The organism is Lysinibacillus sp. S1, assembly GCF_044986265.1.
Taxonomy (GTDB): domain Bacteria; phylum Bacillota; class Bacilli; order Bacillales_A; family Planococcaceae; genus Lysinibacillus; species Lysinibacillus capsici.
In genome coordinates this window covers 3,163,417-3,221,087 of record NZ_CP173154.1, presented here as the reverse complement: position 1 = coordinate 3,221,087, position 57,671 = coordinate 3,163,417, and the positions used below count along the sequence as shown (strand labels likewise).

Sequence of the window (57,671 nt, the reverse complement as noted above, 5' to 3'; positions counted from 1 at the left end):
TTGCAAGTTTTTTCACAGCACCGTTATGGGGTATGCTATCAGATAAGGTAGGGCGAAAACAACTAATCCTTACTGGTCTAATTGGCTTTAGCCTTAGTTTTGTTATTTTTTCACTATTTATAGATAACCTAGCTATATTGTATGTTTCACGTATTATTGGTGGTTTATTTTCAGGTGCATTATATACAGCAGTAACAGGATTTATCGCCGATATATCTAGTGAAGAGGATCGCAATAAGTATATGGGCTTTATGGGCATGTCCATTGGTCTTGGGTTTATTTTTGGTCCAGCAATCGGGGGAATGCTAGGCCATTATAGCTTGCAGTTACCGTTTACTGCATCAGCATCATTAATTGCACTATTATTTATTTATGCAAGTTTCGTCCTAAAAGAACCTAAAAAACGAAAAGATTCAAATAAACGTGCTATAGTGCCAAAGGGTGCTGCAACAATGTTACAATTCCGTGTGCGCTATCTATTTATGTTTTCTTTTTTAGTAACTTTTATGCTAGCTGGCGTAGAGGCTACATTTCAGCTATTTCAAATCGAAAAAATTCACATTACACCATTACAAATTGGTTACTTGTTCATGTTTAGTGGATTTGTCGATGCTGCTATTCAAGGAGGGGTCGTTCGACGCATAAAAAATGGCAGTGAAACGACATGGTTAATCGGTGCACAAATTGTAACTGCTATCGGCATGCTTTTATTTACATTGACAGCTAATCTTTTTATCGCTGGGCTTGCCCTTTGTGTCTTTACAGCAGGTAATGCACTTGCAAGAACATGTGTTGTATCACTCTCCTCTAAAGAATCTGGAGGACAATATGGAACTGCCGCTGGACTGTCCTATTCAATGGATAACTTAGGACGTATTCTTGGTCCACTCTTTTTTACATGGTTATTTACCGTACAAGCAAGTCTTGGTTATTATATTTCGGCTGCAATAGCCATTCTTTCTATAAGCCTAATCTTTATATATAAGGCATCCCGTAAATCATTACGTCTTCCGTAAAATATAGTAGGTTGCATTTTATAAATTTCTAACTATTAGAGAATTACTAATTAAACCATGCGGATTATTCCTATATATCAAAGGGATAATCCTTTTCCATGCTATCTAGCCATTTCATATCTTCTTTCCGCATTTGAAGTAGGCTATACTAAGTATGTTATTAACAATACAAAGGCAGGTGTAGGAATGAGCATTTTTACAGATATAGAATATTTAGTTCCTTTAACTTTGTTTTTTAATATTTTATTAGCCATGACCATCATTTTCTTAGAACGTAAAGATGCTACCTCTACATGGGCATGGATCCTCGTGTTATTTTTCCTGCCATTAGCTGGATTTATTTTGTACTTATTACTTGGAAGACAATTACGAAGAAAGCACCTATTCCGTTGGGAAGGACGCAAGGATATTGGGATTGATAATCTGATTACCTATCAGATGGAAGCGATTCGTGATGAAACGTTTGAGTTTCGTATTGCTAATGCAGAAAATTATCAAGAGATGATTTATATGCACCTCAGAACAAACAATGCGGTCTTAACACAGGACAACCATCTGGATATTTTTGATGATGGTGCCGATAAGTTTGAGCAGCTCCTTAAAGACATTGAAGCAGCTAAAGATCACATTCACATCCAGTATTATATTTTTAGACTTGATGACTTAGGTACACGTATCGTCAATGCATTGATAAAAAAAGCAAAGCAAGGTGTTAAGGTGCGTCTTCTCTATGATGAAATGGGATCACGTAATGTTAAAAGACGCCATTTTAAAGAGTTGCTGCATGCTGGTGGTGAAGTAGAAGTTTTCTTCCCATCCATTTTGCCACTTCTTAACCCTCGTTTAAATTTTAGAAATCACCGAAAAATCGTTGTCATTGATGGTCGAATTGGCTATATTGGTGGTTTTAACGTCGGTGACGAGTATTTAGGTTTACAAAAAAAGTTTGGTTATTGGCGAGATACACACTTACGTATTGAGGGTAGTGCCGTACATCCTTTGCAAACACGCTTTTTACTCGACTGGAACCAAGCTAGTGCACAACAAAAAATGGGGTACTCTGATCGTTACTTCCCTGCCATCCCGAAAAAAGGTGATGTGGGTTTACAGATTGTTTCAAGTGGACCAGACTCAGACTGGGAGCAAATAAAAATCGGTTACTTAAAGCTTATTAATATGGCTCAAAAATATATTTATATTCAAACACCATATTTCATCCCAGATGTTAGTTTTTTAGACGCCATTAAAATTGCCACCTTGTCAGGCATCGATGTACGCATAATGATTCCTAATAAGCCTGATCACATGTTTGTATATTGGGCTACTTATTCTTATGTGGGTCAATTATTACGTGCTGGAGCCAAAGTCTACATCTATGAAAAGGGCTTTATCCATGCTAAAGCTATTATTATTGATGACGAGGCTTCCTCTGTCGGAACAGCGAATATTGATGTACGAAGTTTTAGTCTAAATTTTGAAGTCAATGCCTTCATATATGATGCAAATATATCGCACCAATTGGCAGAACTGTTTGAGAAGGATATTTTTGATTGTACGGAATTAACATGGGAAATGTATAAAAACCGTTCAACACTGATTAAATTTAAAGAATCTATTTCCCGTCTATTAACACCCATTTTATAAAAATAAAAAGGAAGAGAGCCTGTTCACAGAATGGCTTCTCTTCCTTTTATTATTTTACGCCTAAATATTCTTCCAACGTAATGTTTTTCTTTGTTATCTCTTTTGCAATCTCTTTGCCCACATAACGATAGTGCCATGACTCATACATATAACCTGTTATCTCTTCTTTGTTTTGAGGGAAACGCAAAATAAAGCCATACTCCTGTGCATGTGCAAATAGCCATTGCCCTGCTGGAGTTTCCCCAAACTCTTCTGTCAGCCACACATCTTCTTTTCCACGCTCTCCTATATCAAACGCTAAGCCTGTTTGATGTTCTGAGTAGCCAGGACGAGCACTATATCGATCTGCCGCTGCCTGTCCATCACGTTTAACATAGTTATCATAAAGGGTTGTTTGATATTCAAAAGATCGGTAGCCACTAAATGCAACTAAATCAAATCCTTGCTGCTTGGCAGCTGCTAACATTTGATTTAACGCTTCTCGTGCTTCTGGATTTTCTTCAGGTGCAAAGGTAGATGGAAGCGGATAAATTTTATTAGCTAACAGAATACCATTGATATAGGTTGGTTCCGTAGGTAATGTTTGATTTGGAAGATACCCATTTTCGTCTGGTTGTTGCTCTGGCTTTGCAGGAGTTTCAGTATTGTCTGGTTTCTCTGTTGCAGTAGAATCTTGTTCAGTTGTTTTGTTTGTTTCTGTTGTTTTTGGCTGCTCATCAGATGCACTATTTACTTGATTATTTTTATAGTTATAGACTACAAAAATTGCTACAATTAACGCGATAGATATGAAAGCACCAACGATAAGCGGAAGACGATTGTTTTTCACTCTTTATACCCCTTTTAAAATATCAGGTATCTAAAAGGATATTTAAAGCATTTCACCTTGAAAATACCTATTTTATTGTATTACTAGTTATAATCTTATTTTAGCACTGTTCACATTTTCAGGTTTAAATTTCCCACGTAAATATTCAATTAATCTGTAAGAACGATGACAAATACTACTATAGATGCAATTGCGAAAAAAACTGCCATATACTGCATCCATTTTGCTTCTTTTACATAACCTTGCTCTTTAAAGCTTTTTGCTCTAAACCCATTTGATAGGGCAAACATGATCGTCATTGCAAGTACGGCAAAATTAAATTTCCCCATAATAATAAATACAAGTGCTGCAATACTAAAAATTGCGACAAGAATAGATGATAGCCATTTTTTGTTCATCTTGCTGTCCTCCTAAAAAAATCGAGGCAGCAAAGGCGCCTCGACATCAATCAATTTATTTTTTTGCTTTCTCAGGATGTTCCGAATAATATTTACGCCCAATATATGTTTGAATAATCAACAATGCACCACTGACAGACCAATACAAAGGCAGTGCTGCCATAGAAGACATGGAGATAAAGACAATCATAATTGGTGAAATATAAATAAACATTTTCATCTGCGCTTTTTGTTGCTCAGGTACCGTCCATAAAGATACACGAGCCTGGATTAGGTAAACAATCCCTGCAACAATAGTCATTACGATATCAGGTGAACCTAAGCTAAACCATAAAAACTCATGGGATTTAACATCGGCAGAATACAAGATCGAGAAATACAGACCCATAATAATCGGCATTTGAATTAACATCGGTAAACAACCCATATTAAGTGGATTAATGCCATGCTTTTGATATAGAGCCATCATTTCTTGTTGATATTGCGTTTGCTCTTCTTTTGTCTTAGCTTCCTTCATTTTTTTCTGAACGGCTTCCATTTCAGGTTTAAAAGCATCCATCTTCGTTTTCATTAATTGCTGTTGACGATAGTTTTTTAGCATAATCGGCATTAATACTAAACGAATTAGAACAGTAATCGCAATGATTGCTAAACCATAGCTCCCTGAAAAGATATCATTCCCGAAAAACTCCAATAAAAATTCCATAGGTTTTACAAAGATACTATAGAAAAAACCTTCTTTGTTTTGCACAGCTTGACAGCCACTAAGAACAAAAACGGCAATACCAAGCATTGAAAATAGCTTCAAATTTTTCATTTTTCCACCTACTATTATTTATCAACTACTGTGAAGTATACCTTATAGGGTCTCTCTTTATCAAATAGCAAGTGCTACTTATTCCTTAAGCTGGTTCCTCAGATGATTCATCAAAAAAGATGCGAGCTTTAGCAACGCTAATATGTTCGCACCTTCTCATTTTCTATGCTCAAAATCTACACATTTTGTAATTCAGCTTCTGCCATTTCAAAACGATAAAATTCATGATGAAGCTCGTCTCTAAAATGTTTTGGCGTAACTCCAGTATATTTTTTGAAAATACGAGTAAAATAACTTTGATTACAGAAATGGAATTGATCTGAGATAGAAGTAATACTTTTGTTTGTATGTCGTAAGTAGTATTGTGATTCTTCTACACGTCTAACATTTAAATACTCAACCAATGTAATACCCACATGTTCTCTAAAAATACGTGATAAGTGACTAGTACTTATATGAAAGTTATTTGCTATACTTTCAACAGTTAAATCATTTTCAAGCTCGTCATTTATATACATTATCACTTTGTTAACAGTTTGATGTCGGAAAGTCGGTTGTTTGCGATCTGCAATAAAGTAAACAAAGAAATCAATTAAATCATCAGCAAATTGTAAAAACTCTGCGTCTTTCATTTGATTTTCTATCATATCGTTACACGCAATATTGAAAGCAAATGCTTTTTTCGAAGGTACTTGATTGTCCAGCAATTTACGAGCAACAATTGATGACAAAACAGAAAAATAACTTCGAACGATTTTAATGACCTGTTTGCCAAAACGAATTGAGAGAATATCAATTAACTCATGCAAAGATTTTTTCGCTTTTGCAGATTCTAAATGGTAAATTTCAAAAATTAATTTCGACTCAATATTAAAAAATTCTTCGACACCGATATATTGATTAATATTATCGATTTCTTGGAAGTATCTTTTGGATATCGTTTCTGACATAGAATGTTGATGTAGTTGCATAATCTTCCCCATCTTTCCTCAGAGTGCACGAATTGCATGACAATATTTGACATCAATCCCGACGAATTAAAAATAAGAAAATAGTATTTACTTATTCAATATAAGAACTGAGTCCTATTTCACAAATTTTATTAACAAATAAATCAAAAATAACCCTACTAAAACACCAGATATAAAAAAAATAGACTATACAGTGAATTTTACCATATTCTGCGATTTCCTTTCAACCACATTTTAATTGCTACTCTAGTTCTAATTTATCACATATGCATAGTAGAAACCTCGTAAACTTATTCCTAACAATTAAATTTTACCATATACATATCAAAATAAATTAGTCATTTTATAAATTTATTTACAAATTATACAAAACAACTTACATCATTCTAATGGATCATTCGACATTTTTCTATTTTATTCCTAAATCTTCTCTATATAATTTATATGAATATGTAGTAAAATAGATGATAATACTATTTTTAAAAGTTTAGACGAGGTGTTTAAAGTGGATCCAAAACAAATAGAAGAGATCATGGAAATTATTAAGGAATTCTTCCCTGAAAATACGTCCATCGCTATCTCTGATACAAATGAATATTTGTATTACCAACCAAGCAAGAAAGTTGATTTAAAAATTAAACCTGGTGACCCTATCAAAGAAGGTTCAGCCGCACACAAAGCATTAAGCTATGGTCAAAAAATCAGCTCTTATATCGAACCTGATGTCTTCGGTGTCGCTTATTATGGCATGAGTATTCCTTTAATGGAGGAAGGCGAAACAAAAGGAGCTATTACTGCTATCTTCCCGCAAAAACCATCAGCATTCTTAACTAACTACATTACAATCAAAATTGATGATTGCTGGTACCCAATCAAACATGATCAAGTTATTTATTTAGAAACACAACTCCGTAAAACATTTGTTAAAACAATGACACGTGAAGGTTATCACCGTTTAAACTTAAGTGATCTAGAGCTATTTTTAGCACCTGACTCATTTATTCGTTGTCACCGCTCTTATATCGTTAACATTGACTACATCGATGAAATTCAACCAGATTCACACTCAACGTTTTTATTAATTATGAAAGATGGTACACGTATTCCTGTTAGCCAACGCTATGCAAGCTATTTCCGTCGTTCTTTAGGTTTCTAATTTGTATGAACAGCGAGCAATTTTTATAATTGCTCGCTGTTCTTTTTTGCGCACAAATCCGCCTCATTTACCTCAACATTTAACTATTTTTGCACTATTTTTAATATAGAAAACAACTATATTTATACAGCTCTACAATAAAACGTTTTCTCTGTCGAAAAATCATCTTAATGCTCGATTTTCCTTTTTTTACTCAATTTAATGCTAATTCTAAAGTTTTTGTGACAATTTGGTGATAGTATTATTCAAATGGTTGGAGTCATACTACAACTGAATAAACAGAAAATTCTTAAATGTTTTTTCTAGTTTTGTAATCGGTTTCCATCAAAATTATTTAGGGGAGGATTTTTTTATGGATGCAAATGTTCAAAAACGGCTAGGTTTAAAAGAACTTGAGAGTAAAATTGTAACTGCTGAAGAAGCAGCAGCACTTATTTCTAATGGTGATGTAGTTGGGATGAGTGGTTTTACTCGTGCTGGGGATGCAAAAGTTGTTCCAATGGCATTAGTTGAGCGCGCAAAAAATGAAGAATTCAAAATTGATGTATATACAGGTGCATCATTAGGACCAGAAGTAGATAAGTACTTAGCAGAAGCTGGTGCCATTCGTAAACGTGGACCATTCCAGGGTGATGCGGGTATCCGTAATTTAATTAATTCTGGGGATATCTTATATGTAGATGCTCATCTTTCTCATAATGCTGAGCTAGTGCGCCAAGGAATTATCGGACCAATCAAGTATTTAATTCTTGAAGCGGTTGCTATTACTGAAGATGGTTTAATCATTCCAACAAACTCTGTAGGTAACTCACCTATCTTTGCAGAATATGCAGAAAATATTATTATCGAGTTAAATATCTCTCATCCAGAAGCTTTAATCGGTATCCATGATATTTATGTACCTGGAGAACAAGGTAAACGTGAAGCTATTCCAATGACAGATGCTATGCAACGCCTTGGTGATATTGGTATCAAAGTAGATCCAGCTAAAATTAAAGCAATTGTTATTTCTGAAGAGCCAGATGCTCCTTCATTAATCGTACCTCCAGATGAAGAAACACAAACGATGGCAAACATTTTATTAGACTTCTTCCGTGATGAAATTAAAGCGGGTCGTTTAACAAATCAATTAATGCCATTGCAATCTGGTGTAGGTTCTGTAGCAAACGCTGTACTTGATGGCTTTGCAGATTCAGAATTTGAAGATTTAATTGTTGCATCTGAAGTACTTCAAGATGCTGTATTTAACTTAATCGATGCTGGTAAAGTTAAATTCGCTGCTGCAACTTCAATCACACTTACTGAAGAATTACAGCAAAAAGTTTATGGTAATTTAGAAAAGTATGCTGATAAAATTTGCTTACGTCCACAAGAAATTTCTAACCACCCTGAGCTTATCCGTCGTTTGGGTCTAATCTCAATCAACACAGCTCTTGAGTTAGATMTCTATGGTAACGTTAATTCGACGCATGTTTCTGGTACTCGTATGATGAACGGTATCGGTGGTTCAGGTGACTTCGCACGTAACGCACGCCTTGGTATTTTTGTTACAAAATCATACGCAAAAGGTGGAGCAATTTCTTCTATCGTGCCAATGGTATCTCACGTTGACCATACAGAGCATGACGTTGATGTTATCGTTACAGAACAAGGTATTGCTGACTTACGTGGTCTTGCACCAAAAGAACGTGTACCTTTAATTATTGAAAACTGTGCACACCCAGATTACAAAGAACAATTATGGGATTACTATAACCGTGCAGTTGAAGCAACTGGCAACCACCAAACTCCTCATCTGTTAGAGGAAGCACTTTCTTGGCATGTAAATCTTGCTAAAAACAAAACAATGAAAAAAGAAGTTGCAAAAGCTTAATTATTAAATTCTCTACGTCTAATAAGTTAATACTTATTAGACGTTTTTTTATACGTGAAAGCAAAAAACAAGTGAGAAGTATTATCGATTGGAAGATGCTATAATAGGACTATATTAATCTTATTGACTATAATGTTCTATTTATCGGAGGAACCATGAAGAAATTTATCTATGCTATTATTTTCTTTTCGTTTTTCGACCTTTTTACCCAGCTTCCTGTTATGAGTACTTATGCTGAGTCTTTAGGTGCATCGGCATTCCTCACTGGTCTTGCAGTGGGCATGTATTCGCTTTCCAATACATTCGGTAATATCATTTCTGGTTTCTTAACGGATCGCAAAGGACCTTTCATCATACTCATAATAGGTCTTCTCACAACAGGTCTATCATTAACATTTTATAATTTAGTAGAAGAGCCCATTGCTCTATTAATTGTACGTTTTATCCATGGCCTTGTTGCAGGCTTCATTGTTCCTGCTGCCTTTACATTTCTAGCGAACGCTACAGAGCAGGAAAAAAGAGGTAAAGGCAGTGCTATTTCTGGCGCCTTTGTTGGTATTGCAGCCATTATAGGCCCTGCATTTAGTGGCATTTTAGCTAGCCGGACAAGTGTACCATTTGTTTTCAATATCACAGCAAGCTTTATGCTTCTGCTAGGTATCCTTGCGTTCTTTATATTGAAAGCAAATCAAGTAAAAAAAGAGAAGGCTAAACCAAGTAATTACATTCCGATCAGTGTCTTTTTTAATAACACAGGAACATTAAAAGCCTTTTTAGGAGCCTTTTTCTTAATGTTCTCTCAAGGGGTTATTGCGTATCTACTCCCTCTTAAAGTACATTCCTTAGGCTTCGACTCTCGTTTAAGCGGCACTTTAATGAGTACATTTGGTATTATTGCAGTTCTTGTTTTCCTATTACCTACTAATCGTATTTTTGATAAGGTTAATCCACTCAAAACATTGTCTTTTGGTATAGGTTTAATGGGAATAAGCCAGCTATTAATTAGCCAAGCAAATTCTAGCTCTTTACTCTATACAGCAATGGCTTGCTATGGGATCGGATTCGGTTTCCTATTCCCTTCAGTAAATTCGCTGCTAATTGACTCTACAACTGCTGAAGTACGAGGAAAAGCTTACGGCTATTTCTACGCGTTTTTCTCTCTAGGTGTAGTTATAGGCTCTTCTTTATTAGGTTGGCTATCACTTGGTACTGTCAGTGGCTTTGCATTTACTGGCTTTGTATTATTGCTCTTTGCAGGCGCAATTCTTATCCCACACAAAAGACCTTCTCATGCTTAGATGAGAAGGTTTTTTGTTTACTTTTCCTTTTCTTGAATTTCTTCATTATAGAAATGGACACCAGTATGTCCTCCACCTTCAGCTACCATTTCATTCGAGGCAATTTTAGTTGGTGAAGTACCAGCCTCTGTTGCTACCTCTGTAGCTACACGTTCTGCAATATTGTCATGCATATCAGGACCTGTAGTAAGATACGACTCTAATTTTGCTTTCATACTATTAAACATTGTTAGTGCTTTATCACGATTCTCTTTTTTACTGAAATAAGATGCTGCTAGTCCTGCTAATCCTGCAACGACAACACCTGTTCCTTTTCGTTTTGCCATAGTTTATAACCTCCTAAAAATATAGAAACTAGCTCTGTAGTATAGTTTTTCCCTATTCTTAAAAGAATAAACATTATTTTTTTATACCCTCTAGCATATATATTAATGTATGGATAAATACTTGCCCTTTTATCTAGTAAAAACTCCGTCAATCCATCGTAGTTCGTCTAGTTTTTAATGCAGACAATCTCACTCTATTTCCTATAAAAGCCCAGTTATCGTACCCTTATTTTTAGCATTCGTCAAAATTTTGTAACTATTTATGATTATAAAAGGCAAGTAAAGGGAATTAATGAATTAATACTAAAATAGGAGAGTGGTTAAAATGAAAGATTTCGATTTAGCATACGATTGGATAGATATGGCTTCATTAATTGGCGGGGCTGGCTTCTTAACAGTACTAATTTATAGTGTCATTCTATTATAAGGAGCTATTTACATGATTTGCTCTAGCAATTAAAAGGCAATCCGCTTAATTAAAAGCAGATTGCCTTATTTTTTATTGTTTTACATCATTGTATGCATCTGACTTTTCAAATGCTGCCACCACATAGGAACAAACGGCCTTCATTTTATAACCATTTTCGCGTGCATACGATGCTGCTTGATCGAGTAATTGTTTGGCCACACCTTGACCACGGAGCTTATCAGATACATATGTGTGATCCATTACCATTACTGAGCCATTTTGCTGCCAAGTAATTTCTGCTAGTTTTTCCCCTGCTTGCTCATTCAAAAATGCAAACTTATTTTCTGCTAATTGTTGTAATTGGAATTCCATTTCTCACCACTCCTTTTATTCATAGTACCATAGCTTTTTATATTTTCACAAAATTTGTGTACGCTTCTTTTATCAAATCAGCGAAGCTATGTCCAGATATTCGGTTAGCTTTCCTATGTCGAAAACATCACACTTCAAAATCTTTCACTTGTTGCATCAAAAAAAATCTGTACACCTTCTCTAGCAAAGTGAGAAGGTATAACAGATTCCTTTCTATCAACTATAAATTTAGTTAAACCATGAAGAAATAGTATCTTTTAAATTAGCAAAAAAGCTTTTTACGCTTTCCCAGAAACCTTTATCTTCCATAAGTGAGCCGAATTTTTCTTGGATTGTATTACTGATATCATTTAATTGATCAGACCATTTACTAAAATCAATGTCCAACTTGCTTATTTTATCCATTAGATCAACTAGCAATTGACGGTCCTTTTCACTTAAATTAATTTCAAGCTTACTTAATTGCTCTTCTACAATTTTCTCCACATCTTCACGTGTTGCTGGCTTTAGCTCTGCAATTTGCTTTTTAATTTCTGTCAGTAATTCCGCAACCTTTGCATCGTCTACCCCTGCAGATTCTGCAATGGATGTTGCTACTGATAATTCTTCGTTTGCTACATCTGTACGATCAATATCCAGTGTTTCCCCTGTAGTGACCTCATATGCCTTGTAAATACCTACTAATGCTGAATGCCCTGTAACAGCTTTCGGTGCAGCTACTTGTACGGATGCATCCTGAATTCCTGCTGTTAACATCGCATTTGCGTACATCTCTGAAGTTACCTGCGTTATATTTGATGGTGTGACAATTTGTATTACTAGACCCTCTCCTGCTTCTCTGCGTGTAATCTTTGCAGAAGAGTACATACGTGAGCTTGAATTACTATCTTTAATGTATTTTACTAGATCCTCACCAGACACAGTAATTTCTTCAATTTCAGGTTCTTCGCTTACTTTTAATGATTTTTTTACAGACTCTTTTTCAGCCTCAGATAAATTTGCTCCATACACGACGATCGGTACGCCTAGTTTTTCATCAATTGCTTTTGGAGGCGTATTGTCAGATGCAAATCCTGTTGCTGGTGCCATCACTCCAAATACTAACATAGTAGCAGTTAGTATTTTAATCCATGTTTTTTTCAAATCGTGTGACCCCTTTCGCTAAAACTTCATAATTAGCAAGTATAATGTATGCCACTATACAATAATTAGTACGAAAAAAAGACGAGAAGGTTTCAAGGATGTCTCTCGTCACTTTTCCTGTTGTAAATGTTTTGCTAGCTAGTCAAACAAACCATCCTTTAAATTTCTTCAGTCCAACCGTCTTGTTGTTTCACTTTACCAGCTTTCATTAACGTTCCTAAGGCACGTTTAAATGCCCCTTTACTCATATTAAACATTTCTAGAATCTCTTCAGGAGACGATTTATCACCAAATGGCATTTTACCGCCCACATCCTGTATATACTTTAATATTTGTTGCGCATCATTTGAAAGACGCTCATGTTTTCTTGGTAAAAGTGAGCCATTCATGGAACCATCGTCTTTTACATCAATAATACGTACAACTACATCTTGTCCTAATCGAGGCTCATTATTTCGCTCAGACTCATGCACAAAAATACGGTAAGGAACCTCTACACCTAGCAAAAATGTCCCGATCGGTAACAAACGATATGGACGTGCTTGGATATTCTTATTGTGCATATCTTCAAATGCACCTTCATATAGCTCCGAAATTTTTTCCTCTGTGGCTAAACGACCAAATAAATCACCGTTACGATCTGTACGTAGTGTCATAAATAAATGATCGCCTGGTTCTGGCCATACCTCTTTTAATGCAGGTAAATCTTCTGCTCTTACTAATACTTCACGAGATGTACCAATATCCACAAAAGCACCTTCACGTTCCACTACTTTCAAGACACGTGCCCAGCCATATTCACCTTGTGTAAAAGCTGGAATAGCCGTTGTTGCAGCCAAATCTCCACGACGGTCTGCAAATAAAAATACTTCAAGGCGGTCACCTACTGTTAGTGGCTCTGTTACCTCTGAAGCATTTAAAGGTAGTTCTTCAACTCCATTTGTTAAAATCCATTTTGATGCTTGTTGTTCTAATACCGTTAATGTAACGACTTCACCTGATTTTAATGCGTTCATATTGTCTCCCTTTCCTTCACACCATCATTTTAAAGATTGTGCTGTGTCTTAGATGCCTCTAATTTTTTCACGATGTCTGGATTTTCTTCCATTACTTGCACAAGATCTGCAATACGATCGATTGAATTCCAACTTAAATGATGTTCAATTCCCTCTACATCATCATAAATACGTTCTTCATCCACACCAATCATTCGTAAAAACTGCTCGAGCAATTCATGACGCTGCACAAGACGCTTTCCGAGCTTATCCCCTTTAGGCGTCAATGTCAGTCCACGGTACTTTTCATAAACTAAATAACCATCTTTATCTAATTTTTGAACCATTTTTGTAACAGAAGAAGGAAGAACAGATAATGCTTCAGCAATGTCAGACACTCTCGCATATCCCTTGTTGGCAATTAATAAGTATATTTGTTCGATATGGTCCTCCATACTAGGTGTTGGCATATCTTTTTCCCTCTCTTTCCTTTTCTTACTCTCTAGTTTACTACAAGCTTGGCTTAAAAGTTAACTGAAAATACATAGCCTAGAAAAACACTTCCTATACAACTTAAATAGAGCCTCTTCTATTAAGAAGTAGGCTCTATTTTGTGTCGAGGATACTTATTTACCACATGTAACGCATGAATAATCTCTTTATTAATACGCTCAATGTTTCCAGGAGTATTCATTTCTTTAAATGCCTCATCTCTAGCTTCCATAGATGTAACATACTTACTTGGCAATGCATTTAGTGTAAGTGCCACCGTGTCTAATTCACAGATTTCGCATTTACAAAATGTTTGATATTCTGGTCCTCGTAGTAAAAAGCTTACTAAACCACGCACAATTTCTTCTGTAACATTTACTAAAATAGGATCTGACATATTCAAACTTTCGCCTCATTTATATTTAATTGTTACATTACTCCTGAAACTATAATAGCCTTAAAAAAAGTCTTTTTCAAGAATCACAAGTAGCATCTATTCGCATAAAATCCCTTGTGTCAAAGCAAGATTAATTTCCTACCTTTTCAGATTGTTCTACACCTTACTTACTACTTTTTTGCTCTAATTAGTCTTAATGAATTAAACACAACTAATAGTGTCGCACCCATATCGGCAAAAATTGCTATCCATAATGTTAACCAACCAGGTATGACAAGTAGCAATGCAATTAATTTTAAAACTAGGGCAAATATAATATTCTCTTTAATGATACGTAATGTTTTTCTGCTCAATCCAATAGTGTAAGGAAGCTTTGTTAAATCATCACCCATTAAGGCAATATCTGCTGTCTCAAGAGCTGCATCCGTTCCTGCTCCACCCATGGCAATTCCTACATTTGCAGTGGCCAATGCTGGTGCATCGTTTACACCATCTCCAACCATTGCTACAGCACCAAATTGTTTACGTAAATCCTTAATCGCCTTTAATTTTTCTTCTGGTAACAAGCCAGCGCGCACATCTGTCATCTTTAATGAAGTAGCAATGGCTTGCGCAGTAGGCTCTGCATCGCCTGTTAACATCACCATATGCTTTACTTTTAAGGCATTTAATTTGTTCAATACATCCTTGCTTTCATGACGTAATTGATCAGCAATTGCAACCAGTCCAATAAGTTGATTATTCGAAACAGCTGCTACTACTGTTTTACCCTGTTCTTGCAGATTCTTAACCTGACTTTCTATATTTTGATCTACAGAAGTTAATGAAGTAGCCCATTTCATGCTACCTACATAAATAATCTGATTATCAACGGTAGCATAGGCACCTTTTCCTGTTACTGATTGGAAATTTGTTGGTATTAGCTCAGATAATTTTTTATCGTGTAATCTACTTAAAATTGCTTTAGCTAAAGGGTGCTGTGACTGTTTTTCTACCGCTGCCACTAGTTGTAACACATAGTCCTCTGACCAGTTTTCAGTCGTTACGATATCTGTTACTGCTGGCTGCCCCTTCGTTAATGTTCCTGTTTTGTCAAAGGCAACAGCTTCAATATGTCCTAGCTGCTCTAAATGAACACCACCTTTGATCAGTACACCTTGCCTTGCTGCATTACCAATGGCTGTAACAATGGCGACGGGCGTAGAGACGACCAGTGCGCAAGGACATCCTACCACTAAAACAGCTAGCCCTTGGTAAATCCAATGCTGCCAATCACCTACTATTAAAGGTGGAATTACAGCTACTAAAAAAGCAATAACCATAATCGCTGGTGTATAATACTTTGCAAAGCGATCTACAAATTGCTGAGAAGGTGCCTTTTCTGCTTGTGCTTCTTCCACTAGATGAATTATTTTAGCGATAGTAGTATCTTCTACACGCTTAGTCACACGTACTTCAAGAGCACCCTCTTCATTTAAAGTCCCAGCAAATACTTCATCATTTACTGTTTTATTTACGGGAATCGACTCACCTGTAATAGCTGCCTGATTGACTGCAGACAACCCACTATTGACTATGCCATCCATCGCAATCTTTTGCCCAGGCTTTACAATCAAAATATCTCCTATTTCTATATCCTCAGTAGGTAACTCAACCTCATGGTAGTGTTCACCGTGGGCTCTTTTGATAATCGCTGTTGGTGGAGCGATATCCATTAATTGACGAATAGATTGACGTGCCTTATCCATTGAATACGCTTCAAGTGCCTCACTCACAGCAAATAAAAATACGACCACTGCCGCTTCTTCCCATTCACCGATAATAGCAGCTCCAATGATGGCGATTGTCATAAGCGTCTTCATCTCAAATTCAAAGCGAACTAAATTACGGAAGCCTATTTTAAAAATACCCACTCCACCCACAAGGATAGCTATAATGAACATGGAAATCGGTAGCGGGCTCGATTCCCCATTCATACCCGCAAATAGATAACCTAGAATGACAAAAAGCAATGAAATTCCTGCTAAAACGTTTTCCTTTTTACGATAAAAAGGTGTAGTATTTTCAAGTGCTTTTGCTGCCGATTGTGTAACCTTAATGCCATCAAAGGCACCTGCTTCTTCAATTTGGTCTACACTAATAGCACCGATTACTGTAATTTTAGAAGCACCAAAATTCACTTGTGCATCCTGTACTTCTGGTATAGCCTTTACGTTTTTCTCAAACTTTGCAGCACAACTAGCGCAAGATAAATTTTGCAATCTGTATTCTTGTTTAATTGGCGTCGTTGCCATTCGCAATCCCCTCTTTCGCATGTTCGTAGGCAATTGTTACAATTTGATATACATGCTCATCCGCTAAAGAGTAATACATTTGCTTACCTTTGCGGTGTGATCTCGCTAAATTATTATCTTTCAAATATCGTAAATGATGGGATGCTGTAGCAACTGAAGAACCAATAATAGTTGCAACATCACAAACACATAGTTCATCTTCCACCGTTAAAGCATAGGCAATTTTAAGTCTAGTTTCATCAGATAACGCTTTTAAAAATTTGGCTACACCTGATAAATCAGGCATTTGTTGTTTCACCTTTGTGACTGCTTCTTCATGTACATGCGTCACCTCACATATTTCTTTCGGCATTTTTCTCACCTCATTCAAATATTCGTTTGATTGTTTTCAATGTAACATATTATTCCATCATATTCAAACGAATATTTGAATGTTAGGATGTATATCCTTCAATAAAAAAAGTTAGCGCACTTTCTGTACGCTAACTCTTTTATTACTTCGCTATTAATTGTAATGTTTTCCCTTTTATCTCTTCCTGTTTAATAAATGTTTGATGGTAATCACCATTTGCCCAATCCAGCACCTGATCTTGATACCAATCAGATTTTACATGACCACTTTGACCAGGACCAACAATATGATAGGCTGAGCTTAAATCACCTACATCCACCACAAAACGCCAAGATGCACCGTGATCTACATTACCAGCTAAATCATTATCTGCTGCTTGTACGGTAACTTTTGATCCACCAATAGGAACCTTTTTAGCATTAAAATAGGCTGCAAGAATAGGCGATGCACTTCCTAGTGTATGGTCAAAAGTAAGCTGATGGTAATCACCCCATTTCCATTTCGAGGAATTTTTTCCGAATTGATCTTCTAATTGTGCAATTGTTAGCTCAAATGCCTTGTATATGGTTTCATCAATGCCACCCTGCTCCTCAATCCAAATGCTTTTCTCTCCTGAATAGGCTGTACGTAAGAGCTGGTCTGTAATATTAAACTTCCCATACATGATGCCATACATATCTTCAGGCATTTGATCTTTAAACAAAACTTCCTGTAGCTTAATCATTAATGTATGGAACACAAGTGGTGCACCTGATTCCTTTGCGTCTACCATATCCCACTTCTCTAGCATGGCAATAATCTCGGCATACTTCCCATCCTGATCTTTTTCTTTTAAAGATGTTAATAAATCAGGCAGAAATTCTCTTGCATAGAGGTTGTGCTGATCCATTTGCAAAGCCATCATATCTTCTACTGTAATCGCATCATTTGCCTCTAACACTTCTTTAATTCTTTCGAAACGATAAGGTTGCGCCCAGAAATCAGTTATGTGATAAGGGTAGTCCTCTCCTATTACTTGGTTATTTGCCGTTGCAATAAAACCTTCTTTTGGATTTACTAGAGTTGGTAATTCATCCCATGGGATAAAGCCCTCCCAGCCATAGTCACTCGAATCACCTGGAACTGGTAATTGGCCCTCACCTTGCTTACGAATAGGTATTTGACCATTAGCTTTATAGGCAATCGTACCGTCTTTTGATGCAAATACAAAATTTTGTGCTGGCGCTTTAAAGTCTTCTAATGCTTTTTCGAAATCACTCCAAGTTTTTGCCTTATTAAAACCAAGCACTGCTCTTAGTTCAGCTGTCGGTTGTAGTGCTGTCCACTGCATCGAAAATTGTGCGGTTGGCTCTGTATCTTTAAAAGCTAAATCTGTCATTATAGGGCCGTGACGTGTAACAACGACTTCAAAATCTACCGTTTCTCCATCTTTTACCTTAATTGATTCGTCGCGCACCTCTGCTTGTTCCCACTTTCCATCGTATCGAAATTGTGTTGGATTATCTGGATTTGGTATTTCAATATATAAATCCTGTACATCTGGACCCACATTGGTTACCCCCCAAGCAATTTCATCATTATGGCCTAAAATAATACCTGGAATCCCTGCAAAGATAACGCCACTAACGTTTTGCTGTGGTGATTGCAGATGCATTTGATACCAAATAGAAGGGGTGCTTAACCCTAAATGTGGGTCATCTGCTAAAATAGGCGTTCCTGATTTCGTTTTATCACCTGAAACTACCCAGTTATTACTTCCGTTAAATTCGTTTGGTAGCATTTCCGCACTGAATTGCCCAGCTACTGCTACAGGATTTTGGATATTGGCCTCGATAATCGCCGAAGCATTTTCTGGATATTTAATAAATAATTCTTTTGCCTTTTCTTCATCAAAATTCAGTAGTGCCCAATGACGAAAAGCTAACGTATTCCAATTTCCACCCAGATCATAGGCCATATATTTTCCAATGGTTAAGGAATCAACAACTGTCCACTCCTCAGGTTCATAGCCTAACAAAGCGAATTCATAGCTTAGTGTATTGCTTTCCTTTGCCTGTGCAATAAAAGCATTTACTCCTTCGGCATACCATTCAAGTACTTGTTTGCTTTCGTCATCATAGGCAGCTAATGATTTCTCTGCAGCATCTCGTAAGCTAAATGTACGGAAATGTTTGTCAGTATTAATCGTTGCTTCTCCAATAATTTCAGATAGTCGACCACTTGCCTGCCTTCGTGCTAAGTCCATTTGAAATAGTCTATCCTGTGCTTGGACATAACCTTGCGCACGATACAAATCCGCATCTGTTTTGGCAAAAATATGCGGAACCCCTTTTTCATCTCTCGTAACTGTCACATCCTGATCCAGAATAGTAACAGCTAATTCACCATCAATCACCGGCTTAGATTTATTCATAAACCATGTAAATCCAATAAAAGCCACAAGAGCCAAAGCAGCTATTATCCCAGCTATGACAATGAGCCACTTTTTCCAATTAAACTTTCTCTTCCCCACTGAATAACCCCCTTTTTGCACTATATTCCCGTACTACCTTCCCAAACCCGCTTTGAAACGCAAAATTTTTTAGCGAAATTTCTTATTTTATGTATATAAAATTGTCTCTAAATACAAAATTTTATATTTATCCGCTATTAGAATAGTATAATCAATAGGAATTATGAAGGCTACTGAGTAATGTTAAAAATTCGTATGTTCATAGAGGTATAATGATTCTATAGAGTATATTTTCTTTTATCTTCTCTCGTGGAGCGGACTTATATGGTGGAAGCGGATTCCCACATGATTGGAGCGTCTACTCCTCACTTTGAAGGTACCCCCTGGCATTGCCAAATCTCACATTTTTAAAAGTCACCTTATTAAGTTACAAATACAAAAAATCGTATTTCCATTTAGAAMATACGATTTAAGTACTAGCATTGTAATTGCAATTCAATTGGACAATGATCACTGCCCATAATGTGTGGGTGAATTGTTGCGCTTTCAATTTGTTCCTTCAATTGATTGGATACAACAAAATAATCGATACGCCAACCAATATTACGTTCACGCACTTTATTCATATAGGACCACCATGTGTAGTGGTCAGTTTCCTCGGGATGCTTGTATCTAAAAGAATCTACAAAACCGCTTTCCAATAACGCTGAAAATTTTGCTCTCTCTTCATATGTAAAGCCCGAATTTCCAATATTAGATTTTGCATTTTTTAAATCAATTTCCGTGTGTGCAACATTTAGATCACCACAATAAACCACTGGCTTCTGACTATTTAGTTCTTGTAAATAGCTAGCTAAACGATCCTCCCATTGTAAACGTAATGGTAACCTCGCTAAATCACGCTGTGCATTTGGAGTATAAACATTTACTAAATAGAAATTCTTATATTCTAATGTTATAATTCTGCCTTCATCCTGAGAATCTTCGGCGCCCACCCCATACTTAACAGACAATGGCGTGTGTTTCGTGAAAATTGCTGTTCCAGAATACCCTTTTTTCTGCGCGTAATTCCAATACTGCTCATAACCTTCGATAGAGAGCTCAACTTGTCCAGCCTGACATTTTGTTTCTTGGATACAAAAGAAATCTGCATCTATTTGATGAAAGAACTCTAAAAAGCCTTTACCTAGACATGCTCGTATCCCATTAACATTCCATGATATAAATTTCATTTTATCCACACTCCTAAAAAAACGCCCTTCGGCTTATGCGAAGGGCATCCTATTATAGATCGTCACCAACAATTTTGACTTCCGTCTCTAATTCAACGCCAAATTTTTCTTTCACTACACGTTGAACCATTTGGATTGTCTTAATATAGTCTGAAGCAGTAGCATTTCCTTTGTTGACAATAAATCCTGCATGCTTGGTAGAGACTTCAGCATCACCAACACCTTTACCTTGTAGGCCACTATCTTGAATAAGTTTTCCAGCAAAATGACCAGGTGGGCGTTTAAATACACTTCCAGCAGATGGATATTCTAAAGGCTGTTTTGATTCACGTTGGAAGGTTAAATCAGCTATCTTCGCATCAATTTCCTCCTGTACGCCAACTGCTAATTGAAATTCAGAGGACAGCACATAATAACCCTTTTTGGCAATAATGCTTTGTCGGTATCCTAGCTCAAGGTCTTCTTTACCTAGTATTAAAATGTCCCCTTCTTTTGTTAACACCTTCGATGAAACAATAATATCTTTAATCTCACCGCCATAGGCACCTGCGTTCATAGCCATTGCTCCGCCAATTGATCCAGGAATACCACATGCAAATTCAAAACCTGTTAAGGATGCTTGCGCTGATAGCTTTGATACATCTTTGATCAGTGCACCACTTTGAGCATACACATGCTCACCAGTAATACGAATCTCATCTAAGCGTGAAAATGTTACAACGATTCCTCTATGACCGCCATCTCGAACAACCATATTAGATCCGTTACCTAACATTAATAAAGGAATATTATTTATATATGCATAGCGAATAACGGATGCCGCCTCTTCTTCTGTTTCAGGAAGAACAAAAACATCTGCTTTGCCACCTAATTTTGTCATTGTGTATTGCTGTAATGATTCATTTAACTTAATATTGGCAGGATTAATACTTTTTGCTAAATCCATCGCCCATTGTTCTTTTGTCATGAGAGCTAATTCCTTTCTAACGTCCTTCTTACTCTACACCAGTATGGATTTACAACCCCAATTTGACAAGTAAAATGAAGGGTATTTTTATCTCATATTAAAAGACAGGTAAGACCTGTGCAGAGATGATGAATATTATAAAGAAAATTGACAGTCATTCCAAGTGTCGTTTTTAGGACACTATTTCATTGTATTATCTAGTAAAATAATCCATTCACCCTAGAGCCAACTACTTGCCCATGTTTCGATATTGCGGATAGCACCTTCAAGTGCCTGACCTTTATCTGTTAATGAATACTCAACGCGTACCGGTACTTCTGAATATACTTTACGTTCAACAAGCCCCTCTTTTTCAAGCTCCTTTAAACGTTCTGATAATAAACGTCCACTGACAGGTAGTGCAGATTCGATTTCATTAAAGCGCTGTGGTCCATCTAGTAATTGATATAATATTAACCCTGTCCATCGTTTTCCGATTAAATCCATTGCTTTAGCTAAACGAGGACACAAAGTTGTCTCATTCATAATTTTTCACCTCTATGTAACTATTGTAACGATTAATGCACTAAATGTAAATTTGAAGTAACTTATTTACGTAAAATAATCTATTAACTTTTATATATTTAATTACAAATAGTAACTCACAATTTCAATGTTGGACATATCTAACAAGGGAACATAAAATGTCTTAGACTAAACGCTATCTTAATAAAATGCACATATTTCCAATAATATGCCTATTCGATTTTAAATATGTTCTGTTTCATGTTCACAGATTACACTTTTATAGAGGGAAATACTTCCACATTTATAAAAAACTCATTGAATATGCGATTTGTTTACTTTATCATTCGTTGTAGAATGCTGTTTTAGGAGGTTTTCAAATGAAAAAATATGCTATTGATTTCAGTCATTCAACGATCGGGTTTTCCGTAAGACATATGATGATTTCTCGTATTCATGGTACGTTTGAATCGTACAGCGGTGAAATAGTTACATCCAATATCGAACAAATGCAGGATGCAAACATTTCTATCACGATTACAGTGGCTAGTGTCTCCACCAAGAATCATGATCGTGATGTCCACCTTGTGTCTCCTGACTTTTTTGATGCAGACGTCTATCCAAAAATAGTATTTACCTCTACATATATTGATAAACTTGATGATAAAAATTTTGCTATTCATGGTGATTTAACCATCAAAAACATAACAAGACCTATCGTATTTACAACAGTATATACAGGAAAAGGTGTGAATCCATGGGCACAAGAAGTTTTTGGCTTCCAAGCTAAAGCCCAAATTGATCGTCGTGATTTTAATCTAGTCTACAATACCTTTTTAGAAACAGGTGGTGTATTGATTAGCGATGAAATAGACGTGATAGTAGATCTTGAATTAAATCCTCTTTAAGTATTGTTTCTACCTTAAAGAAAGGGAGGAATTTATGTTTTGGTTTGATAATGATTTTTTATTTGGCTCTGCTTTTATTACCATCATCTTCTTTATTGTTTTTGGGAGCATAGCCTTTATGATTGTAAACGGTATTATCACTTGGTCTAAAAACAACCGTTCACCAATATTAACGGTACCCGCTAAGGTTGTGACAAAGCGTACGAATATACGTGGGGGATCTAACAATTCTGGGGCATCTACGTCCTACTACGTTACGTTTGAAGAGCAAAGCGGAGAACGGCATGAACTAAAGATGAATGGCTACGATTATGGTCAGCTTGTAGAAGGTGATCTTGGCATTTTAACCTATCAAGGTACACGGTATCATTCATTCAACAGACATAAAAAAGGAGAGTAGCGATTATCGTTACTCTCCTTTTCCTATTCTTTTATTTAATTAAATATTTAGCAAATCCAGCTTCTGTATCTTCTAAATATTCAATACCACTACCTGCTGGTATGAACTTTTGTGCATCTTTTGCAGATAGGTAGATAACCTTTGTATTGGCTGGGAACGGTACAAATGACCAGTTATTATCCGCAGCTGGGTTAATTGTTTTATTCGCCATAATATAATCTACAACAGCTTGTCGATTTTCATAAGCATAGTTAGTTATGTTAGAGCCTTCTGCATTTTTAAATGTCGCCCCATATGATCCACCAACACGATAATTGTTTGTAATGATGATGAATTCTTGTTTTAAATCGATTGGTTTACCATTATATTGTACATTCTTAATACGATTTGCCTTTTCATCAGTAAGATTACCGCGGCGGTCATATTTTGCTGGCGATGTGACATCAATTTGATATGTTAAGCCATCTAACACATCAAAGTTATAAGAACGTGCTTCTGCATCGATAATATTTTGCTCTTCTGTTTTAGTCGGATCAATTGTTGCGAAAATACCAGCAGCCATCTCTAACCACTCGATTGCTTGTGCGCCTGTCACTTTAATCGTAGCAACAGTATTGTCATAATGATAAATGTCGGCCATATTTTTAATAGCAAGCGGTCCTACAGGAATATTTGTATAATCTAATGGATTATTACGTGATCCTGCTTTGAAAGGTGCTCCTGCTGAAAGAATTGGTGTCTTTTCATCAGCCGTACCCTTTAGCTCTTGTTCGATAAACCATTTTTGAGCTTGTGTTACGATTTGAATGGATGGATCATCTTGCACCATTGAAAAATAACTATGGATTGGTGCAGTTGTTTCTCCAACAGGCTGACGGATATACGTTAATGTGCCATCATGTGCCTCTTTAATAGCCTCTAAAACCGTTGTGGATGGTTGTAAACCTTCTTGCTTGATCGATTGCAATGAACCTTTACCATCTACCACTACCCACTCAGATCCTTGTTGTTCTAGTTTTAAATCAATTACACCAAGATGACTACCATAGCTACCTGCCATAACAGTAGGAACACCATGAATTGTACCCTTTTCTTGGTCAACATCTTTCAAATCCTTATAGTCACCAGGGAATGTTAAATGAGAGTGTCCTGTAATTAACGCATCAATACCATCAATTTCTGCTAATTGGTAACCAACATTTTCAGCACCCTTCACATAAGTATCTTCACCGATACCTGAATGTGACAGAACGACAATCACGTCTGCTCCAGCCTTTTGCATTTCTGGTACTACCTCTTTCACAGCTTCAACTGGCTCTTGCATTTCAACTTTACCTGCTAAATGAATGGCATCCCATTCAACAATTTTCGTTGGAACAATCCCTGTTACACCAACTTTAAGTGTATGTTTTTTGCCTGAACTATCTACCACTTCTTTATCAAGAATGACATAAGGTGTAAACATACGCTCTTTTGTTTTTGCATCATAGGTATTAGCATTTACGACTGGATACTTTGCATCGTTTAATACTTCATCTAAAAAGTCTAGACCATAGTTAAATTCATGATTCCCTAAAGTTCCACCATCGTATTTCAATGCATTAAGTGCAGCAATAGCTGGATGAACTTCACCTGGCTTTAAAACACTTTCTAATGCTTTATATGAGCCAAGTGGTGTGCCTTGAATTAAATCACCATTATCAAATAGTAATGTGTTTGGATTTTTAGCTCTTGCTTGCTCAATTAGTGTTGCTGTATTAGCTAACCCAAGCTCTGATGATGGAGCATCTAAATAGTAATTGTAATTAGCTAAATTGGTATGAATATCTGTTGTCCCTAAAATCTGAAGATCAACTGATACGCCAGTTGAAGGTGCTTTGTATTCTGCTACAAAGCGCTCCACAATACTCTCCATCTGTTCCTTTGTCACATAGTCACGAGGACGAATAGTATTATCCTCAAATGCTTGTAAAATGTTTGCTGCAACAGCATTCGCTAAATCTTGTTTATATGCCGTTGCAATTTGATCTGCATCCTTAAATTGCTCTAAAACTTTGAGGGAAGCGTTTTCACTAACAAGTCCACGAGCAGAGATAACAAATGCTTGCTGACGTGTTAATTTGTCATCTGGGCCAAATATCGTTGCTGTTTTCCCTTTAATAAGTTTTAATTGAACAGCTTTTTCTACATAAGGTGCTAAATCCTTAGAGACATCGTTAAAGGCAAGCGAAGAGCCGTCACCCATCTCTACATCTAAATTTTCTACTAATTCTTTTACATAATCTGCGCGTGTTACATCATTGGAAGCAGCATCAGCAGAAATTCCAAATGGTATAAACGCGAAAAGGACTAGTAACGTCGCCAAGAAATTAGTTATTAATTTCTTATTCATACAACAACCTCCTTAATAATCTAGTATTTTCCTACAAATTCTATTATATTAAAACCATTCTAATTTTTACTGAATATATAGTCCTAATTATATGTATTTTTAAAAGAATGGTTAATTACTTTCCCTCCAAATCACAGATTTCTACCATTCTTTATTTTTCTATTAAATAGGATGTTAGTAAATGTAAATTCAAAATAATTAGTTACTGTCAATATGTCCGACCTCCATACCACACCATACATCTGTTGACAAAATAAAAAAAGTCCTCCCAAAATTGAGAGGACTTTTAATAAAAAATAATTTTTATGCATTCACAGTTTGTAGTGATTGAGCAACCTTTTTCACTTCTTCTAGGCCATTTGCAATAATTTCTTGCGCTTTATCTGGTGAAGCATTGTGACCTTCAATAATCACTTCTTCAATAACTTCCATCCCGAATACGCCACCTACTACGTTTTTAATGTAGTTTACTGACATTTCCATTGGTTGAGCTTCAGGTGATGAATAGTAGCCACCACGAGCATTTAAAATAATCGCTTTTTTGTCAGTCATTAAGCTAATTAATTGACCATTTTCGCCATATTTGAATGTGAATCCTGCTTGGTATACATAGTCAATAAATGTTTGTAAAGGTGCTGGAATTGTTAAGTTCCATAGTGGGAATGCAAATACAACTAAATCAGCAGCAGTTAATGCATCCATTGCTTTTTGTTTTGCAGCTAATAGACGTGATTCAATGTCTGTTAACTCTCCACCATTTTGTACTTTACCAAAAGCATTGAAAAGATCTTGGCCAAAATAAGGCATATCTTCTGCAAATACGTCAAAAGTTGTTACGTTGGCACCTTGTACATTTTCCATGAAAGTATCATACATTTTTGTTGAAATACCGTCTGGACGGTTGTTAGCTTTTACTACTAAAACGTTCATTATATAAAATCTCCCTTAAATTTCAAAATCTAATATCTCGAATTCAAGATATGTGTTTATCTTAAAAAATTTCATCTAAAATGTCAATGCTACTTGCCTCAGACTTTTGACTGAAATATTCTATCTTTCATCCATTCTAACAAGAGGAGTTGAAAGCCTTACTCCTCTCTCTAGTAAGCTAAAATTGACAGTTATCGTCAGTACAAATACCCGCATCACCTGTGCCAGCCATCTTTAGCGATGGTTGTAAGCCCTCTTCTTCAGCAACTTTACGCAATGTATCCTCAAATACCTCCTGCGGTTGTGCACCTGAAATACCATATTTACGGTTTAAGACAAAGAACGGTACCCCTCGTACACCAAGCTGGAGACCTTCTTGAATATCCGCTTCTACCTCATTTTTATAAACATCATCAGCAAGAACCTTTGCAACTTCTTCACGCTCTAGGCCCACTTTCTCAGCTATCTCTAATAAAACATCATCTTGACCGATACGCTTTCCTTCAATAAAATGACTGTGTAAAAGTGACTCCACTAGAGCTGTAACATCTCCCTGTTGTTCAGCCCATTTTACAAGCCGATGTGCTTTTAGCGTATTCTCTTCCATCAAATTGCTAAAATCGTAGTTTAGCCCTACTTCTTTCGCACGCTCTGTTACACCCACTGTCATTTCCTTTGCCTTCTCTAAGGACATTCCATATTTCTTTGCCAATGATTCATAGACAGTACTATGCGAATCTATTGGAGTAGTTGGATCTAGTTGGTAGCTTTTATAGACAAGCTCCACCTGCCCCGAATAGCCAGTATCCTCAATCGCTTTCTCTAATTGTTTTTTACCAATATAACAAAATGGGCATACATAGTCAGACCAAATTTCAATTTTCATTTCATACTCACTCCTTTTGCTACATTGTAGCGATAGTTGAAATCACAAGGCAATTTTAATGCCTCACTGCATAAATTTTCAAGTTCTTCTACATACTGAATACAAAAACAATGTGAGGTTTCTATATGACACAATCTCTTTGGCTTGCTACAACTGAGTCTGTCTCTTTATCTTCTCTTACTTCCTCAACAACATGCGATGTATGTATAATCGGTGGTGGCTTAACTGGTTTATATACTGCCTATACTTTAGCAAAAGCAGGTGTGGATGTAGTTCTTCTCGAAGCAAATACCCATTTTGGTCACGGTACGACAGGGCATTCAACAGGAAAATTAACAGCCCAACATAGCATTGTCTATGCAAATCTTTTAGAAAAATTATCTTTGGAAGAGGCACAGCTTTATTATCAACTGAATCAACAAGCCATTGATAAAGCTAGACAAATACTCCCACCAGACAGGGTTCGTTCGGTGGATTCACTGTTATACTGTCAAACAAAAGAAGGCTATGCACAATTATTAAAAGAATGGAATGCCTATAAGGTTTTAAACATTAAGTCTAACCTTACCTCTGACACAGAGCTCCCATTCCCTATTACAAAAGCTTTATGTATGACACAACAAGCACAAATAAATCCTGTTGAAGTAAGTAATTTTCTTGCGAAAGAGGCGCAGAAGATGGGCGCAAAACTTTATGCAAATACCCGTGTTCAGCAATTAAACATACCACAGAATAACTTATATACCGAAAAAAATATGTCGGTTCAATATAATAAACTTATTTTATGTTCGCATTATCCCATTGAAGCATTTAAAGGACTTAAACTTTTTAAATTATCCAATAGTCGCTCCTATATGGTTGCAAGTAAAACCTCTGAGACTATGCAAGGTCAATATTTATCAGTTGATTTTCCTTCCCGTTCAATACGGACTGCCACGATCAATCAGGAAAATTATTTAGTCTTAGGAGGGGCGAATCATATCGCTGGCGAGACCGTTCATACTGAGCCATATTATGAGGCCATTTCCAGTGAAATGAAGGAGCATTTTGAACAACAGCCACTTTATCGATGGTCAGCCCAGGATATAGAAACACCTGATATTGTCCCTTATGTTGGGAGAATTACAAACTCCTTACCTAACGTATTAATTGCCACTGGCTATAGAAAATGGGGTATCTCCAATTCCTTTGTCGCAGGTGATATCTTATCGTCTCTTTTAACAGGCTCAAAGATTGAAGAAGGTGCTATCGCTCTTTATTCACCATCACGTACTAAATTCGGTGCCCAATTCATGCAAATGCTGAAAGTAGGAGGCTTTGTTGCCAAGGAATATATAGCTGGGTATATGAGGAATGCCACTGCTCCAACCTGTACTCATTTAGGCTGCAAAACAAAATGGAATGAAGCTGATGAAACATGGGATTGTCCTTGCCATGGTTCTCGTTTTAACGCTAAGGGTGAGGTGCTTGAAGGCCCTGCTGTACAGCCATTAAAACTTGATTAAAAAAAAGAGGCTGTCTAAATAGACAACCTCTTTTTTATTTTTTATTTTAGAGCTTCTGTTAATACTGGTACAATTTGTTTCTTACGAGAAACAACACCTGGTAATACAACACGGTTATTGATAAGATCAGCACCGAATCCTTTTGCTGCTGCTTCTGCTACTTGCCCTATTGCAACAGCTGTTGAATCATTATTTAAAATGTCAGTCACAACGAAGAAGAATAGATCTAAGCCATTTTCTGCAACATTTTTATTGAGTAGGATTTCTAACTCCTCTTGACGATTAAGAACATCATTAACATCAACTGCATTAACTTGAGCTACAACAGATTTGTACTCACCAAATTGGAACTCTTTTGCATCTAATGATAATAAATCTTCTAATGATTTATCAGATAAATCAGCACCTGCTTTTAGCATTGCTAAGCCATACTCTGCAATTTCCACACCAGCAATTTTTGCTAGCTCTTCACCAGCTTTTACATCTTGCTCTGTGCAAGTCGGTGATTTGAATAATAATGTATCTGAAACAATTGCAGATAACATTAAACCAGCAATGTTCGCAGGTATGTCTAAACCGTTTTCGCTAAAAATTTTCTTAAGAATAGTAGCCGTACAGCCTACTGGTTCTGCACGATAATATAGTGGATCAGCTGTTTGGAAGTTGGCGATGCGGTGGTGATCAATTACCTCTGCAATTTGCACTTCCTCAATACCGTCAGCCGATTGTTGGAATTCATTGTGGTCTACTAGAATAACTTTGTCCGCTTCACCAACTACAGAAGAGATTAAACGAGGCGCTACAAAGCCAAATTTATCTAATGCAAATTGAGTTTCATTATTAACATCTCCAAGACGTACCGCCTCAGCTTCTTCACCAATTTGCTGTTTTAAATAGGCATATACAATTGCAGACGTGATTGTGTCTGTATCTGGGTTTTTATGTCCAAAAACTAATACTTTACTCATTGAATTAATTCCTCCTAAAATGGCACTTACATTTATATTTTATTTTATCATACCTTATAGCCTGACAAGTGATAAAGTGAAACTTTGGAACATTTTCGCCTCAGCGTATTTGCCATTGACCTTCACTCTCGAAATAACATACAGGCTTAATTGCGGTTAACCTGTATTATGCAAATATAATGATAGCGCTCTAAATACATACTTTTCAAATAAGACCTCTATATTACAACTATCTGACCCCGCCGAGTATACTTTTAATAGGTCTAATTACTTCTATAAAATTCTCTATTTTTACCAACCTATTTTTAACATTCAATAGTAAAAATGCCTCTTTTTTATAAAATAATTAGTTTATATAGATATTTAGTTGGGTTTTCATATTTAAGTCATCATAATTTTATGCTATCATCAGGTAGTCTATATTTTTGGATATTCAGGAAATGGGGATTACGATGACGAAGAAGATAGAAAAAAAGTACATTCCTTTAGCTAACTATTTTGATGTAGCTTTACAACAAGAAATTACTTTATCCTTTGGTGAATTAGAAAACATTATGGGACAAGCATTACCGAACGCTGCCTACTTAAATAAAAGCTGGTGGAAAAAAACTAAGCCCCCTCTCTCACATTATTTATCATGGACAAATGCAGGCTATTATGTCATTGATGTTAAACTAGGTTCTAGTGTATCTTTCTCACGTACGCAAATGAAGTCTACCGAAAACAACACTTCTAATAGTGAGGAGAATTCATCTGCATACATAATACGAGGAATTGAAGCATCTGATGCTAGATCATTCATTCATTTACAAGAGGAGATTTTTCAAGAAACTGACTTCATGTATAATGTTCAAAACGAGCTAGATCTCACTGTCCAACAACTTCGTAAAAATTTAACCTATTGGAAGCAATTAAAAAACCGTACTATACTACTTTGTGTACTAAACGGAATTTTTGCGGGTTATGCGGTTATTCATGGATATAAACAATCTAAAGCTAGACATGTTGCCTCTATTCGTTTAGCTGTGAAAGAAGAGTATCAACAAAAAGGTATTGGCTCCGCACTGATGAAAGCTGTTGAAAGTTGGTCTAAACAACATGATATTTCCCGTTTAGAGTTATCTGTTATGGAGCATAACAATGTAGCTTTACACCTCTTTACAAAGCTAGGATTTCATCAGGAGGGCATTCGAAAAAATGCCATTAAATTAAATGATACTTATATTAATGAATATAGCTTGAGTAAAATTCTATAATTCACTTTTCCTAGATGTCTAAATACTATTTGGACATCTTTTTATATAGAAAATTTCAAAAAAATACGCATAGATAGTGTGTTTCAACAACTATCTATACGTAGTTACATTAAAATACCTGCTTTTCTCTAATAGCATCTAAGAATAATACATTACTTTCTACTTGCTCATACAATTGCTGATATTTATCATAGTGGTCTTTATCCTGGCTTATCATTTCCTCTATCAACGCATGCAAAAATGAAATCAAGACTGGGGCAATGTCTAGAGAAGAATGATTCTTGGTACCGAGGGTAAATAATGCACTGGCATATTCTCGAATAGGCGAAAATGCAGAACCTGTAATGGCAATAATTTTCACTTTCTTTACCTTTGCAATTTCAACAATCGTTTTAATATCCACAATCTGTTTATCAAAAGATAGTACAATTAAAGTCGTATGTTCGCCCATACTGTTTATTTGATTCACTAAATCATCTGAGTCTAAACGAAGCTGCTTAATATTAGCACGAAGTGTTTTCAATGTATTAGATAGCCAATTTGCAACAGTTGCATTGTGACGAGTACCTAGAATATATATATTGTCTGCTTCATGCATCCATTTTGAGCATTTTTGGATCTGCTGATCGTTAATCAAATGAATTGTTTCTTGAATATTTTGGCTATCTCGTTGCATCACCTTACCAAAGCTAGAATTAGTCAGCTTCTTAGCAGTATATGTAGGCTGTAGATTTGCACCTACATCTTGAGACATAATAAAGCCTCTAACTTCCTCTTGTAGTTCTACATACCCTGACAAATCCATAGCATAACAAAATCGAATCACGGTTGATTCACTTACATTAGCCAATCTGCCAACCTCTGCTGCTCCATTAGCAATCACTGTTGTGGGATTATCCATTACAAATTGTGCTACTTTACGCTGGCCCTTTGACAGCCTTACAAACCTTTTCTTTATATCTTCATGAATACTCATTCCTAACAACCTTTCTTTCAATGACCTTATCACGAACGGGAGATTGTTTCCTACTGACTCAAAATTCGATTAAAAATACAGTATCACGATTACAATTTGAATACAATGACTTTTCTGAAAAATCTTCATCGCATTAACCTGCTAATAAAACAATTTGATTTACTCTTTAACCATTTTATATTGATTTGTCATTTTAACAAATAAATCAGTAAAATCGAATAAAAATTAATAAAAGCTCATTTTTATGTATTATTTAAGCGAAATCAGACAAAAATGTCCTAGATCAATTCTTTGATCCAGGACATTCTATTTCATACTATTCTAATTCAAGCTGCTTCGTTTCCTTACCAAGGAAGATGACCCCTACAACACCGATAATAATCGCTCCACAGAAAATGGCAAAGATAAAACCTATATCATAGCCTGCCGTTAATAAAAACCCAACGAGCAACGGCCCAAAAATACCACCAATTCGTCCAACCGCTGCTGCCATACCTGCACCTGTTCCACGTATAACCGATGGATATTGTTCGGGTGTATAAGCATATAATGCTCCCCAAGCCCCCAAGTTAAAGAAAGATAAAAGCATCCCTGAAGTTAGCAATACGGCTAAAGTATCTGCATTTCCAAAAATATAAGCACTCGCTGCAGTACCAATTAGATAGGAAACAAGGACAAATTTACGCCCAAACTTTTCTATAAACCAAGCGGCTGTAAAGTAACCTGGTAATTGAGCTAAAGTCATGACCAAAACATATTTAAAGCTTGTAATCATGTCAAAGCCCTTCCCTACCATCACACTTGGCAACCATAAAAACATGCCATAATACGAAAATACAACCGTAAACCATAATAGCCACAGCATAAATGTAGAACGAGCATACTTTTTTGACCAAACCTCTTTCATATTTTGACCAATGCTCCGTTTTTTCGCTTCTTCCTTCACCGTAAATTGAGGTGAATCTGGCAAATGCCAACGAAGATAAATAGCATAAAACGCTGGAAGTGCTGTTAGTATAAGGGCTACTCGCCATCCCCATGTGGGAATAACAAAATACGAAATAAGTGCCGCTATTAACCAACCTGCTGCCCAAAAGCTTTCAAGTAATACAACCACACGACCTCTTTCTTTGGCAGCCACACTTTCAGATACAAGTGTTGAAGCTACAGGCAATTCTCCTCCTAGCCCCATCCCTACTAAAAACCGTAAAATTAAAAATGCAGTTAATGTTGTTGTAAAAGCGGATAAACCACTTGCAATAGAAAAAAGGACAAGTGTCCACATAAATATTTGCTTGCGACCTACTTTATCAGCAAACACACCAAAAAACAGAGCTCCTACAGCCATCCCGATAGAATTTATACTACCAATCCAACCAGATTGACTTGGTGATAGTCCCCACTCAGCGGCCAATGCTGCAATGACAAAGGATAATATACCAACGTCCATTGCATCGAAGAGCCACCCAACCCCCGCTACACCCAATAACTTATTTCTGGAAATGGATTGCTGAGGTTTCTTTGTTACTACTGTATTTATTGTCATTCTAACCACCTGTCTTTACACATGACTTTACATTACAAGATTACTATACAGTTGTTTCAAGAAAGTGACAAGTACTATTCAAATTACCGAATTGTTTCGACAATTAATGAAATGGTATTGAAATAATAGTGCTATTTGCGTTAAAATGTCTTTTATACAAAAACAACTGTTCTTTCTATAAGAACAAAAGGAGATCGTTACGTTATGTGGAAAGGCCTTATTGAAGAATATAAACAATTTTTACCCGTAACTGAAAATACACCTGCTTTAACTTTAAACGAAGGCAATACGCCTCTTATACATTTAGTGAACTTATCTAAGAAACTAGGCATTGAGCTTTACGGAAAAATTGAGGGTGCAAATCCAACTGGCTCATTTAAAGACCGAGGAATGGTATTTGCTGTTGCAAAAGCTATCGAGGATGGAAGTCAATGCGTTATTTGCGCTTCTACAGGAAACACTTCCGCTGCTGCGGCTGCCTATGCAACTCGTGCAGGCATCCAATCAATCGTTGTTATTCCAAAAGGTAAAGTTGCTCTTGGAAAGCTAGCACAGGCAACAATGTATGGGGCAAAGATCATTGAAATTGATGGAAACTTTGATGATGCACTCAATATCGTTCGTCAAGTAAGTGAAACGACACCAGTTGCACTTGTTAACTCTGTAAACCCATACCGTATCGAAGGTCAAAAAACGGCTTCGTTTGAAATCGTAGATGCCTTAGGTTCAGCACCTGATTATTTGTGTATTCCAGTTGGGAACGCAGGTAATATTACTGCATATTGGAAAGGGTTTAAAGAATATCACGCTGCAAAAAATTGTGGTCTACCAAAAATGTATGGCTTTGAAGCTGAAGGTGCTGCAGCAATCGTTAAAGGTGAGCCAATTGCTAATCCTGAGACTGTAGCAACTGCCATTCGTATTGGAAATCCTGCGAGCTGGACATTGGCAGAAGCTGCTCGAGATGAATCTGGTGGTATCATTGATTCTGTTACAGATGAAGAAATTGTAGCAGCCTACAAATTAATTGCAAGTACAGAAGGCATTTTTGTTGAGCCTGGCTCTGCTGCTTCTTTAGCAGGTGTTATGAAATCTGTTGCAAATGGAAAAATCCCTCAAGGCGCCAAAGTTGTAACAATCTTTACAGGGAATGGCCTAAAAGATCCTGATACAGCCATGAATGTATCCACTGTAGAGGTCGTATCCCTTAAAAACGATGAAGAAGAAATTCGTGCATATATTGAGGGTGTACTATGAGTAAAATGTGGCAAATCTCAGTTCCTGGAAGCACAGCCAACTTAGGTCCAGGCTTTGATTCAATAGGACTTGGCTTGTCTCTTTACTTACAGCTTTCTGTTACCTTGCAAGAACAATGGGAAATTATTCATCTTGATGATAATGGTCCTAAAGAGTTTGAGCTTGAAGAACACTTACTATACGTCATTGCTAAAAAAACTGCAGATCTATATGGTCAACAGCTACCCGCTTGTCGTGTGGAGATGGCTAGTGAACTTCCATTGGCACGTGGACTTGGCAGCAGTGCAGCAGTTATTGTTGCAGGTATTGAGCTTGCTAACCAAGTCTGTGAGCTGGAATTAACAATTCAAGATAAACTCAATCTATCTTCACAAATTGAAGGACATCCAGATAACGCAACTGCTTCAGTTTTAGGAGGATTAACGATTTCTTCGATGGATAACAATGGCATAGTCGATACATTCCACATCAATGATATCGATGCCTCCTTTGTGGTATATGTACCAGATGTTGAATTAAAAACAAGCGAATCCCGTTCTGTTTTACCAGAGCAATTTAACCGTTCCTATGCTGTTCATGCCTCAGCAAATGCAAATATGTTAGCCGCTTCTTTAATGACGCGAGATTTTGAACGTGCTGGGCGTTATATGGAGGAAGATTTATTTCATGAACCGTTTCGTGCAAAGCTAATTCCTGCTTATGAAGAAATTCGTATGGCTGCAAAATCGAACGGTGCATACGGTACTGCTCTAAGTGGCGCTGGACCAACAATGATTTCTATTATTCCTTCTGCTATTGCCTCTGACTTCGTTGAATTAATGAAAAAGCAATTCCCAGAGCATCAAATTATTTTAACAAATGCTGATGAACATGGTGTACAAGTCAATGAATGTGTGAAACGTCTACTTTAATAGTAGGCGTTTTTTCTTGAAAGCAAGATTGGATAAAACTAATATTATAGAAGTATAGAATTAAACTTTTTATACGCGCTTTCCTAAGGAGGAATTATTTTGAAACCCATTATATTCTGTGATTTCGATGGCACGATAACAGAAACAGATAACATCTTTTCACTTATGACTGAATTTGTACCAGAAGAATCTGAGAAAATTGCTCAAGCGATGATGGAACAAACCATTTCATTTAAAGATGGGCTATCAGCAATGTTTCACCTACTTTCTACTCATCAAAAAGATGAAGTCATTCAATACCTGATGGAGTCGGCAGTCATACGTGAGGGATTTGGTGATTTTGCCCGCTATGCTCAAAACAACGATATTCCATTTTATATTGTAAGTGGCGGAGTTGATTTTTTCATCGAGCCTTTAGTTGAAAAATTTGGTCCTTTTTCAGGCATTTACTGTAATAGAGCAGATTTCTCTGGTAAACAAATAGAATTGATCTACCCAAATAGCTGCGATGAGGAATGCGCTAAATACAACACACAAGGATGCGGCTGCTGTAAACCAAGCGTGATGCGGAAGGTTGCCAAGGAGGATCATTATAAAATTGTAATTGGTGATTCTCTATCAGATTTTGAGGCAGCTAAACTAGCAGATATTGTTTTAGCTAGAGATCATCTTATCCAACGCTGTGAAGAGCTTCATGTTCCATATAGACCTTTTACCACATTTCATGATTGTCTAAAAATAGTACAAGAGCTAGTGGAGTCAAAAGAAGCTGTTGTTACACGCTAATAGAAAAAAGAAAAAGGAGCCACTTTTACAAAGATGTCTCCCTTTTCCTACTTACTTATGCTAATAATACTAAGCTAATGGCCATGACTGCCATTCCCCCTACTAGACCATACATCGACAAATGTGTTTCATCATATCTTTGTGCAGCTGGTAGCAATTCATCTAGTGAAATAAAGACCATTATCCCTGCAACCCCAGCGAAAACGATTCCAAACATGACATCTGTTAAAAAGGGCATAAGGAGCAAAAAAGCTACTAATGCACCTACAGGTTCTGCCAATCCTGATAAAAAGGATAATTTAAAGGCTTTCCTTCGATTACCTGTTGCAAAGAAAATAGGAACAGATACAGCAATGCCTTCTGGAATATTATGAATAGCAACTGCAATGGCAATAGCAATTCCTACATTCGGATCATTAATAGCTGACATAAATGTAGCGATCCCCTCAGGAAAATTATGAATACCAATCGCCAGGGCTGTAAAAACGCCCATCTTCATCAAATGTTCTTCATTAACCTGTGGTTTGATGGCATTAACATCCTCTACCAGCTTTACTTCATGAGGATTAGTTGCCTTCGGAATGAATTTATCAATTAAGGCAATAAACAACATCCCACCGAAAAATCCAAGGATTGTCATCCAATAGCCATTAGTTGTACCTAATGCATTGGTTAAAGCATCTTTAGCTTTCACAAATATTTCTACAAGGGATACATAAATCATCACCCCTGCTGAAAACCCCAATGCTAATGATAAAAATTTTGTATTTGTTCTTGATGTAAAAAACGCTATTAAACTACCTACACCTGTTGCAAGTCCAGCAAACAGAGTTAATCCTAATGCCAGTAAAACATTTCCGTCCATACCCTTCTTCCTTTGCTCTTTTTCTTATTGTACTCATCTTAACGTAGAAGTTTCCTATACGCAATTCTTTTTTATGAGGCAAATATCATTCTTTACAATGTCTCGGTAAAATGTAAAAAAGCAGTATCTATCATAGAAATAGATACTGCCTGTCTTTTTATTTATGATTAGATTGAAATAAACGTTTACGACGTTCGTACCAAATGACACAGATGATAAACCAAGTATAGCCGATGCTCCAACCAGCAAGTACATCTGTAGCAAAATGTCGAGCTCCTGCAATACGTGATAAACCAATAAGCACCATTAAAATTGTTGCCCCAAGCCACAGAAGGATTTTACGTCCTTTACTACTATTCTCCGCTAAGATATAAGCAAGTGTAAATAAATAAAGTATACCAGTCATCGAATGTCCAGATGGAAAACTAAAGGATGTCAGTTGATCCTCAATTTCAGGTCGTGGACGCTGCTCCCATTTTTTTAGTAATTGGTTCAGAACATTGCCTGCCGCAAAAGTTAGGACAACAAATAGCATACCTCGATAATTTTTTTCCTTCCAAGCTAAATACACCATTAAAACTACTGCAACAGCAACAACAAATTTAGGCTCACCTATATAATGAAAAATCTCAATAAATCGATTACCAAAAAAAAGCTCTGCCATCTTTGCATCAAATGTATTCATCAGCTGGCTTTGATAAGTGGCTCTTAATACAATAAAGACAATTAACGTTAAAACTGCTAATGGATATGCCCATTTTTTCATTTTTTCACCTCAAAAAACATTCATGCTATGTCCTTCACATCATAACACAAATAAATCTTTTCTGAATGAAATATAGGCCTTCATTTTAAGAAAGGTATACACCATTGACCTCTTGATAAATAGTGACTGATTCTTCTTCTGGTTTGTTAAAGTAATTGGAAACGGCCAATGCAACAATGAATAAAATGGCTACTATAGGTAGTATTCTTCTAAACATCCTAAACACTCCCTTATTCTTTTACTAGTCCACATTTGACTACTTAATTAGCACTGGATCAAAAAGCCAATCTTTTGGACCAAAGTTTGCATCCTTTTCTCCTCTAACCTCACGTGAAATACCATATTTTATAATAGTTTCTCTAAATCTTTTACTAAACAAAGTCTTTCTATATAGATATCTTCCATCATGACTACACTCGGCTGAGTAGAAAACATCCCCTTTTAAGTTTTCCAAATCTTCATGATGATAAATATCAGGACCATTAATGACACCATTTAAACCACAACTGCACGGAGGTTGCTCAGTTGCAAAGTATAATTTAACCCTGTCCTTACTACACTCAGGAAGCATTTGTATAGGAATAATTTGAAAAGCTGGCTGTTTGCCTTCTTCCGGACCTTGATGGATCACCTCTAAAAGCTCATAGCCTTCTAGTTTTTCTCTTTTCATTAATGATACTAGTTCCTCAGAAGCTACCCAATAACCATTTACATGCACTAAATGACGATCTTTCATCTGCGTAGTATCGATAACTATTGGTGATAACTGCTCTTTATCCATGAGCCCACAACACTTACAATGTGTACTCAAAGAAAATAGTGTCCCCTTATCTTCTAAGAACATTTCTGGTGAATTACCTGTTGAATTTAAAGTAAATAATGGTGCTCGTTCATACTCTAAATCTGAAAATTCAAAATAAAAACGTTCTCCGATTGAAACGATTCCAAATTCACGCTCTAATGACTCATATAAAGCTGTTACCTGCTCGTATGTTACATCTTCATTTAATGTAAAAATAGGATTAAATTTAGTTTTTAAGTTTCTTTTTCTCAATTCAGGCGCACCAATAGCAATACCATGACGATTATAAACGTTAATAACTTGATCTTGACTAGTTTCATCTATGGAAAACAAATTTTCAAGTTCTACTTTCACAATACACGCCTACCTTTATAAAGTTTTATGGTGAAGTATATTGACTAGCTAGTAACATTCTACAATCTACTAACGCTACTTTATTCATAGATAGTCAGGCTGCTTATTTAATAAAATGATTTATATATTACTCACTAAAGCAAATCTACTTAACCACTGTTAATTTAAGCGTACCAGTAGTTATACCGTTATTTCAACTTCGGGTTTACGCCAATTTTCTGGCGTGATTCAGACAGATTTTTGGCGTGATTTGGCGGTTATAAAAAAACACCGCCACTTTTTTGGCGGTGTCTATCATATTTTATAGGTAATTTAGTATAGGGATATGGTTTTATTTTACTAAGGAAATATATAGGATATTTAATTCCCATAATGCCCCCTATTAATTGAAAAATATACCAACAGTATAACATAGAAATAGTTTAGAGTAAATTCATTCTCTCTGCAAGATTTACAGCTTCTGTTCGTGAATCTACATTTAACAAAGAAAAGAGTTGAGTTAAATATCTTTCCGTTGTACGTTGAGGAATATTTAATTCAATAGCGATAGCTTTATTTGTATGGCCCTCTGCAATGAGTCTTAGAATTTTCTTTTCCTTTTCATTTAAGTGAATATCTTTAGCACCTTGCAGTTTAAATTTATCATCCAGAAAATCTAAGAAATTTTTAGGTAAAACAATTTCACCGTTTGCAATTGCCCTTACTGTTCTTAATATTTGCTCTTTCGAAGCTGTTTTAGCTAAAATGCCTTCTATTTTTCTTTCTAAAATGAGTGGATAATAATCTGTAATATCATCACCTGTGTAAAGAATAACTGAAGCATTTGACTGAATAGCCTTGATATTACGGGCTAGGTTAATTCCATTTTCTAATGGCATATTGATATCTATTAGATAGATATCGTACGGTTTATTCTTTATCCTTTGAATGACACAAGTTGCATCACTTTCCGTATCGATGATAATATCTTCATTCTCTTGAAATAAATTTTTAGTTCCCTCTAACACTATAGGGTGATCATCCACTATGAGCATCGTAATCAAGTGTTTCACTCCCTTCTTTCACCATGATTCTTATAAACATCCCTTCATTGATATTCGAGTCAATAGTAAATTGTCCGTTAAACGCTTTTACACGCTCCTGCATGCCTTGAATGCCCATTGATTCGGCTACTATAATGTCCTCTACATTACAGCCTACACCATCATCTTTATAAATGATTTCGAAACCATCGTTCATTTCTTTTAAATGAATTTCAACTGATGCTGCATAAGAATGCTTCAACGCATTATTAAGTAACTCTTGGAATAAACGATAAATCATTAAATTCATACGCTCATCCTCTAAATAAAGACGGTCAATGGTGTAAATAAGCACGAAGTTAGCTCTTTCTTGAACTTTCCGAATCAATTTTTCCAAAGCTGCATTTAAACCTAATGTATCTAATAACGGTGGTTTTAGGTTTTCACAATAAGTACGTAATTCATGTAAGGATGCAACCATTTGTTTATGAATTTTCGCAAGCTTTTCTTGAATATCCGTTGTATTTTTTGCATTTACTAGGACATCCACCTCGCGGGCTATATGAAGTTGCTCCTGTAAATTGGTGTCATGTAACTCTTGAGCTAACTGGTATTTTTCTTCTTCAAATCTTAGCCATAATAGCTTATTCAGCCATGGTAACTGACCATCATCAGCTTGCTTCATATGCTTTAGTTCCTCTAGCAGTTCTTCCACCATCTTGGTATTTTCAATAAAATTATTTACATATAATAAGAGCAGTTCAAGCCATAAAAGCTCCTCATCTTTTAAATGAATCGTATTATTATGCCCTAGCACTAAAGCTCTTTTAAAATGTGCATCCTGATGGAGGAATGCTATATAAACTTTGTCAATTTTGCGTATTTCACCTAATCTGATATCTTCCATTATGTCAGGATCTATCGTAATACTTTCACCAGCTATTGGTATGAATTCATTTTTGTCATAGTTATATGTTAAGACAAAAACATCCTCTAACTCCAGATGCATGGAAACCTCATAAGCAAATTTTTCTAAAAGTTCGTCAATTTTAATTGTTTTCCCAATTTTATCTACGGCTGTATATAGCTGATGAATATAGTCACCCTTTGTGGAAAATAATATTTTCCGCTTGCGATAATCGACCTTCTCTTTTACGTAAAAAAGTATGACTAATGAAGAAAATGTAAAGAAAGATACCCCTGACATAACCGTCATGGTTAAATAACGCCCTGCAATAAAATATAGTCCCACTGTAAACCATACAGTAAAGATTAAAGAGAATATAACATAATAACGTAATCTTGTAATATGGTACTCAATATCAAATAATCTCTCTGCTAATTGCGTAAAAATAAAGCTAAAGGGTATAAGCAATAAAAATAATGAGCTTATCTCAGATGAAAGTATATACGTATGAAAAAAAATTTTAGGGAGTGCATATAAAAAAAGAAATGGTAGAAACGGAATTAATATACTATTTAATAAAATCTTCAACTGAGGTGAGCTGTACTTAAAATAGCTTATTAATAAAATACTAAGAADGATCACTAGGAGAATAAAGAAAATAGCCAATATAACATTGGAAAGAATATCATTTGAAGCAGGATAAATAGTACCCATACATCCTAATACAAAAGCTATGAAAGGAAGTATATAAAAGAGCTTGATATTATTTGTAAACACCCAATTTGTTTTCACAAATGAATAATAATTTCTCAAAAAATGTAACAGTATAACTAAACATAACAGCATACTACTTCGATTTACGATAATGCCAATCGTATCCATTCTACCAGAGACACCACTACTTACATAGGCCAAAGAAACCGTTAACATAAAAAGAATTAGTAAGTCAGCTAATTTTGTATTCCTTTGTTTGAAATGTAAATAAAACGCTATAAATAATGTTAATAAATAATAACAAGCTGGAATGATTAATACATAGATAAATTGTTGAGGGATATCCAAATGCTTAATATGTATATTGATTAGATCTCCATCGGGCTTCAGTATTGTTATTTCATTAGCAGATAAAATTTTAGATTTATATCTCAGTTGATTTAATTCATTGATGGGTTCATGATCTACAGTTAAAATTGCATCACCAACAGAAATATTTTGACCCTCTGCCCAGTCTTTATAATAAAGTTGAGAAATGACCCATTTGTCATTCTCTTCTTCTACCCCAATCTGTATATAAGGCTCGCTATAATTCACATAATTTAAATAAAAACCAATAATTAAATAGAGAATTATAGCGGGCCAAAACAACTTACTTCGCAACTTTCTTAGTTCCAAATATCACTTTCTGTATTCATTTCACCGTTAAACGCTTCTAAAATTGCTGTTTGCTCTACAGATGAAACTCCAACTAATGAGGCTTTTTGATCTTTTAATAGTGCAACTAGGCTTGGATTTTGCTCTAAATATTGGATTACATTAATCATTCTTATCTCTCCTCATTTCAATAGTTTTTGTAGGTATTCTCTACCTACCTGATTTATAGCTACATTTTCCAGGTAATTCAATGCTTTAAATTTATAGACGTTTTTTATGGTAATGGCATAACGTATCGCCCCACCATTTGTCAACGCGTCTTCTGTTGCATTATTATCCAAATCTGTAACTATATCATTATTATAATAGCTAGAAACAGATTTTGAAACATCATTTTTCTGTGATAATAGATAAATAATAGGAAGAGAATACCTTTTATTTAGCAGATCATTTTTAGGACCCCACTCCTTTAAGCTTTGAATATCATTTTTAATTTGTTGGATGATCCCTATGTATTTCCCATATTCCTCTACTTCTTGAGATATTTCTCCTTTTGCAAGTACTTCGCCAACCAAGCAACCCATCGCTGTTAATGAGCCGGATTTCAAGGTAATCATTTTTACATAGGAATCTTCATCGCGACAACTATTTAATAAGTCTAATTGCTGTCCATTTATACTTTTTAATGCGTATTTATCAACTAGCTTTATAGCCGCTCTTTTATGTTCAAAAGAGGTTTCATCTATTGTTTTAGATGCCATGACCAGCATAGCTAAAGCAACATTTAATGATAATTCTGGTGTTTTGTTCCAACTATAGTCTGAATCTTTATCCTGCAGATCATCAATAATATCAAAAGACAGTATTAAAAGTTCAATTGCAGCAGCTACCTTGTAGATATCTGGATTTATACTACTTGAAAATGCTTCATAATGCCAAAAACACATTTTACCAAAGGAAAAACCTACTGTTGTTTTTTCTTCTTTAAAGCTTTTTAGCATTAATTTTAGCTCTGGTCCAAGTAATAGTTCATTTTCTATAAGGATGTCTAATGATTCATTGATGTGTACATCTAAATCCTTCAATAGTCCTCTCTCCTATCTGTTGTATTACTAGATATTATATAGATTAGTGGGAATTAATACTAGGCACGCGTTTATATAATACATTAAATACCATTAATTCCTTTATAAAGAGAGAGACCGCCAAAAAATGGCGTTATTCATGCAAATCACGCCAGATTTTTGCTAATTATTACTAAAAAAATGGCGGTAGAGAACCAAGTACCGCCATTAAAGTGGCGTAAACTTACCATTGAAATGGCGCTCTAACAGATGTTACGCTTAGATTAGCAATAAAATATATTTATAAAGTCAGGATAGATTGATGAACATGAAATCTTTTTGTACTGGGAGTGACTTAAAATTGAATGAAACTGTTTTCATACTTACGGCTACTTTTTCATGTAATATCTCTGTCTCAGCTGAAGAAATTACAATTAAACAGCCTAGCAATGATCAACGACGAATTGAACAAATTATTATTCAATCTGAAGTAAAAGCCTATCAAGATACACTGGCTGCATATAAAAATATTTCACCCTATTCAAAATATATTAGTGATATTCCTGGATTTGAGGATACATTTCAACAAAAAAGAGATTATTATATTGAGCAATATGGCATTATTAGAATATCAAACGAAAGTATTTCTACTATGTCATTAGTCAATCCTTTCACTTTTGGATTAAATATAGATTCCCCTATAGTGTATGTAACGCCACATGACACAATTATTAATGCAAGAGGGCTAGTAATAGCGGCTAATGCATCTAATAATAACAATCATTCTGATAGTTTGGATGAGCTCTGTAATACCAGCATCTCAGGCTTGTCCATTAATGAGAACACCATTTCCTTTAATATGGATTCTACATTTAGTAAATGGAGAAAACCATCTATTACACATTAACCTATACACCTAGCTAAGCAGGTCACACTGATTGTGACCTGCTTTTTGAGTAATAAAACGACATCTTTACATAGTGTTGATAAACAAAGCGATCAATAGCATTTTTATAAAAGATGAAAATGCATTTCCGTTGCAGGCTACTTGCTTTCCTGTAGGAGAGCACCGAATCGCTTCCTCCGCTACTGCTCCGTTTAAAGTTTTGCCTGTCTTGCTATTCTATGGTAGTCCAGTAGCCCACCACTATAAACCGCTTTTTAGCAAAGGTTTTCAAATAAAGTGAAGGTGTTCATTACTCTTTATGAAGAGGTGTTGTCACGCATCACTTCTCCACATTGAAAATAAGAGCTTATCCCCTCTAAGAATACAGATAATGGGCTATTTGATTGTTATGCTACTATGAAAAAAGTAAAGACACTTTGCAGAATGGTTGATTGGAGTGGAGCCAGCGTCACTCCTAGGAGATTTAGCGTCACTGAGGAGACCCTGGAGCGAGCGCAAGTGAGTGAAGCGGCTCATCGGACGCCCCCTGGAAAGGACGCTGGCGGATCGGAAATCAACCCCTCACCTTGCTAAAAAGGCTTTTTCTGCTAGTGACATTCTTTTTTCAACAACAAGAAAAGGTGTCTCAATCCCTTGAGACACCTTTAGATGATTAACCTTTTACATAATAAACTTCTTGTCCGCTTTCAATGATATGATCAGGCTTCGGTTTACCTGCACTTGCCTTATGGCCTGCAATATGCTCAGGACTCTTCTCCCAATTTTTCCATGCTTCTTCTGATTCCCAACGAACCATCACTAGTACTTCTTCATCACCGCGGCGAACTTTCTTTACAAGTACCTGCTTATCAATGAAGCCAGGTTGTTGTTCAAGTAATGAGGGACCGTTTGGCTTAGCACCAAAACGTTCCACAACCTTATCCGAATTCCCTTCTGTCACAACAATACGTTTAATTTGTACAAACATATTAGTTGAACGCCTTTAATACATCTTCAGCTTTTTGTGTTTCTGATTGTAAACCGCCACCTGAAAGGTACCAAATTTCTGGATCTAGGTAGAATACTTTACCATTTTTCACAGCGTTTGTTGCACTTACGATTTCGTTTTCAATTGCAGCTTTTGTACCTGATTCACCGTTTTCATTTACAACAGCGTCACGGTCAATGACGAATAAGATATCTGGGTTTTTCTCACGTACAAATTCAAAGCTTGCATTATCACCATGTGATTCGATTTTGAAGCCACTAGCTTCAGCTACAGCTTTTACACCATATACATCATGAATCACACCGAAACGTGAACCAGGACCGAATACTGATAATGAACCTTCACTACCTAAAACGATTAACGCTTTTTCTTCTGTTGCAGTAGCCTTAGCTTTTACTTCTTCTACTTTTGCTTCATATGCAGCAATTGCATCTGCCGCTTCTTTTTCTTTACCAAAAATTTTACCAGCTAATTCTGTATTAGCTTTGAATGACTCTAAGAAGTTAGTATTATCTACACCAATGTATACTGTAGGAGCAATTTTAGATAATTCAGCATAAGCTGCTGAAGCACGACCAGAGATGAAAATGATATCTGGGTTAATTTCAGATAATTTTTCATAATCAGGCTCGAATAATGTACCTGCGTTTACATAAGTACTATCTTTAAACTTGCTCAAATATGCTGGTAATGAGTCTTGTACCACTGCTGTAGGATTAACGCCTAAAGCATCTAATGTATCTAAGAAACCATTATCAAAAACGACAACTTTTTCTGGCATTTTATCTAGTGTTACTTCTTCAAATGTTGTACTACCGTCACGACCTTCAACTGTGCTACCTGGGATTGTTAGTGGATATACTGATGATTCTTCATTTTGTTCCTCAGCTGGTTTGTCAGTTGAATTACCTTTATCATCTTCTTTTGCTTCATCTTTCGAACCGCAAGCAGCTAATACTAATAGCATCATTGCCATTAATACCGTAAGTAATTTCCATTTTTTCATTGTGAAATTTCTCCTTTAATTAAATGATTTGATAGTTAGATGTTCATCATCTGGACTATTTTTACGAATTAAAATAAACACAAATTCGACAGCCATCCTGCTCTTGAACAGGAATATCCATATCATAAATTTCCTTCAATGCATGTGAGTTAATAATGTCATTTGTAGGGCCATTTTTAACAACACGGCCATCTTTTAATGCAACAATATGGTCAGAGTAAACAGAAGCAAAATTAATATCGTGTAAAACGATAACCACTGTTTTGCCTAACTCATCAACCAACTTACGTAAAATCTTCATAATCTGGACAGAATGCTTCATATCTAAATTATTTAATGGTTCGTCCAGTAAGATATATTCAGTATCTTGGGCAATAACCATTGCGATAAATGCACGCTGACGTTGACCACCTGAAAGCTCATCTAAATAATTATGTTGCATATCTTCTAAATTCATATAGCGAATAGCTTCATCCACTTTTTCTTCGTCTTCAGGTTTTAAGTGTCCTTTTGAGTAAGGGAAACGGCCAAAAGATACAAGCTCACGAATCGTTAGACGAACATTCATAAAGTTTGATTGCTTTAAAATCGATACACGTTTAGCGAAATCATCTGATTTCCAGCTACGTACATCTGCCTTATCGAGTAGTACTTCACCAGTATCTGCATTCAGTAAACGACTCACCATAGAAAGTAGCGTGGACTTCCCTGCACCATTCGGTCCAATAAACGATGTGATTTTTCCTGAGACAATATCAACACTTACATCTTGAACGACAGGTTTTTTACCAAAAAACTTTGTAATTTCTTTGACTTGTATCATCCTGCTGACCTACTTTCTCTTAATAATAAGTAGATGAAGTAAACCCCACCCACAAAATTAATAATGACACTAAGTGTAGTAGTGAAACTAAATAAACGTTCAACCATCCACTGTCCACCGACTAAAGCTACAACACTCATTACACAGGAGCCAGTAATTAAGATGGAATGCTTGTATGTTCTGAAATACTGATATGATAAATTTGCAACGATTAAACCAAAGAACGTGATCGGACCAACAAGCGCTGTTGAAACAGCAATCAAAATTGAAGCTAAAATTAACATACGTTGTACCAGCTTATCGTAAGGTACACCTAAATTTATAGCTGTGTCTCGTCCTAGAGACATGACGTCTAATTGATTCATGTGACGAGCACCGTAGATAAACGTTATTAAAATGATAACGCCTGCTAGCCAAACTAAATCTGAATTAACATTATTGAAACTTGCAAACATTTTACTTTGTAAGCCTAAAAACTCATTCGGATCTATTAATACTTGGAAGAACGTTGTAATACTTCCTAAGAACGTACCAACAATCATCCCAACAAGCAGTAAAAAATAAATCGGTCGCTTTCCTTCTTTAAACAATACTCGGTAAAAAATTAAAGCGAATAGAATCATCGCCCCAATTGCAAGCGTAAAATTATAGTAGATATTAATAACTAATATGGATGTAGAGCCAAAGAAGAAGTAGATGCATGTTTGAATTAACATATACAAGGCATCTAAACCCATGACACTTGGGGTTAAAATTCGATTATGTGTAATTGTTTGGAAAACTACTGTTGAATAGGCGATCGCTATACCCGTTAATGCCATTGCCACAACCTTTATGACACGGCGTGGAAAAGCATAGTGATAATTACCATTGAGTTCCCAAAATAAATATAGGACAACTGCTATAACAGCGAGACCTAGTAAAATGAACATTTTTGTACGATTACGCATATGCTCTCCCCCTAAACAACATGAATAGGAAGATGGCACTTCCAATTACACCAACAGTCATACTTATTGGTATTTCATAAGGGAAAATCAGTACTCGTCCTAAAATATCACAGAATAACAAGAATGACATACCAAGTAATGCTGTGTGCGGCAAGGTTTTTGCCAAATTATCACCTTTAAACAGGGAAATAATGTTCGGAATAATCAAACCAAGAAATGGAATGATACCGACTGTTAACACCACTGTCGTGGAGATAAGAGCTACCAACACCAAGCCTAAATTGACTACAAATTTATAGGATAGACCAAGATTTTTTGCAAAATCCTCTCCCATCCCAGCTACTGTAAAACGATTTGCGTAAATGTAAGCTAAAATGAGTATTGGTACACTTACGTATAACAGTTCGTAACGGCCTTTCATGATTAATGAGAAATCTCCTTGTAACCATGCAGAAATGTTTTGGATAATATTCGCCTTATATGCAAAGAATGTTGTAACAGAGGACAAAATATTCCCAAACATTAAGCCAATAAGCGGTATAAAAATCGCATCTTTAAACTTAATTCGGTTTAATATTTGCATAAATAGTAATGTGCCGGCTAAAGCAAATATGAAAGCGAAGGAAATTTTTTGGAAATACGTAACGTTCGTAAAGAACATCATGGAAATCAATACACCCAACCGTGTGGCATCTAATGTACCAGCTGTTGTTGGTGAAACGAATTTATTCCTACTTAAGCTTTGCATAATTAAACCAGCAATACTCATACCTGCACCCGCTAGCAAGATTGCAACAAGTCTAGGTACACGACTAATTAAAAATAGTCTAGCTTCTTCTGATTGGAAGTCTAATAGGTCGCTAGGCTTAATATCTACTACTCCGATAAAGAGCGACACAATAGACAGCAAAACAGTTGCTGTTAAAAGATATCTTATTTTCATAGTAATCCCCGGTAGATTTCATTTTTGTGTGTAACTCACTTATTAGTGAAAATGATTATCATTACTCACGATTTCCATTATAAGCATGATTTTATTCTCAGTCAACCAGCAAATGAGAATTATTCTCGTTTTATTAATGATTAACTAAAAAATATGCCAAATTAACGAAATATCAGCATTACCGTAAATTAATCAACAGAAATAATTCACTATTTCTACAATATTTTTATCCAAATAAAAAGGTAATTGAGAATAAAATCTATCCCTCAATTACCATTTCTATATTAGATAATTTTTTTAGTGCCTCTTAACCATGCAGAAATAATGAATATGATTAATACTAACCCAACATAGCCCATCACTGCATATAGTTTAGCTACTAGCGTTGTAAACCCTACAAGACTTGCTAGAAAACCGAGACCGCCTATAAATATAACTGCAACCCTAAAGCTTGCTCTACTAGGTTCGAAAAACCTTACCATAAAGGAATATAGCATCCCTACTGCCGTATTATAAATCATTCCCAAAAGAGAAATAGTCATTAATACTCCAACAATCGGATGAATTTCATTCGCTAACGCTAGCATCGGAATGTCTAACCCAACAATGATATTCATCTTGGCTAAAAGGGAGAAATTCACAAGTAAGATTAAAGCACCTAACAAAATCCCACCAATTATACCACCCATGCCAGCTACCTTATGATTGCGGATGGATCCACACATAACAGTCAGTAAAGAGAAGCTTACCCCTACATTGAACGACATGTACAATAAAGCCGTTACCCACCAACTTTTCTCACTTATTTGAGCCTGTTGAGCAATAACAGCTTGCTCTGCAAAGGTAAAATCCATCGTTGCAATAGCATAGATAGCGATGATGGAGACAACGGTTAGTAGATAGGGGGTTGCTAGTGCAATGATATTAATGATGCTTTTCACATCCATCATGACAGTGGCTACTGTAAGCAAGATCATACAAATACTCCCTAGCCAAATAGGCAGTCCAAACATTTGCTGAAATGTTGCACCAGCGCCAGCAAACATGATGACAGCTACACCAAATAAAAAGAGTGATAGCACTAAATCCAAGACAAAGCCCATAGTATTCCCTGAAATTTGATAAATCAAATCCTTATGGGACGATGTGCGAAGCTTAGAGCTCACTTGAGCAACACACATTCCAACAATTGAGAAACCAACCATAGCTAACAATGCTCCATATATTCCTTTAAAGCCATAGCTTGTAAAATAAAGGACAATTTCCTGCCCTGATGCAAATCCTGCTCCAACGATAATCCCCACATAGGCACCACCGATTTGCAAGCTTTTTTTCAATCAGTTCTCTCCTCGTTTTCCTTATACTAAATGATCGACTAAGTACTGCCTTATTGATAGATTTCTTTGCTAATTGTTAATTTATCAATCACAGCCATATTAGGCTTAAAACCAATACCTACCGACTGGGGTACCTCAATATAGCCATCTTTGACTTTTACTTCAGGATCAATGATATCCTCGTACCAATAATGACTAGAACCTGCTGTATCGCCAGGTAAAATAAATTGGCTAAGAGACGTTAAGGCAACATTATGTGCTCGTCCAATTCCAGCCTCTAACATACCACCACACCAAACTGGAATATGGTTTGCTTTACATAGGTCATGTATTCGTATTGCTTCCGTTAAACCACCTACTCGTCCAATCTTGATGTTTATGACACCACAGCTTCCAAGTTCAATTGCTCGTCTGGCATCCTCATATGATGTGATGCTTTCATCTAAGCAAATAGGCGTTTTTAACTTTTTCTGCAATGCTGCATGATCGACAATATCATCAGTAGCTAATGGTTGTTCGATCATTAATAAATTAAAATCATCAAGCTGCTGTAGTATTTCTATATCCTCTAATGTATAAGCAGAGTTTGCATCAACCATCAAGGGTAAATTTGGAAATTCCGCACGAATTGCCTGTACTATCTCTACATCCTCTCCAGGCTTTATCTTAATCTTCACCCTTTTGTAGCCTTTTTCAATATGACCTTTTATTAATGCTATTAACTGAGCGATAGAGGGTTGGATACCCACACTGACTCCTACTTCAATACGTTGTTTTTGACCACCTAACGCCTGTGCAAGTGATTGCTTTGTTTGCTGAGCATAGATATCCCATACAGCACCCTCAATTGAAGCTTTCGCCATGCAGTTTCGCCGAATAGGTGCAAATAATGAGGTTACCTCATCTGGATGCCCAATCTTTTTATGTAACAAGATGGGTATCAAAAAATCTTGTAGCATATGCCATGTTGTCTTTAATGTTTCTTCCGTATACCATGGTGCTACAAAAGCAACAGTTTCTCCCCACCCCGTCGTCCCTGATTCATCTTTTGCTTCTATCAGTAACATTTCCTTTTCATCAACTGTGCCAAAACTCGTAGTAAATGGTGCTTTCATAGGCATTTTTAAATGCCTTAATGTAATCTTTTCTAATCTCACATTGTTCACTCCTTATCATTATTATAAAGCTAATAAGGAGCGTCTGACTAACAGATAGCTATGAACATATTCTGGATGTTTCTTCATGCGTACGATGGCATAATCTTGGTTAAATAATGTTGTTAAGATTGTGCGAATTTTATAACGCCAGTCCTCTGCAAGTTTTGGACTTTCCACTTTCATTTTCTGTAGAGATTGAGGGATCGGTAAAAGATAGGCATCTTTATAAAAGGATTGATTTAACTGAAATGTATTTTCTACATCTAGAACTGGTAATCCGTCTACTGTTAATGTCCAAGGTACAATTTCCTGTGCTACTTCTTCTAATTCATCAAGGCTATCTGCCATTTGATCACGCTCGATCCACCATTCAACGACAAGTCTATCTGAAGGTAGTCCTTCATTAAAGTCATCTCGAAGTGGACCATAATAATCATTTTCATATTGATAACTAGTGGCGTTCAGTTTTAGAAATGCTAGATTCGCTAAACGCGCCTCTAATGGGTCAATTAACCAGCGGACAAGTTGAAAACCATGCTCTTTTGCATATTCTTGTTGGGCATGCTTCAATAATTCACCCACACCTTGTTCACGATATGCTTTTTCTACACCAATCATGTGCGAATGTAAGTACATTTCTCTATTCCGATAGCCAACGAAGCAATAGTTAAAGCCAATTAGCTTTTCATCTAAATACGCTCCTAATACGATTCCCCCATTTTGTACAGCAGCTAGTAATTGATGGGAGGGGATTGCTTGACTGCCCCATATTTCAGCATTTAATTTTTGGATCTCTGCAATTTCTTTCGGTGTCGTTACTTTGTGAATTCGCACTTGCTCTAACATTACGCTGACGCCTCCTTTTTATGCCCTGACTCCAAAGCTAATAAAACTGCTCTTGTAAGTATCTCCACTCCCGTGACAAGTCTTGCTTGTTTAAATTTCATTTTCGGATGATGCAAGCCTGGTGTTAATCCACAACCCAAGCCCAGCATGGTTGTTTTTAAATGCGGCCGTTGTACAGCATAATGGTGAAAATCCTCTCCTCCAGGTGTATGAACAGGCTTTCTTAAATTTGATAATCCAGCAGCCTGTATAATTGCCTGCTCCATTAAATATTGAGCACTTGTATCAACTTCAGCAGCTACGATATTGGCCACCGTACGTAATTCAATTTGTACTTTATGCAACAATTTAGAGGAATCAATCACACGCTTTACGCCTTGTGCTAAATCGTCCATCACCTTGTTTTGTTGTGCACGAATATCAATCGTAAATGAGGCATTACCTGGGATAATATTGCCCGAATCTCCCCCAGCATGGAATTTCGTCATCTTTACAGATACAGGAACCATAGGATCTGTATGAATGGTTCGCAAATCTTCGATGATTGTTGCACCTACTTCAATGGCATTAATACCTAGGTGCGGTCTTGCAGCATGAGCATCCTCTCCGATAATTTCGCCTTCAAGTAAACGAGAGGCACCATGATATAAGGCTGCACAATAAGTGCCGTCCTCTAGCTCATGAACAGGTCTTACATGGACACCAAATAAATAATCTAAGTCATCAATAACACCTTCTTCTAATACAGATAACGCTCCAGTTCCTTTTTCTTCAGCAGGTTGGAAAATAACACGGATTGTACCATTAATAGATTGCTGTAGTTCTTTTAAAAGTAATAGTGTACCAATGGCCATCGTCATATGACCGTCATGTCCACATGAATGATTCGCACGGAAATGACCATCTACTTCTTGCCATAAGGCATCTATGTCTGTTCTTAGTCCTACTTTGGGGTTACCTTTGCCTACATCAACATATAATCCTGTGGAATTTTTAAATCGTTTAGGGGAAAAGCCTTCCTGCGTTAATAGCTCCACTATATAATTGGTGGTTTCTACTTCATGCCAGCTGATTTCTGGATTTGCATGTAAATACGTAAAAATCTCCATTAATCTTGGCCTCAAATAATCTAACTCTTCCTTCATAGATTCCAACCCCTTAAATTCTTATATTATTAAAATTATTATAACGAAAATGATAATTTTCTACATAGAAACTTATACCCACATTCAACAAAATAACTACTTATGATAATATATTTCGCTCTCAGCCTCTTAGATAGACTTTTATTTAGATACAAAAAAAGATGCAAGTACAGTTTTTTTAATAACTGTACTTGCATCTTTCATTTAATTAATACCCTTCATCGCTTTTGAAATAATTGGTGAAAGCACCAATATAATAATCCCGACTACAATAGATAAGGTACCTAAGAAACCAAAGTATGTGAATTCGCTTACAACTTCATAGACCTTAACTAATTGCGCATTAATTGCTTGTGCTGCTGCACTTGTTAAAAACCATAAAGACATCGTTTGCGCTGCGAATGCCTGTGGTGCCAATTTCGTTGTGGCAGATAGACCAACTGGTGATAATAATAACTCACCAACAACCACTAAGAAGAATGACAATACTAACCATAAAGGACTCACTAATGTATCTCCACCAGACAGGTGTGCTGGAATCATCATCACTAAGAACGATAGACCCGCAAAGAACAATGCATATGAGAACTTACGTGGTGTTGTTGGCTGCTTGTCTCCCCATTTAAGCCATAGCATCGCAAATAATGGTGCCATTGTAATAACAAATAATGGGTTCAATGACTGGAACCAAGAAGATTGAAGCTGAATACCACCAAAACTTAGCTGTGTACGCTCATCTGCATAAGTCGCTAAAATAGTTGCTCCTTGTTCTTGAATAGCCCAGAACATTACAGCTGATAAAAATAAAGGAATATAAGCAAGTAGACGAGACTTTTCATCCTTTGTTGTTTTTTTACTGCGATACATATAAATAAAGAATGCAGTTGGAATTAATACACCTAGAGCTGTGATGATTAAACTAAATACATTCATTGTTAAAGTACCAGTTTTAATACCGATAGCACCCAAGATGATAATAAGTAAAGCTGCAACTCCGAATTGCGTAAAGACTTTTTTACGTTCTTCAGGCTTTAATGGGTTGTTTACTTGTAAGCCCGCTAAGCCTAAATATTTTTTCTCTGTTAATTTATAAACAATTAAACCAATAAACATACCTAGACCCGCTAAACCAAAGCCAAGGTGGAAGCTATATTTTTGTCCAATTGTTCCGACAATAAAAGGTGCAATAAATGCTCCCATATTAATACCCATATAGAAAATAGAAAAACCTGCATCACGACGGCTATCTGTTTCAGCATAAATGTCCCCAACAATACTTGAAACGTTCGGTTTTAATAAACCAGTACCCATAACGATAAATGCCATGGAAGCAAATAACATGCTCACACCACCAGGCAATGCTAGCAGTAAATGACCAATCATAATTAACACGCCACCATAAAAAATGGTTTTTCGTGTTCCTAAAACTCGGTCGGCAATCCATCCACCTATAATTCCAGACATATAAACAAGCGAGCCGTAGATGGCCATAATAGAGTTTGCTGTTCCGCGGTCTAGACCTAAGCCCCCGTCATGTAATTCGTAATACATAAAGAAGATAAGAATTGCTCGCATACCATAGTACGAGAAACGTTCCCAAAATTCTGTGAAAAACAAAGTAAAGAGCCCTTTAGGGTGTCCAACAAAACCATTTTGAGGGACAGATTTTACAACTTCATCTTTACTAGACATACAATACCCTCTCCCAATAAAAAATTATTCTACAAAAACACAACTACCCTAATATAAGGATAAAAAAACTTTGTTTCATCATACTAAAGCGTTTTATAAACTTTAGCAAGAGTTTTAAAAAATGTTGAAAATTTGTCATTTTTCTATAAATTCTGATTGATTATTAGATAAATTATTAAATCCTTTGATATATCTAAGTTTTCTTACACTTTMTACCTAAAAGATTTTTAAATTTACAATGAMTTATTCTAAAATATTTAAAATTCAGATTCCTTACTTTACTTGACAATTAATACAATTTCTTGAGTACACGTTTTACCTTTGTTCTAGATTCTACTATTCCCTCTAATCACAAAAAGCATGCCAAAAATCTTTTGGCATGCTTTGGGAAGTACATTTTTTAATTAATAACATAGTGCTGATACTTTGCGTAATCTGCTGCTTTTACTTCAAGAGACAATAATGTCCCACCCTCTTCATAGGCTGTATTAAAAACAGAGGCATTCTCATTTAAATAAGAAACAACGTTCCCATGATCATAAGGTATTAACATTTCACACGTTACGTAATGCGAGAAGATGTGTTGACGAATTAGCTTTACTAATTCTTCTAAACCAACCCCCTGCTTTGCTGAAATCCAAATATTATCTCCACTTACCACAGGATATGGAACATCTGCTATATCTGCTTTATTGTATACATAGATTGTAGGAATGTCCTCAACACCAACTGCTTTAAGTGTTTCGTTCGTCACATCCATCATAAATCCGTGCTCTGTATTCGAAACATCCACCACGTGGAGTAAAAGATCCGCATCTCGCGCCTCTTCCAAAGTGGAACGAAATGCCTTCACTAAATGGTGAGGTAATTTACTAACAAAGCCTACAGTGTCTGTCAGTAAAAAGGTCTTCTTATCAGGTAGTTCAATCTGACGAACAGAAGTTTCAAGGGTAGCAAAAAGCATATCCTTCTCAAAGACTTGTTTGTGCTCTTCTTGTCCTATTTGTGTAAGCAGTTGATTCATAATCGTTGATTTCCCAGCATTTGTATAGCCTACAATCGATACAACCGGAAGAGCGTTTTTACGACGCTGTTTACGCTGCGTTTCTCTCTGTTCCTTAACGTGCTCTAGATCCTTTTTAATTTTAGCAATTTGATCTTCAATTTTTCGTCGATCCAATTCCAGCTTTGTCTCACCAGCACCACGGTTTTTAAAGCCTCCCCCAGTACCTCCACCCTGACGGCTTAAAGAGGCATGCAAACCCACTAAACGAGGTAGCATATATTGAAGCTGTGCTAATTCCACCTGCATTTGGGCTTCACGTGTTTTTGCGCGCCTTCCAAAAATATCTAAAATAAGCATTGTTCGATCAATGACCTTCGTTGCTAAATCACGCTCCAAATTACGGATTTGCGAAGGAGACAGTTCATCATTAAAAATCACGAGGTTTGCTTGTGCTTCTTCATAAAAATTTTTGATTTCTTCTATTTTACCTGTACCCACATAATGGGAAGGTGTCACACGTTCCAAATTTTGCGTGACAGTCCCAACCACTTCTACATGCAAGGCCTCAGCTAAATTTTGTAACTCTTCCATAGAATAGTCAAAGTGCTCATCATTTCGTAAATTCACGCCAACTAGTATGGCCTTTTCAATTAATACATCAACTTCCTTAATTCTATCCATTAGAAACCTCCCACCAAAGCTTGGTGTCGCTACGACAAATTTTCTTCATCTTACCATAATATACCCTTTTTCGTATTTGAAGATCATCGTTAACTTTCCTAAAAAATGCGCCTCATGGAAAGGCGCATCTCAACTATTTTCTTTCTTCTTTTAGCAGGGCTTCTGAGCGTGTGAACTCTTCTTCAATTTCTTTATTTGGTTTATATGTCAGTATACTGACAACAACCGCAACAATTAAACAAACAATGAAGCCAGGAACAATTTCGTACAACGTACTTGATAAAGCATCTACTTTACCCCAAATAAACGCAGTTGCAGCCCCTGTTACCATTCCGCTAAGTGCTCCGTAGTTCGTTAACTTTCTCCAATATAAAGAAAGTA

At 36.1% G+C, this 57,671-nt stretch carries 55 protein-coding genes (2 of these 55 only partly in view); 13 read left to right on the top strand and 42 right to left on the bottom strand.

Annotated features, from left to right (window positions below; all coding sequences use genetic code 11):
* Positions 1-1,016: the 3' portion of an MFS transporter gene (locus ACHZEU_RS16020; protein WP_048394263.1), read on the top strand. It extends 145 nt beyond the left edge of the window; only the last 1,016 of its 1,161 coding nucleotides appear in the window; its start codon lies beyond the left edge, outside the window; the stop codon is at positions 1,014-1,016.
* A 186-nt stretch (positions 1,017-1,202) separates the two neighbouring features.
* Positions 1,203-2,660: a cardiolipin synthase gene (cls, locus tag ACHZEU_RS16015; RefSeq protein WP_048394260.1), complete on the top strand. Its 1,458-nt coding sequence runs from the start codon at positions 1,203-1,205 to the stop codon at positions 2,658-2,660.
* Between the two features lie 49 nt (positions 2,661-2,709).
* On the opposite strand, the gene ACHZEU_RS16010 is transcribed toward cls, so the two are convergent.
* The 4 genes from ACHZEU_RS16010 to ACHZEU_RS15995 all read right to left on the bottom strand — a co-directional run bounded on the left by ACHZEU_RS16010 (position 2,710) and on the right by ACHZEU_RS15995 (position 5,675).
* Positions 2,710-3,489: a D-alanyl-D-alanine carboxypeptidase family protein gene (locus tag ACHZEU_RS16010; protein ID WP_048394259.1), complete on the bottom strand. Its 780-nt coding sequence runs from the start codon at positions 3,487-3,489 to the stop codon at positions 2,710-2,712.
* A gap of 149 nt (positions 3,490-3,638) precedes the next feature.
* Complete coding sequence (locus tag ACHZEU_RS16005) at positions 3,639-3,887, bottom strand: hypothetical protein (protein ID WP_048394257.1); 249 nt, start codon at positions 3,885-3,887, stop codon at positions 3,639-3,641.
* A 55-nt stretch (positions 3,888-3,942) separates the two neighbouring features.
* The gene (yidC, locus tag ACHZEU_RS16000; RefSeq protein ID WP_004232011.1) at positions 3,943-4,704 is read right to left on the bottom strand and encodes a membrane protein insertase YidC; all 762 of its coding nucleotides are present in this window, start codon (positions 4,702-4,704) and stop codon (positions 3,943-3,945) included.
* Positions 4,705-4,880: 176 nt separating this feature from the next.
* Positions 4,881-5,675 (bottom strand): helix-turn-helix transcriptional regulator, encoded by a 795-nt coding sequence (locus ACHZEU_RS15995; protein WP_048394255.1) that lies wholly within the window; start codon positions 5,673-5,675, stop codon positions 4,881-4,883.
* A 505-nt stretch (positions 5,676-6,180) separates the two neighbouring features.
* Between ACHZEU_RS15995 and ACHZEU_RS15990 the strand changes: the two genes are divergently transcribed.
* The 3 genes from ACHZEU_RS15990 to ACHZEU_RS15980 all read left to right on the top strand — a co-directional run bounded on the left by ACHZEU_RS15990 (position 6,181) and on the right by ACHZEU_RS15980 (position 10,002).
* Positions 6,181-6,831: a LytTR family DNA-binding domain-containing protein gene (locus ACHZEU_RS15990; protein WP_004232004.1), complete on the top strand. Its 651-nt coding sequence runs from the start codon at positions 6,181-6,183 to the stop codon at positions 6,829-6,831.
* A gap of 352 nt (positions 6,832-7,183) precedes the next feature.
* Positions 7,184-8,704, top strand: a complete 1,521-nt coding sequence (locus tag ACHZEU_RS15985; RefSeq protein WP_404803561.1) for a succinate CoA transferase — start codon at positions 7,184-7,186, stop codon at positions 8,702-8,704.
* A 155-nt stretch (positions 8,705-8,859) separates the two neighbouring features.
* Positions 8,860-10,002 (top strand): MFS transporter, encoded by a 1,143-nt coding sequence (locus ACHZEU_RS15980; RefSeq protein ID WP_054549597.1) that lies wholly within the window; start codon positions 8,860-8,862, stop codon positions 10,000-10,002.
* 17 nt (positions 10,003-10,019) lie between these two features.
* Here ACHZEU_RS15980 and ACHZEU_RS15975 read toward each other — a convergent pair whose 3' ends face one another.
* The 12 genes from ACHZEU_RS15975 to ACHZEU_RS15920 all read right to left on the bottom strand — a co-directional run bounded on the left by ACHZEU_RS15975 (position 10,020) and on the right by ACHZEU_RS15920 (position 21,958).
* On the bottom strand, positions 10,020-10,328 hold the full coding sequence (locus ACHZEU_RS15975) for a hypothetical protein (protein ID WP_004232000.1): 309 nt from the start codon (positions 10,326-10,328) through the stop codon (positions 10,020-10,022).
* 499 nt (positions 10,329-10,827) lie between these two features.
* A complete protein-coding gene (locus ACHZEU_RS15970) occupies positions 10,828-11,109 on the bottom strand; it encodes a GNAT family N-acetyltransferase (RefSeq protein ID WP_009370656.1) in 282 nt (93 codons plus the stop codon).
* A gap of 228 nt (positions 11,110-11,337) precedes the next feature.
* Positions 11,338-12,252, bottom strand: coding sequence for a DUF1002 domain-containing protein (locus tag ACHZEU_RS15965; protein ID WP_048394252.1), 915 nt, complete (start codon positions 12,250-12,252; stop codon positions 11,338-11,340).
* 158 nt (positions 12,253-12,410) lie between these two features.
* Positions 12,411-13,268 (bottom strand): S1-like domain-containing RNA-binding protein, encoded by an 858-nt coding sequence (locus tag ACHZEU_RS15960; RefSeq protein ID WP_054549598.1) that lies wholly within the window; start codon positions 13,266-13,268, stop codon positions 12,411-12,413.
* 29 nt (positions 13,269-13,297) lie between these two features.
* Positions 13,298-13,717 carry a transcriptional regulator MntR gene (gene mntR, locus ACHZEU_RS15955; protein WP_004231993.1) on the bottom strand — a complete coding sequence of 140 codons (420 nt, stop codon included), beginning with the start codon at positions 13,715-13,717 and terminating at the stop codon, positions 13,298-13,300.
* A 122-nt stretch (positions 13,718-13,839) separates the two neighbouring features.
* The gene (locus ACHZEU_RS15950) at positions 13,840-14,136 is read right to left on the bottom strand and encodes a late competence development ComFB family protein (RefSeq protein ID WP_369700627.1); all 297 of its coding nucleotides are present in this window, start codon (positions 14,134-14,136) and stop codon (positions 13,840-13,842) included.
* A 170-nt stretch (positions 14,137-14,306) separates the two neighbouring features.
* Positions 14,307-16,430, bottom strand: coding sequence for a heavy metal translocating P-type ATPase (locus ACHZEU_RS15945; protein WP_404803560.1), 2,124 nt, complete (start codon positions 16,428-16,430; stop codon positions 14,307-14,309).
* On the bottom strand, positions 16,411-16,782 hold the full coding sequence (locus ACHZEU_RS15940) for a metalloregulator ArsR/SmtB family transcription factor (RefSeq protein WP_054549600.1): 372 nt from the start codon (positions 16,780-16,782) through the stop codon (positions 16,411-16,413). The genes ACHZEU_RS15945 and ACHZEU_RS15940 overlap by 20 nt, the downstream gene beginning before the upstream one ends.
* 142 nt (positions 16,783-16,924) lie before the next feature.
* Positions 16,925-19,294 carry a penicillin acylase family protein gene (locus ACHZEU_RS15935; RefSeq protein ID WP_404803559.1) on the bottom strand — a complete coding sequence of 790 codons (2,370 nt, stop codon included), beginning with the start codon at positions 19,292-19,294 and terminating at the stop codon, positions 16,925-16,927.
* Positions 19,295-19,710: 416 nt separating this feature from the next.
* Complete coding sequence (locus tag ACHZEU_RS15930) at positions 19,711-20,466, bottom strand: exodeoxyribonuclease III (protein ID WP_048394240.1); 756 nt, start codon at positions 20,464-20,466, stop codon at positions 19,711-19,713.
* 52 nt (positions 20,467-20,518) lie between these two features.
* Entirely contained in the window at positions 20,519-21,433 is a 915-nt protein-coding gene (gene murB, locus ACHZEU_RS15925; RefSeq protein ID WP_048394238.1) for a UDP-N-acetylmuramate dehydrogenase, read from the bottom strand.
* A gap of 219 nt (positions 21,434-21,652) precedes the next feature.
* Positions 21,653-21,958, bottom strand: coding sequence for a helix-turn-helix domain-containing protein (locus ACHZEU_RS15920; protein ID WP_004231981.1), 306 nt, complete (start codon positions 21,956-21,958; stop codon positions 21,653-21,655).
* Positions 21,959-22,317: 359 nt separating this feature from the next.
* Here ACHZEU_RS15920 and ACHZEU_RS15915 point away from each other — a divergent pair, with 359 nt between their 5' ends.
* Together ACHZEU_RS15915 and ACHZEU_RS15910 are read left to right on the top strand one after the other, a co-directional pair.
* Positions 22,318-22,845: a YceI family protein gene (locus ACHZEU_RS15915; RefSeq protein ID WP_048394236.1), complete on the top strand. Its 528-nt coding sequence runs from the start codon at positions 22,318-22,320 to the stop codon at positions 22,843-22,845.
* A gap of 34 nt (positions 22,846-22,879) precedes the next feature.
* Complete coding sequence (locus ACHZEU_RS15910; protein WP_048394234.1) at positions 22,880-23,245, top strand: DUF2500 domain-containing protein; 366 nt, start codon at positions 22,880-22,882, stop codon at positions 23,243-23,245.
* Positions 23,246-23,276: 31 nt separating this feature from the next.
* On the opposite strand, the gene ACHZEU_RS15905 is transcribed toward ACHZEU_RS15910, so the two are convergent.
* The 3 genes from ACHZEU_RS15905 to ACHZEU_RS15895 form a co-directional block, all read right to left on the bottom strand.
* The gene (locus tag ACHZEU_RS15905) at positions 23,277-25,637 is read right to left on the bottom strand and encodes a bifunctional 2',3'-cyclic-nucleotide 2'-phosphodiesterase/3'-nucleotidase (RefSeq protein WP_048394232.1); all 2,361 of its coding nucleotides are present in this window, start codon (positions 25,635-25,637) and stop codon (positions 23,277-23,279) included.
* A gap of 303 nt (positions 25,638-25,940) precedes the next feature.
* Entirely contained in the window at positions 25,941-26,567 is a 627-nt protein-coding gene (locus ACHZEU_RS15900; RefSeq protein WP_048394231.1) for an FMN-dependent NADH-azoreductase, read from the bottom strand.
* A 178-nt stretch (positions 26,568-26,745) separates the two neighbouring features.
* Positions 26,746-27,453: a DsbA family protein gene (locus ACHZEU_RS15895; RefSeq protein ID WP_048394230.1), complete on the bottom strand. Its 708-nt coding sequence runs from the start codon at positions 27,451-27,453 to the stop codon at positions 26,746-26,748.
* Positions 27,454-27,578: 125 nt separating this feature from the next.
* Here ACHZEU_RS15895 and ACHZEU_RS15890 point away from each other — a divergent pair, with 125 nt between their 5' ends.
* A complete protein-coding gene (locus ACHZEU_RS15890) occupies positions 27,579-28,958 on the top strand; it encodes an FAD-dependent oxidoreductase (protein ID WP_048394228.1) in 1,380 nt (459 codons plus the stop codon).
* 41 nt (positions 28,959-28,999) lie between these two features.
* Here the strand turns inward: ACHZEU_RS15890 and ACHZEU_RS15885 are convergent, their stop codons facing one another.
* Complete coding sequence (locus tag ACHZEU_RS15885) at positions 29,000-29,926, bottom strand: manganese-dependent inorganic pyrophosphatase (protein ID WP_048394225.1); 927 nt, start codon at positions 29,924-29,926, stop codon at positions 29,000-29,002.
* 425 nt (positions 29,927-30,351) lie between these two features.
* Here ACHZEU_RS15885 and ACHZEU_RS15880 point away from each other — a divergent pair, with 425 nt between their 5' ends.
* Positions 30,352-31,182: a GNAT family N-acetyltransferase gene (locus ACHZEU_RS15880; protein ID WP_231595689.1), complete on the top strand. Its 831-nt coding sequence runs from the start codon at positions 30,352-30,354 to the stop codon at positions 31,180-31,182.
* Positions 31,183-31,291: 109 nt separating this feature from the next.
* On the opposite strand, the gene ACHZEU_RS15875 is transcribed toward ACHZEU_RS15880, so the two are convergent.
* Positions 31,292-32,158 carry a MurR/RpiR family transcriptional regulator gene (locus ACHZEU_RS15875; protein ID WP_048394223.1) on the bottom strand — a complete coding sequence of 289 codons (867 nt, stop codon included), beginning with the start codon at positions 32,156-32,158 and terminating at the stop codon, positions 31,292-31,294.
* 316 nt (positions 32,159-32,474) lie between these two features.
* Entirely contained in the window at positions 32,475-33,704 is a 1,230-nt protein-coding gene (locus tag ACHZEU_RS15870) for an MFS transporter (RefSeq protein ID WP_048394221.1), read from the bottom strand.
* A 204-nt stretch (positions 33,705-33,908) separates the two neighbouring features.
* Here ACHZEU_RS15870 and thrC point away from each other — a divergent pair, with 204 nt between their 5' ends.
* From thrC to ACHZEU_RS15855, 3 genes are all read left to right on the top strand, one after another.
* Positions 33,909-34,961 carry a threonine synthase gene (thrC, locus tag ACHZEU_RS15865; protein ID WP_004231969.1) on the top strand — a complete coding sequence of 351 codons (1,053 nt, stop codon included), beginning with the start codon at positions 33,909-33,911 and terminating at the stop codon, positions 34,959-34,961.
* The gene (thrB, locus tag ACHZEU_RS15860) at positions 34,958-35,872 is read left to right on the top strand and encodes a homoserine kinase (RefSeq protein ID WP_048394220.1); all 915 of its coding nucleotides are present in this window, start codon (positions 34,958-34,960) and stop codon (positions 35,870-35,872) included. Before thrC ends, thrB begins: the two co-directional genes overlap by 4 nt.
* A gap of 99 nt (positions 35,873-35,971) precedes the next feature.
* Positions 35,972-36,658, top strand: a complete 687-nt coding sequence (locus ACHZEU_RS15855; RefSeq protein ID WP_048394218.1) for an MtnX-like HAD-IB family phosphatase — start codon at positions 35,972-35,974, stop codon at positions 36,656-36,658.
* A gap of 55 nt (positions 36,659-36,713) precedes the next feature.
* Here ACHZEU_RS15855 and zupT read toward each other — a convergent pair whose 3' ends face one another.
* The 8 genes from zupT to ACHZEU_RS15815 form a co-directional block, all read right to left on the bottom strand.
* A complete protein-coding gene (gene zupT / locus ACHZEU_RS15850; RefSeq protein WP_016992734.1) occupies positions 36,714-37,523 on the bottom strand; it encodes a zinc transporter ZupT in 810 nt (269 codons plus the stop codon).
* A gap of 157 nt (positions 37,524-37,680) precedes the next feature.
* Positions 37,681-38,289, bottom strand: coding sequence for a phosphatase PAP2 family protein (locus ACHZEU_RS15845; RefSeq protein ID WP_048394216.1), 609 nt, complete (start codon positions 38,287-38,289; stop codon positions 37,681-37,683).
* A gap of 85 nt (positions 38,290-38,374) precedes the next feature.
* Positions 38,375-38,506 (bottom strand): hypothetical protein, encoded by a 132-nt coding sequence (locus ACHZEU_RS15840; protein ID WP_255349868.1) that lies wholly within the window; start codon positions 38,504-38,506, stop codon positions 38,375-38,377.
* A gap of 39 nt (positions 38,507-38,545) precedes the next feature.
* Positions 38,546-39,445: a hypothetical protein gene (locus tag ACHZEU_RS15835; RefSeq protein ID WP_054549610.1), complete on the bottom strand. Its 900-nt coding sequence runs from the start codon at positions 39,443-39,445 to the stop codon at positions 38,546-38,548.
* Positions 39,446-39,867: 422 nt separating this feature from the next.
* Positions 39,868-40,479 (bottom strand): response regulator transcription factor, encoded by a 612-nt coding sequence (locus tag ACHZEU_RS15830; RefSeq protein WP_225341057.1) that lies wholly within the window; start codon positions 40,477-40,479, stop codon positions 39,868-39,870.
* Positions 40,463-42,751 (bottom strand): sensor histidine kinase, encoded by a 2,289-nt coding sequence (locus ACHZEU_RS15825; RefSeq protein WP_404803558.1) that lies wholly within the window; start codon positions 42,749-42,751, stop codon positions 40,463-40,465. Before ACHZEU_RS15825 ends, ACHZEU_RS15830 begins: the two co-directional genes overlap by 17 nt.
* Positions 42,752-42,756: 5 nt before the next feature.
* The gene (gene comX / locus ACHZEU_RS15820) at positions 42,757-42,915 is read right to left on the bottom strand and encodes a competence pheromone ComX (protein WP_054549612.1); all 159 of its coding nucleotides are present in this window, start codon (positions 42,913-42,915) and stop codon (positions 42,757-42,759) included.
* A gap of 12 nt (positions 42,916-42,927) precedes the next feature.
* Positions 42,928-43,830, bottom strand: coding sequence for a polyprenyl synthetase family protein (locus tag ACHZEU_RS15815; RefSeq protein ID WP_103118904.1), 903 nt, complete (start codon positions 43,828-43,830; stop codon positions 42,928-42,930).
* A gap of 340 nt (positions 43,831-44,170) precedes the next feature.
* Between ACHZEU_RS15815 and ACHZEU_RS15810 the strand changes: the two genes are divergently transcribed.
* Complete coding sequence (locus tag ACHZEU_RS15810; RefSeq protein ID WP_103118905.1) at positions 44,171-44,716, top strand: hypothetical protein; 546 nt, start codon at positions 44,171-44,173, stop codon at positions 44,714-44,716.
* 652 nt (positions 44,717-45,368) lie between these two features.
* Here ACHZEU_RS15810 and ACHZEU_RS15805 read toward each other — a convergent pair.
* From ACHZEU_RS15805 to putP, 12 genes are all read right to left on the bottom strand, one after another.
* Positions 45,369-45,683, bottom strand: a complete 315-nt coding sequence (locus ACHZEU_RS15805) for an antibiotic biosynthesis monooxygenase (protein ID WP_054549614.1) — start codon at positions 45,681-45,683, stop codon at positions 45,369-45,371.
* A 1-nt stretch (position 45,684) separates the two neighbouring features.
* Positions 45,685-46,710, bottom strand: a complete 1,026-nt coding sequence (locus ACHZEU_RS15800) for a siderophore ABC transporter substrate-binding protein (RefSeq protein WP_103118907.1) — start codon at positions 46,708-46,710, stop codon at positions 45,685-45,687.
* Between the two features lie 61 nt (positions 46,711-46,771).
* On the bottom strand, positions 46,772-47,533 hold the full coding sequence (locus tag ACHZEU_RS15795) for an ABC transporter ATP-binding protein (RefSeq protein ID WP_048394201.1): 762 nt from the start codon (positions 47,531-47,533) through the stop codon (positions 46,772-46,774).
* Entirely contained in the window at positions 47,530-48,483 is a 954-nt protein-coding gene (locus ACHZEU_RS15790) for an iron chelate uptake ABC transporter family permease subunit (protein WP_004231949.1), read from the bottom strand. Before ACHZEU_RS15790 ends, ACHZEU_RS15795 begins: the two co-directional genes overlap by 4 nt.
* Positions 48,476-49,426: an ABC transporter permease gene (locus ACHZEU_RS15785; RefSeq protein WP_048394199.1), complete on the bottom strand. Its 951-nt coding sequence runs from the start codon at positions 49,424-49,426 to the stop codon at positions 48,476-48,478. Before ACHZEU_RS15785 ends, ACHZEU_RS15790 begins: the two co-directional genes overlap by 8 nt.
* Before the next feature lie 284 nt (positions 49,427-49,710).
* On the bottom strand, positions 49,711-50,763 hold the full coding sequence (locus ACHZEU_RS15780) for a hypothetical protein (RefSeq protein ID WP_259950564.1): 1,053 nt from the start codon (positions 50,761-50,763) through the stop codon (positions 49,711-49,713).
* Positions 50,764-50,813: 50 nt separating this feature from the next.
* Complete coding sequence (menC, locus tag ACHZEU_RS15775) at positions 50,814-51,920, bottom strand: o-succinylbenzoate synthase (protein ID WP_103118908.1); 1,107 nt, start codon at positions 51,918-51,920, stop codon at positions 50,814-50,816.
* A gap of 21 nt (positions 51,921-51,941) precedes the next feature.
* On the bottom strand, positions 51,942-52,766 hold the full coding sequence (locus ACHZEU_RS15770) for a GNAT family N-acetyltransferase (protein WP_048394192.1): 825 nt from the start codon (positions 52,764-52,766) through the stop codon (positions 51,942-51,944).
* A complete protein-coding gene (locus ACHZEU_RS15765) occupies positions 52,766-53,911 on the bottom strand; it encodes a M20 peptidase aminoacylase family protein (protein ID WP_048394190.1) in 1,146 nt (381 codons plus the stop codon). The genes ACHZEU_RS15770 and ACHZEU_RS15765 overlap by 1 nt, the downstream gene beginning before the upstream one ends.
* Before the next feature lie 204 nt (positions 53,912-54,115).
* The gene (locus ACHZEU_RS15760; RefSeq protein ID WP_048394189.1) at positions 54,116-55,603 is read right to left on the bottom strand and encodes a peptide MFS transporter; all 1,488 of its coding nucleotides are present in this window, start codon (positions 55,601-55,603) and stop codon (positions 54,116-54,118) included.
* Positions 55,604-56,003: 400 nt separating this feature from the next.
* Positions 56,004-57,290, bottom strand: a complete 1,287-nt coding sequence (gene hflX, locus ACHZEU_RS15755) for a GTPase HflX (protein ID WP_404803557.1) — start codon at positions 57,288-57,290, stop codon at positions 56,004-56,006.
* A 133-nt stretch (positions 57,291-57,423) separates the two neighbouring features.
* Positions 57,424-57,671, bottom strand: partial view of a sodium/proline symporter PutP gene (gene putP, locus ACHZEU_RS15750; RefSeq protein WP_048394185.1) — the 3' portion only. Its footprint extends 1,240 nt past the window's final position; only the last 248 of its 1,488 coding nucleotides appear in the window; its start codon lies off the right edge, out of view; its stop codon occupies positions 57,424-57,426.

Excerpts from the sequence above, each read along its gene's own strand:
- cls (WP_048394260.1), top strand. The coding sequence starts at position 1,203 with ATGAGCATTTTTACAGATATAGAATATTTAGTTCCTTTAACTTTGTTT.
- ACHZEU_RS16005 (WP_048394257.1), bottom strand. The coding sequence starts at position 3,887 with ATGAACAAAAAATGGCTATCATCTATTCTTGTCGCAATTTTTAGTATT.
- yidC (WP_004232011.1), bottom strand. The coding sequence starts at position 4,704 with ATGAAAAATTTGAAGCTATTTTCAATGCTTGGTATTGCCGTTTTTGTT.
- ACHZEU_RS15995 (WP_048394255.1), bottom strand. The coding sequence starts at position 5,675 with ATGCAACTACATCAACATTCTATGTCAGAAACGATATCCAAAAGATAC.
- ACHZEU_RS15980 (WP_054549597.1), top strand. The coding sequence starts at position 8,860 with ATGAAGAAATTTATCTATGCTATTATTTTCTTTTCGTTTTTCGACCTT.
- ACHZEU_RS15975 (WP_004232000.1), bottom strand. The coding sequence starts at position 10,328 with ATGGCAAAACGAAAAGGAACAGGTGTTGTCGTTGCAGGATTAGCAGGA.
- ACHZEU_RS15970 (WP_009370656.1), bottom strand. The coding sequence starts at position 11,109 with ATGGAATTCCAATTACAACAATTAGCAGAAAATAAGTTTGCATTTTTG.
- ACHZEU_RS15960 (WP_054549598.1), bottom strand. The coding sequence starts at position 13,268 with ATGAACGCATTAAAATCAGGTGAAGTCGTTACATTAACGGTATTAGAA.
- mntR (WP_004231993.1), bottom strand. The coding sequence starts at position 13,717 with ATGCCAACACCTAGTATGGAGGACCATATCGAACAAATATACTTATTA.
- ACHZEU_RS15950 (WP_369700627.1), bottom strand. The coding sequence starts at position 14,136 with ATGTCAGATCCTATTTTAGTAAATGTTACAGAAGAAATTGTGCGTGGT.
- ACHZEU_RS15945 (WP_404803560.1), bottom strand. The coding sequence starts at position 16,430 with ATGGCAACGACGCCAATTAAACAAGAATACAGATTGCAAAATTTATCT.
- ACHZEU_RS15940 (WP_054549600.1), bottom strand. The coding sequence starts at position 16,782 with ATGCCGAAAGAAATATGTGAGGTGACGCATGTACATGAAGAAGCAGTC.
- ACHZEU_RS15930 (WP_048394240.1), bottom strand. The coding sequence starts at position 20,466 with ATGAAATTTATATCATGGAATGTTAATGGGATACGAGCATGTCTAGGT.
- murB (WP_048394238.1), bottom strand. The coding sequence starts at position 21,433 with ATGACAAAAGAACAATGGGCGATGGATTTAGCAAAAAGTATTAATCCT.
- ACHZEU_RS15920 (WP_004231981.1), bottom strand. The coding sequence starts at position 21,958 with ATGAATGAGACAACTTTGTGTCCTCGTTTAGCTAAAGCAATGGATTTA.
- ACHZEU_RS15915 (WP_048394236.1), top strand. The coding sequence starts at position 22,318 with ATGAAAAAATATGCTATTGATTTCAGTCATTCAACGATCGGGTTTTCC.
- ACHZEU_RS15910 (WP_048394234.1), top strand. The coding sequence starts at position 22,880 with ATGTTTTGGTTTGATAATGATTTTTTATTTGGCTCTGCTTTTATTACC.
- ACHZEU_RS15905 (WP_048394232.1), bottom strand. The coding sequence starts at position 25,637 with ATGAATAAGAAATTAATAACTAATTTCTTGGCGACGTTACTAGTCCTT.
- ACHZEU_RS15900 (WP_048394231.1), bottom strand. The coding sequence starts at position 26,567 with ATGAACGTTTTAGTAGTAAAAGCTAACAACCGTCCAGACGGTATTTCA.
- ACHZEU_RS15895 (WP_048394230.1), bottom strand. The coding sequence starts at position 27,453 with ATGAAAATTGAAATTTGGTCTGACTATGTATGCCCATTTTGTTATATT.
- ACHZEU_RS15890 (WP_048394228.1), top strand. The coding sequence starts at position 27,579 with ATGACACAATCTCTTTGGCTTGCTACAACTGAGTCTGTCTCTTTATCT.
- ACHZEU_RS15885 (WP_048394225.1), bottom strand. The coding sequence starts at position 29,926 with ATGAGTAAAGTATTAGTTTTTGGACATAAAAACCCAGATACAGACACA.
- ACHZEU_RS15875 (WP_048394223.1), bottom strand. The coding sequence starts at position 32,158 with ATGAGTATTCATGAAGATATAAAGAAAAGGTTTGTAAGGCTGTCAAAG.
- ACHZEU_RS15870 (WP_048394221.1), bottom strand. The coding sequence starts at position 33,704 with ATGACAATAAATACAGTAGTAACAAAGAAACCTCAGCAATCCATTTCC.
- thrC (WP_004231969.1), top strand. The coding sequence starts at position 33,909 with ATGTGGAAAGGCCTTATTGAAGAATATAAACAATTTTTACCCGTAACT.
- thrB (WP_048394220.1), top strand. The coding sequence starts at position 34,958 with ATGAGTAAAATGTGGCAAATCTCAGTTCCTGGAAGCACAGCCAACTTA.
- zupT (WP_016992734.1), bottom strand. The coding sequence starts at position 37,523 with ATGGACGGAAATGTTTTACTGGCATTAGGATTAACTCTGTTTGCTGGA.
- ACHZEU_RS15845 (WP_048394216.1), bottom strand. The coding sequence starts at position 38,289 with ATGAAAAAATGGGCATATCCATTAGCAGTTTTAACGTTAATTGTCTTT.
- ACHZEU_RS15840 (WP_255349868.1), bottom strand. The coding sequence starts at position 38,506 with ATGTTTAGAAGAATACTACCTATAGTAGCCATTTTATTCATTGTTGCA.
- ACHZEU_RS15830 (WP_225341057.1), bottom strand. The coding sequence starts at position 40,479 with ATGCTCATAGTGGATGATCACCCTATAGTGTTAGAGGGAACTAAAAAT.
- comX (WP_054549612.1), bottom strand. The coding sequence starts at position 42,915 with ATGATTAATGTAATCCAATATTTAGAGCAAAATCCAAGCCTAGTTGCA.
- ACHZEU_RS15805 (WP_054549614.1), bottom strand. The coding sequence starts at position 45,683 with ATGTTTGTACAAATTAAACGTATTGTTGTGACAGAAGGGAATTCGGAT.
- ACHZEU_RS15800 (WP_103118907.1), bottom strand. The coding sequence starts at position 46,710 with ATGAAAAAATGGAAATTACTTACGGTATTAATGGCAATGATGCTATTA.
- ACHZEU_RS15795 (WP_048394201.1), bottom strand. The coding sequence starts at position 47,533 with ATGATACAAGTCAAAGAAATTACAAAGTTTTTTGGTAAAAAACCTGTC.
- ACHZEU_RS15790 (WP_004231949.1), bottom strand. The coding sequence starts at position 48,483 with ATGCGTAATCGTACAAAAATGTTCATTTTACTAGGTCTCGCTGTTATA.
- ACHZEU_RS15785 (WP_048394199.1), bottom strand. The coding sequence starts at position 49,426 with ATGAAAATAAGATATCTTTTAACAGCAACTGTTTTGCTGTCTATTGTG.
- ACHZEU_RS15770 (WP_048394192.1), bottom strand. The coding sequence starts at position 52,766 with ATGTTAGAGCAAGTGCGAATTCACAAAGTAACGACACCGAAAGAAATT.
- ACHZEU_RS15765 (WP_048394190.1), bottom strand. The coding sequence starts at position 53,911 with ATGAAGGAAGAGTTAGATTATTTGAGGCCAAGATTAATGGAGATTTTT.
- ACHZEU_RS15760 (WP_048394189.1), bottom strand. The coding sequence starts at position 55,603 with ATGTCTAGTAAAGATGAAGTTGTAAAATCTGTCCCTCAAAATGGTTTT.
- hflX (WP_404803557.1), bottom strand. The coding sequence starts at position 57,290 with ATGGATAGAATTAAGGAAGTTGATGTATTAATTGAAAAGGCCATACTA.